We start from the raw sequence: 56,809 nt of genomic DNA, 5'->3' as shown, positions 1-56,809 counted from the left end.
CCAGCGCAGGTCGGGGCCGAACGCGCGCAGAATCCCGCTGTGGACCATGTGCAGGCCCCACAGCAACAGCGCCACGCCGCCCATCAGATCGAGCAGTACCAACGTTCCCATGCTCCGTGTCCGGATTGGAGTCGATTGGTAAGGCTAGCGCCAAATGCTTGAGGTTCAAACCATTTGTTGGCGCATCGGCGTTAACGTTTGCGCGGGGTGCTCGTTCCCGCGGCGCGCGTTGGCGCGTCCGCGGGCGTGATGCCTTGTGAGCAGGCTCACATTGCCGCTTTGAGGGCAGCGAAGCCGCGGTCGAGATCGGCCTTGAGGTCGTCGGTGTTCTCGAGCCCGATGTGCAGGCGCAGAGTCGGGCCGCCCGGCGCCCACTTGGTCGCGGTGCGATAGTCGTTGCAGTCGAAGGGGATCGCGAGGCTCTCGAAGCCGCCCCAGGAGAAACCCATGCCGAACAGCTTGAGCGTGTTGAGCATGGTGTCGACGGCTGTCTGCGGCGCCGGCTTCAGCACGATGCTGAACAGGCCGGAGGCGCCGGTGAAGTCGCGCTTCCAGATCGCGTGGCCGGGATCGGTCTCCAGCGCCGGATGCAGCACGCGCGCGACCTCGGGACGGCTCGCGAGCCAGCGCGCCATGTCGAGACCAGAACGATGATGCTGCGCCAAGCGCACCGACAGCGTGCGCAGGCCGCGTAGCGCGAGGAAGACGTCGTCGGGGCCGGCGCAGACGCCGAGCAGGCGAATGCCTTCGGCGATCTGCGGCCAGGCCCTGGCGTTCGCCGAGATGGTGCCGAACATGATGTCGGAGTGGCCGCCGATATATTTGGTGGCGGCCTGCATGCTGATGTCGACGCCCTGTTCGAGCGAGCGATGGAAGAGCGGCGTCGCCCAAGTGTTGTCGTCGATGACGAGCGCGCCGCGCGCATGCGCGACCTCGGCGATGGCGCGGATGTCCGGCATCTCGAACGACTGCGAGCCCGGCGCCTCGACCAGGACCGCGCGCGTGTTCGGCTTCAATAACTTGTCGATGCCGGCGCCGATCAGCGGATCGAAATAGCTGGTCTCGATGCCGAGGCGCGCGAGGATGCCGTTGCAGAAATTGCGCGTGGGGCGATAGACGTTGTCGCAGACCAGCACGTGGTCGCCGGTCTTCAGCACCGAGAGCAGGGTGGTGGAGATCGCCGACAGCCCAGACGGCACGATGCCGACGCCGGCACATTGCGGCCCCTCCAGCGCCATCAGCGTCTCCTGGAACGCCTTGGTGGTGGGGGAGCCGTGGCGGCCATAGGTGAACTCGCCGCGATGGGCGTGCAGGTCCTCGGCGGTCGGATAGAGCACGGTCGAGCCGTGGAACACGGGCGGATTGACGAACCCCTTCTGGGCCTTGGTGTCGCGGCCGGAGGTGACCAGCCGGGTCTCGGCCTGCTGCTGGGAGGGGTGCGAGGAATCCATGCGTCTGCTTTCAAAACCGCGTTTCCGCGGGGCGCGCGAGGCGCCCTACGGGCCGGCCGGTGGCCGCTGCCGTTAATAACAGAACACAGAAGAGTCCCGTCAACCCCTTGACCCGGCTCGCCAGTCGTTCTGTGATGCGCAGGTGCTATTCAGTCGCCGCATGTTGAGGGGCAGCCGCGACCTTCGATCCATCGTCTGATCGGACCTTGCGCCACAGCCATCAGTGCGGGCGCCAGCGGCGGGGATTAGGTTATGGCCTCTCGGGATGGGCGAGTGTTCGGCAAGATTTCCAGCACGACTCTTGCAAGGCTAGCCCCGGTATGGATAGCCCTGGCAGAGACGATCCTGTGACAACGTTCCTACCTTGAGACGACTTTGAAAGGCCTTCAGCCCATGAAACGCGTAACCCTGGCTCTCACTCTCGCTCTCGCCGCCGGCCTGACAGCCCAAGCCGCCGATGCCCAAACGCTCAAGACTGTCAAGGACCGGGGCATGCTGTCCTGCGGCGTCAGCCAGGGCCTGCCGGGCTTCTCATCGCCCGACGACAAGGGCAACTGGACCGGCCTCGACGTCGACGTCTGCCGCGCCATCGCCGCCGCCATCTTCAACGATCCGACCAAGGTCAAGTTCGTGCCTCTGTCAGCCAAGGATCGCTTCACGGCCCTGCAATCCGGCGAAGTCGATGTGCTCTCGCGCAACACCACCTGGACCATCTCGCGGGACACCTCGCTCGGCGCCAACTTCACCGGCGTGACCTATTACGACGGGCAGGGCTTCATGGTGAAGAAGTCGCTCAAGGTGAATTCGGCGCTCGAACTCAACAGCGCCTCGGTCTGCGTGCAGACCGGCACCACCACCGAGCAGAATCTCGCCGACTACTTCAAGGCCAACAACATGAAGTACGAGGTGATCGCGTTCGGCACCAACGACGAAACCGTCAAGGCCTATGAAGCCGGCCGCTGCGACGTCTTCACCACCGACCAGTCGGGCCTGTACGCCAACCGTCTGAAGCTTGCCAATCCCGGTGACCACATGGTGCTCCCGGAAATCATCTCGAAGGAGCCACTCGGCCCGATGGTCCGGCACGGCGACGACCAGTGGTTCGACATCGTGAAATGGACGCTGTTCGCACTGATCACCACCGAAGAGCTCGGCGTGACCTCGAAGAACGTCGACGAGAAGGCGAAACTGGAAAATCCGGAGCTGAAGCGCGTGCTCGGCAGCGACGGTAATTTCGGCGAACAGCTCGGCCTGACCAAGGACTGGGTGGTGCGGATCACCAAGGCGGTCGGCAATTACGGCGAGGTGTTCGATCGCAACGTCGGCGCCGGCTCGCCGCTCGCCATCAGCCGCGGTCTCAATAACCTCTGGAACAAGGGCGGTCTTCAGTACGCGCCGCCGATCCGCTGACCCCGCCTGAACCGCTGACAGCGGCGATGAACACCGAGGCTCGAAAACCGCCGGCCCAGATTGCGCTGAAGATCAGGCGCATTCTGGGCGGCAAGACTGGCTGGAACGGCATCGCCGTCCAGTTTGCCTTCGCGGCGGTTTTGGGCTGGATCGGCTATGAGATCGTCTCCAATACCCGCGCCAATCTCGAGAACCAGCACATCGCCGCCGGCTTCGGTTTTCTCCGGAACAATGCCGGCTTCGACGTCAACCAGACCCTGATCTCCTACACCGGCTCGGATACATTCCTGCGCGTGTTCGTGGTCGGGCTTCTCAACACCCTCGTGGTCTCGGTGGTGGGTATCGTCTTCGCCACATTGATCGGCTTCATCGTCGCGTTGTGCCGGCTGTCGCCCAACTGGCTGCTGTCGCGCATCGGCGAGCTCTATGTCGAGGTGATCCGCAACCTGCCGGTGCTGTTCCAGATCCTGTTCTGGTACCTGGCGGTGCTCGCGGCCCTGCCAAATCCGCGGCAGAGCATTTCGCTGCTCGGCATCGCCTTCGTCAGCAATCGCGGTCTCGTCGTTCCGCGCCCGATCGGCGAGGGCGGCTTTGAGCCGTTCCTGGCGATGCTGGTCCTCGGCATCGTGGCGTCATTGGTTCTGCGCTTCTACGCGCGGCGCGCACTGTTTCAGCGCGGCCAGATGATCCGGATCTGGCCCTATGTGCTGGGCTTGCTGTTCGGGCTGCCACTGGCGAGCATCTTGATATTCGGCCCGCCCGTCACATTCGAGCTGCCGCAGCTCAAAGGCTTCAACTTCGCCGGCGGCTCGCGCATCATCCCCGAGTTCGTGGCGCTGACGCTGGCGCTGTCGACCTATACCGCCGCCTTCATCGCCGAGATCGTGCGCGCCGGCATCCTGTCCGTGCACAGTGGACAGATGGAGGCCGGCTCGTCGCTTGGCCTCAGTCGCGGCACCACGCTCCGGCTGATCGTCGTGCCGCAGGCGATGCGGGTCATCGTCCCGCCGCTGACCAACCAGTATCTCAACCTTACCAAGAATTCCTCGCTGGCGGTGGCGATCGGCTATCCCGATCTCGTCTCGGTATTCGCCGGCACCTCGCTGAGCCAGACCGGGCAGGCGATCGAGATCATCGCCATGACGATGGGCGTCTATCTCTTGATCTCGCTGCTCACCAGCGCCCTCATGAGCGTCTACGGTTGGCGCCTCGGCCGGAGTCTCGGCGCATGAGCGATATCACTTCGTCCGCCTACGTCCGTCAGGACCTGCTCACCGAGCGTCCCGCGCCGGTGAAGACCACGGGCTTCATTGGTCTCGTGCGCACGCGCCTGTTCAACTCGCCGACCAATATCCTGCTTACGATCGTCGGCGCCTTGCTGCTCTGGTTCACCATCATTCCCTCGGTCAGGTTCCTGATGGTCGATGCGGTCTGGAGCGGCAAGGATCGCACCGCGTGCCTGACCGAGAATGCCGGGTTCGCGGTCGGCGCCTGCTGGCCTTACATCCAAGCCAAGCTGCCGCAGTTGATCTACGGCTTCTATCCCGAGGCGGAACGCTGGCGGGTCAACCTCACGCTGGCGCTGTCGGTGGTTCTGCTGGTGCCGCTGCTGATTCCTCGGCTGCCGTCGAAGGGGCTCAACGCCGGCCTGTTCTTCTTCGCCTTTCCGGTGGTCGCCTTCTTCCTGCTGCATGGCGGCGGCATCAAGGGCTTTGGCCTGAGCTGGACGGCCGGCCTGCTGCAATTGTTCGACGACAGCATCATCGGCGCCGGGCAGGTGCTGCTCGGCCTCAGCAAGACCTCGGCCATGGCGCCGCTGCTATGGGTCGTCGGCAACCTCATCGTGCTGGTCGGCATCGCGATCTCCTGGCTGATCTTTCCGCTGGTCTGGCTGCGTGACCAGATCCAGGGCACCGGCCGGCCGGTCTGGACCGATGTCGCCATCACGACCATCGTCGTCTCGCTGATCGCCTTCGCGCTCGGCGGCGGCGTTCGCACGGGCTGGCGCGCGCTCGCATCGAGCATCGCCGCCTTCGTCGCCATCGCGGTCGTGATCAAGCTGATGGGGCTCGATCAGGGCGGACTGCCGATCGTGACGACGAATTTGTGGGGCGGCCTGCTGGTGACACTGGTGGTCTCCGTTACCGGCATCGTCACCTCGCTGCCGATCGGCATCGCATTGGCTCTCGGCCGCCGTTCCACCATTCCGCTGATCCGGATCTTCTCGGTCGCCTTCATCGAGTTCTGGCGGGGCGTGCCGCTGATCACCGTGCTGTTCTTCGCGACCTACATGCTGCCGCTATTCCTGCCGGGCAATTTCACCGTCGACGGTCTGGTGCGCGCGCTGATCGGCATCGCGCTGTTCACCGGCGCCTATCAGGCCGAGAACGTGCGCGGCGGCGTTGCCGCGATCCCGCGCGGGCAGGGCGAGGCGGCAGCGGCGCTCGGGCTGTCGTGGTGGAAGACGACCTCGCTGATCGTGCTGCCGCAGGCCTTGCGCCACGTCATTCCGAACCTCGTCAATAGCTTCATCTCGCTGTTCAAGGATACGTCGCTGGTCTCGATCGTGGCGCTGTTCGACCTGCTTGGCTCGCTCCGGGCATCGTTCTCGGATCCGAAATGGTCGACGCCGTCCACGGCCTTCACCGGATTTGCCTTTGCCGGCATCATCTACTTCATCTTCTGCTTTGGAATGTCGCGCTACTCGCTCTTCGTCGAGCATCGCCTCAACGCTCACCGCCGCAACTGATCGAGCTCACCATGTCCGACCCCATCGTCAAGATTTCCGACCTGAACAAATGGTACGGCGAGTTTCACGTGCTGCGCGACATCGACCTTGAGGTCCGCAAGGGCGAGCGCATCGTGATCTGCGGCCCCTCGGGTTCGGGAAAGTCGACCCTGATCCGCTGCATCAACGCGCTGGAAGAATTCCAGGAGGGCCAGATCGTCGTCGACGGCATCGAGCTCGGGCCGAACCTCAAGCATGTCGACGCCGTGCGCCGGGAAGTCGGCATGGTGTTCCAGAGCTTCAACCTGTTCCCGCATCTGACGGTGCTGGATAATTGCACGCTGGCGCCGATCTGGGTGCGCAACATCCCCAAGAAGGACGCCGAAGCGACCGCGATGAAATTCCTGGAGCGGGTCAAGATCCCGCACCAGGCCAACAAGTTTCCAGGGCAGATGTCCGGCGGCCAGCAGCAGCGCGTCGCGATCGCGCGCGCGCTGACCATGAACCCGAAGGTGATGCTGTTCGACGAGCCGACCTCGGCGCTCGATCCTGAAATGGTCAAGGAAGTGCTGGACACCATGGTCGATCTCGCCGAGGAGGGCATGACCATGCTGGTCGTGACCCACGAGATGGGTTTTGCCCGCGAGGTCGCCAACCGCGTCGTGTTCATGGACGCCGGCCAGATCATCGAGGCCAACACGCCGAACGAATTCTTCGCCGCTCCCCAGCATGCGCGGACGAAGCTGTTCCTGAGTCAGATTTTGCGGTGAGCTCGTCAGCTCTCCGAAATCAGATCGACCGGCTGCAAGCTTGCCGGCCTAGACGAACGGCAGCTTGATGTTGCTGCGCTTCTCGAGCCATTCCGGCACGGGCAGGTTCTTGGCGCGCATGAAGTCGGCGTTGAACAGCTTTGACAGGTAGCGGCTGCCGGAATCGCAGAGGATGGTCACGATCGTCTTGCCGGGCCCGAGCTGTTTTGCCAGCCGCATCGCACCCGCAATGTTGATGCCGGAGGAGCCGCCGAGGCACAGGCCTTCGTGCTGGAGCAGATCGTAGATCACAGTGACGGCGTCGGTGTCGGGAACGAGATAGGCATCGTCCACCTTGGCGGACTCGACGATCGCGGTCGCGCGGCCAAGGCCAATGCCTTCCGTGATCGAGCCGCCGGGCGTCGCCTTGGGGTCGCCGGTCCTGAAATATTCGTACATGCCCGCACCATGTGGATCGGCGCAGGCGATGCGAATGTCCTTGTTCTTTTCCTTCAGGAAGCGGCTGATGCCGGCGAGCGTGCCGCCGCTGCCAACCGAGCAGACGAAGCCGTCGACCTTGCCGCCGGTCTGCTCCCAGATCTCCGGACCCGTCGACTCGTAGTGCGCCTTGGCATTGTCGAGGTTGTTCCACTGGTCGGCGAACAGCACGCCGTTCGGCTCGGTCTTGCGCAGCTCGTCGGCGAGCCTGCGGCCGACATGCTGGTAGCTGTTCGGATTGGAATAGGGCAGCGCCGGCGATTCCAGCAGCTCGGCGCCGCACAGCTTCAGGAAGTCCTTCTTCTCCTGGCTCTGCGTCTCCGGGATCACGATCAGCGTGCGGTAGCCACGGGCGCTCGCCACGACAGCGAGGCCGATGCCGGTATTGCCGGCGGTCGATTCCACAACGAGGCCGCCCGGCTTGAGCTCGCCGCGCTTCTCGGCCTCCAGGATCATCCATTTGCCGGCGCGGTCCTTGACCGACTGGCCGGGATTCATGAACTCGGCCTTGCCCAGAATGGTGCATCCGGTCAGTTCGGAGGCGCGCTTCAGCTTGATCAGCGGGGTGTTGCCGATGGCTTCGACAACGTCGTTCTTGATGATCATGTCAGGGGGAATTCACTGGCAAGGGGTTAATCAGGTTGGCCAGAACCTAGTGCTTGGAAACCAAAAGGGGAAGGCTTTTGCGCGGCGAAACGGGGCCAAGCGCCGCCAAAGCAACGATATTCCGGGAAGGGGATGGGCGATGGCGGGGCGCAGCGGCGAGATGAGGAGGATCTGGCTGATCGCCGCCAGGATATGGAAGATAATTATCGTCACGAGCGATCCCGGGGAGAAATCTTCACCTTGGCGAGCCGTGCCAATGCCGCGCGGACGAGGAGGTTCCTGCCAACGCGACGGGTGCGTCTTCGCTGCCTGCAATTGACGAGCTCGTGAGAATGGCTCTGCCAGGCTTTGAGGCCCGGTCGAAATCGCCCGGGCTGCTGTCGCTGACAGGTGTGGCGGCAATATCACATGAAATCTTGGTAAGATTGAATGCCACCGCGAACGGCGCGGGAATACGAGAAAGAACTGCGGCACAGGGCGATCTTGTCTTTGTGTGATCCTGGCGCCGACACGTTCTCATGTGCGTTTCGCAGGTGCGGGACTGTCATGGCGTTCCGCGCCCGGCTAGGATGGATCGCAAGGTTCCGCAGAAAGCATCACCTTTGAACGAGTTGCAGAAGGCCCACCGACTGTCCCGCCGCGAATCGGTTAATCCGGCTGCGCGGCGGCGGCTTTATCTGCCCGGCGGAGGGTGGATGTGACACAGCGAGTTCCGGCGATCGCCACGCGGCGGTCTGTTGGCTCTGCGTCCTGGACGCGGCGTGCGGTGCGCTGGCTTGGCGCGCTGTGCCTTGCCGCCAGCTCGGGCGCCTGCGTGCTGACCCAGGACTTGCCGGATCCCGCGCTGGATGTCCCCGCGCAATACAAATACGCCGGCAAGGCGGACGCGCCGCCGACGCTGGATTGGTGGCGCGGCTTTCGCTCAGCAGAATTGACGCAACTGATGGAAGAGGCGCAGACCGTCAACCTCGATATCGCCGCCGCCGTCGCGCGCATCGTCCAGGCCGACGCCCAGGCACGGCAGGCCGGCGCGGCGCTGCTGCCGAGCCTGTCCGGCACGGGGCAGGAGGCCTATTCGCGCACCTCCGGCTCTTCCGCATCCGGGCTGACCAACGGCGGCCGCGAGGTCGTCAACTATCAGGCCTCGCTCAGCGCAAGCTACCAGCTCGACTTCTGGGGCCAGAACCGGGATGCACTGCAGACGGCAGAAGAAACCGCCAATGCCAACCGCTTCGATCGCGACGTCGTCGCGCTGACGACGCTCTCCGCCGTCGCCAACGCCTATTTCCAGGTGCTGGCCTCGCAGGATCGCATCAGGACCTCACAGCGCAACATCGCGAGCGCCCAGCGCATCCTCGACGCCGTCCGCGAACGCCGCAAGGCCGGCACCGGCACCGACCTCGACGTCGCCCAGCAGGAGAGCGTGCTTGCCAACCAGAAGGCGCTGGTCCCGCCGCTGCGCCAGACGCTCGACCAGAACGTCAATGCGCTCGCCGTGCTGGTGTCGCGGCCGCCGGAGAGCGTGCGGGTGCTCGGCGGTTCGCTGAACACGATCGCCATTCCGCGCGTGACGCCCGGCCTGCCGTCGGAGATCCTGACGCAGCGGCCGGATATTCGCCGGCAGGAGGCGCAGCTCGCTTCCGCCACGGCGAACATCGGCAATGCCCGCGCGCAGTTCTTCCCGACCATCCAACTCACCGGCAATGGCGGCTATCAGAGCTCGGCGCTGGTTTCGCTGTTCCAGCCGCATGCGGCGTTCTTCCAGCTCGTCGGCAGCGCGACGCAGCCGATCTTTGACGGCGGCAAGATCCTCGGCAATTTCGAATTCGCCAAGGCGCGGCAGGACGAGTTGCTGCAGACCTACCGGAAGACCATCATCCAGTCCTTTGCCGACGTCGACAACGCGCTGTTCTCGATCAAGCAGACCACGATCAAGCTTCAATTGCAGCGCGATGTCGTCACCGCCTCGCGGCGCGCCTTCGATCTTGCCGAGCAGCAATTGCGCGCCGGCACCGCCGACATCGTGACCGTGCTCAACACCCAACTGACCCTGTTCTCGGCGGAAGACGCGCTGTCGCAGGCCCAACTCGCGCGGCTTCTCGCCATCGTCAGCCTGTATCAGGCGCTCGGTGGCGGCTGGGAGCCGCGCATGGAGAAACCGGTCAATGCTCTTTAAGCCGGATGGCAGGGATGATGCGAAGCAGGGAGGCGCGAAGAGGTCGCGCGGCCGCGGCTTCGTCATGACCCTGATCACGCTCGCGATCCTCGGCGCCCTTGGCTATTACGGCTGGACCGTCTGGCATCAGCAGCCGCAGCAGGCGAACGGCCGCAACCAGCGGCCCGATCTGCCGGTCCCGGTGCTGGCGGCGACACCGCGCATCCAGGACGTGCCTGTCTATCTCGACGGCGTCGGCGCGATCCGCGCGCTCAACACCGTGACCGTGCGCTCGCAGGTCGACGGCAAGCTGATTGCCGTGAAATTCACCGAAGGCCAGGACGTCAAGAAGGGCGATGTGCTCGGCGAGATCGATCCGGCGCTCTACCAGGCGACGTATGACCAGGCCGTCGCCAAGAAGGCGCAGGACGAGGCCCAGCTCGCCAACCAGCGTATCGATCTTACCCGCTACGAGCAGCTCGCTGCCTCCAACGCCGGCTCCAAGCAGCAGGCCGACACGCAGCGCGCGCTGGTCGCGCAGACCGAGGCACTGGTCAAGGCCGATCAGGCCTCGATCGACAACGCGGCGGCGACGCTGAGCTACACCAAGATCGTGGCGCCGATCTCCGGCCGCGCCGGCCTGCGCCAGGTCGACCAGGGCAACATCATCCACGCCTCGGACACCACGGGCCTCGTAGTGATCACGCAGTTGCAGCCGATCGCGGTGTGGTTCAGCCTGCCGCAGCAGCAGATCATGCGCGTCAACACCGCAGCGTCGAAAGGCGCTCTCGCCGTCGATGTGTTCGGCAATGACGGCATCACGGTGATCGACACCGGCAAGCTCACCGGCATCGACAACCAGGTCGACCAGACCACGGGCACGCTCAAGCTCAAGGCCGAGTTCCCCAACGCCAACTACCAGCTCTGGCCGGGCCAGTTCGTCAATGTCCGCCTCAAGGTCGAGACCCTCATGCAGGCGCTGGTGGTGCCGACATCGGCGGTGCAGCGCGGACCGATCGGCACCTTCAGTTATGTCATCGGCGAGGGCGACATCGTCTCGGCCAAGCCTGTGACGGTGACGCAGCAGAACGAGCACGATGCGGTCATCGCCAGCGGCCTGTCGGCGAACGACAGGGTCGTCACCACTGGCTTTGCCAATTTGTCCGACGGCTCCAAGGTGGTGGTCGGTCGCGACGACCAGACCCCGTCGGCCGATCTCGCGCCGCGCAAGCGCACGCGCGGTCCGGATGGTCAGAAGAAGGACGGTCAGGCCAAGGATGGTCAAAAGGACGGCGAGCCGCGCGCGAAGCGCAGCAGCACTGAAGGCGACCAGAAGGGTCAGACCGGGCCGGCACCTGCACCAAGTCCCGGGTCATCGGGATCTGGAGCCAAGCAGCCATGATCCCGACAACGGCCGCCTGAGCGGCAGGCGAAACTCATGGGCGTCTCCGAACCCTTCATCCGCCGCCCGATCGCGACCTCGCTGCTCGGCATCGCGCTTCTGATCGGCGGCGCGCTCGGCTATTTCTCGCTGCCGGTCTCCGCGCTGCCGCAGGTCGATTTCCCGACCGTGCAGGTGACGACGCAGCTTCCGGGCGCGAGCCCCGACGTGATCGCCTCGCTGATCACCGCGCCGCTGGAGCGGCAGCTTGGGCAGATCCCGTCGCTGTCGGCGATGAACTCGACGAGCTCGTTCGGCGTCAGCCAGATCTCGCTCCAGTTCGACCTCAACCGCGACATCGACGGCGCGACTCAGGACGTGCAGGCCGCGATCAATGCGGCCGCAGGCGTGCTGCCCAAGACGCTGCCTTATCCGCCGACCTACGCCAAGGTGAACCCGGCGGACGCGCCGGTGATGACGCTGGCGCTGCGCTCCGACACGATCTCCCTGCGGGCGATGAGCGATATCGCCGATACGCTGCTGGCGCAGCGGCTGAGCCAGATCTCCGGGGTGGGGCGGGTCTCCGTGCTCGGCGGGCTGAAGCCGGCCGTCCGCATCCAGGCGGATCTCGCGCGGCTCGCTGCCTACGGTATCGCCATGGAGGATTTGCGCGCCGCGATCGCCAATGCCAATGTTTCCGGGCCGAAGGGCTCGCTCGACGGCGCGCAGCAGGCCTACATCATCGCGGCCAACGACCAGATCGCCGCCGCCGACGCCTACAAGCCGATCATCATCGCCTACCGCAACGGCTCGCCGGTCACGATCGCCGACGTCGCGCAGATCGTCGACGGCCTGGAGAACGACCGCACCGGCGGCTGGTACCAGGGCACGCCGGCCGTCATCATCGACATCCAGCGCCAGCCCGGCGCCAACGTCATCGACGTCGTCAGCCAGATCCGCGCCGAGATCCCGAAGGTTCAGCGTGCGATTCCAGCCGGCGTGAACCTCACCATCGTCTCCGACCGCACGGTGACCATCCGCGCCTCTGTCCACGATGTGCAGTTCACGCTGATCCTCAGCGTCGTCTTGGTGACGCTGGTGGTGCTGCTGTTCCTGCGCTCGCTGCGGGCCACGCTGATAGCCGGCGTGGCGCTGCCGCTGTCGCTGATCACGAGCTTCGGCATCATGTATTTCGCCGGCTTCAGCCTCGACAATCTGTCGCTGATGGCACTCACCATCGGCACGGGCTTCGTCGTCGACGACGCCATCGTCATGATCGAGAACATCGTCCGTCACATGGAGAACGGCGACAGCGCGATGGAGGCCTCGCTGAAGGGCGCCAGCGAGATCGGCTTCACCGTGATCTCGCTGACGGTGTCGCTGATCGCGGTCTTCATCCCGCTCCTGTTCATGTCGGGCCTCGTCGGGCGCATGTTCCGCGAATTCGCGCTGACGCTGACCATTGCGGTCGTGACCTCGGCCGTGGTCTCGCTGACGCTGACGCCGATGATGTGCTCGCGCCTGCTCAAGCACGCGCATGAGGAGTTCGCGGTGCCGGGATTGGCTGCCGTCAGCCGCTTCATCGACCGCACCGTCGAATTCTACCACCGGACGCTGTTGTGGGTGCTGGAACGCCAGCGCGCCACGCTGCTCGTGACCTTCGCCACGCTGGTCGCAACCCTCGTTCTCTACGTCGTCGCGCCAAAAGGCTTCCTGCCGCTCCAGGACACCGCCTCGATCACGGCGGTGACGGAGGCGGGGCCCGACGTGTCGTTTGCGGAGATGCAGAAGCGGCAGACCGAGGTTGCCGACGCCATCAAGGCCGATCCTGATGTAACCGGCGTGGTCTCGGTGATCGGGGCGGGCTCGGTCAACCCGACCACCAATGTCGGCCGGCTCGTCATGTCGCTGAAGCCGCGCGGCGAGCGGCGCGATGATGTCAGCGCGGTCGTGATCCGGCTGAAGGAGCGGGTATCCGGCATCCCCGGAATGACGGTCTACTTCCAGCCGGTGCAGGATGTGCAGATCTCGACCCAGTCGAGCCGCTCGCAATACCAGTACACGCTGACCGGAACCGATGCAGCCCTGGTCTCGGAATGGGCGCGCAAGCTGGTGGCGGAGATGCGGCGCGATCCGCTGTTCCGCGACGTCTCCTCGGAGGCGCAGGAGGGCGGCCTGCGCGCGCAACTCGATGTCGACCGCACCCGCGCCGGACAGCTCGGCGTCAGCCTGCAGGCCATCACCGACACGCTGAACGACGCCTTCGCGCAGCGCCAGATCTCGACCATCTACGGCCAGGCCAACCAGTACCGCGTGGTGCTGGAGGCGCTGCCGATGTACCAGCGCGATCCCTCGATCCTGTCGAAGCTGTATCTGCCGGGCGGCGCGAGCGCCACCGCCGGCGCGCCGAACGCGCAGGTGCCGCTGTCGGCCGTGGCGACGCTGAAGCGCACCACCGCACCACTGGCGATCTCGCACCAGGCGCAATTCCCGGCGATCTCGCTCAGCTTCAACCTGGCGCCGGGCGCAGCGCTTGGCGACGCCGTCGAGGCGGTCAAGACGATCGAGACCCGCATCGAAATGCCCAACAGCATCGTCGGCGTCTATTCCGGCGACGCCGCCGAATTCGCCAAGGCGCTCGCGGGGCAGCCGTGGCTGCTGCTCGCCGCCGTGATCACGATCTACATCGTGCTGGGCGTGCTCTATGAGAGCTACATCCACCCGATCACGATCCTCTCGACGCTGCCTTCGGCCGGCGTCGGCGCCATCCTGGCGCTGATGCTGTGCGGGCAGGACCTCTCGGTGATCGGCCTGATCGGCATCATCCTGCTGATGGGCATCGTCAAGAAGAACGCGATCATGATGATCGACTTCGCGCTCGAAGCCGAGCGTGGGAAGGGCATGTCGCCGCAGGAGGCGATCGTGCAGGCCTGCCTCTTGCGCTTTCGCCCGATCATGATGACGACGCTGGCGGCGCTGTTCGGCGCGCTGCCGCTGGCAATCGAGAGCGGCACCGGCGCCGAGTTGCGCTTCCCGCTCGGCATTTCCATCATCGGCGGCCTGCTGGTGAGCCAGTTGCTCACGCTCTACACCACGCCCGTGATCTACCTCGCGCTCGACCGCATCAACCGCCGCCTCGAGCGCGCGCTGCCGCCGGCCGAGCCTGGAGGTCCGCCGGTCGCGGGCGCGACCGAGGGGATGCAGTGATGGCATCGATCTCGGAACCCTTCATCCGCCGCCCGGTCGCGACCACGCTGCTGTCGATCGGGTTGTTCCTGCTGGGTGTCGTGGCCTACGATTTCCTTCCCGTCGCCTCGGTCCCGAACGTCGATTTTCCCGCCATCTTCGTCTCGGCCAGCCGGCCGGGCGCCGATCCGTCCGTGATGGCGGCGACCGTGGCTTCTCCGTTGGAGCGGCGGCTGGGCGAGATCTCGGGCATCAACCAGATCACCTCGACCTCGTCGCTGGGCACGACCAACATCCAGCTCCAGTTCGACATCGGCCGCAACATCGACAAGGCCGCGCGCGACGTGCAGGCGGCGATCAACGCATCGCTGGTCGACCTGCCAAGCGACCTGCCGGCGCTGCCGCGCTTCCGCAAGGCCAACACCGCCGGCGCGCCCGTCTTCGTATTGGCGCTGACCTCGAAGACCCTTGCGGCGAGCGCGATCTACGATGTCGCCGACACCGTGCTGGCCCAGCGCATCTCCCAGGTCCCCGGCGTCGGCAACGTGACGATCAGCGGCGCGGACCAGCCGGCGGTGCGGATCCAGCTCAATCCTGTGGCGCTGTCGAACGCCGGCATCGCCACCGACGACGTCCGGACTGCCATCATCAACGCCAATCCGCTCGGCCCCGTCGGCATCTTCAACGGCGAGCGCCAGAGTGAGACGCTGTCGCTGAACAAGCAGATGCGCACGGCCAAGGAATTCCGGGACATCATCATCAAGAGCGCGAACGGCAGTTTCTTGCGGCTGTCCGACGTCGCCGAGATCGAGGATGGCGTCCGCAATGCCCGTTCGATCGCGTGGTTCAACAAGCAGCCGGCAGTGCTGATCCAGATCACCAAGCAGGGCGACGCCAACGTCATCGATACCGTCGACCGGGTGAAGGCGCTGATCCCCGAGCTGAAGCAGTGGATTCCGGCCGGCGTGGACGTCTCCACCCTGGTCGACCGCACCAGCACGATCCGCGCCAGCGTGATGGACATGCAATGGACGCTGCTGGCGACTGCCATCCTGGTGATGGTCGTGGTGTTCGTATTCCTGCGCCGTCTGACGCCGACGATCGCGGCGGGCATCTCGGTGCCGCTGGCGCTGGCCGGCACCTGCGCCGGCATGTGGGTCGCAGGCTTCTCGATCGACAATCTGTCGCTGATGGCGCTGGCGATCTCGGTCGGTTTCGTGGTCGACGACGCCATCGTCATGATCGAGAACATGTACCGCAATCTCGAGCACGGCATGCGGCCGTTCCAGGCGGCAATCGAGGGTGCCAGGCAGATCGGCTTCACCGTGGTCTCGATCAGCCTGTCGCTGATCGCGGCGTTCACGCCGTTGATCTTCATGGACGGCATTGTCGGCCGTCTGCTGCGCGAGTTTTCGCTGACGCTGACCTTCGCGATCGTGGTGTCGACGCTGGTGTCGCTGACGGTCACGCCGATGATCTGCGCCCATTACATCCGGCCAACCACGTCCGGCACCGCGACGCTGTTTGATCGCATCATCGAGGGTTCGCTGTCGCGCATCGTCGCGTTCTATGCCCGCACCCTGCGTACTGTACTGGAATTCCCGTTGCTGACGCTGCTGGTGTTCTTCGCGACGATCGGGCTGACGGTGATGCTCTACATCAAGGTGCCCAAGGGCTATTTTCCGACCGACGATTCCGGCTTCGTCATCGGCGCGACGCGCGCCTCCGCGGACATCTCGTTCCAGTCCATGCTCAGCCTTCAGCAGCGGCTCGCCGACATCGTCATGCAGGATCCGGCGGTGGCCGGGATCGGCTCGACGGTCGGCGGCGGAGGCGGGCCGGGCGGCGCGACCTCGAACCGCGGCACTATGTTCATCAGCCTGAAGCCGCCGGAGGAGCGCGATCACGTTTCGACGCAGGTCGTGATCGATCGCCTGCGGCGCGCACTGTTCCCGGTGCCCGGCATCCGCCTTTTCATGTTTGCCGCCCAGGATGTGCGCGCCGGCGGACGGCAGAGCGATTCCGACTACCAGTACACGCTGTCCAGCACCGACCTTGGCTTGCTCCAGAAGTGGGCTCCGATCGTGGCCAAGCGCATGGAAAGCGTCGAGGGCATCACCGACGTCTCCAGCGATCGAGATCCCGGCGGACTTCAGCTGACCTTGTCCATCGACCGCCAGAAGGCTTCGGCGCTCGGCGTCCGCGTCCAGGACATCGACAATGCGCTGAACAATGCGTTCTCGCAGCGTCAGATCTCGATCATCTACACCCAGCGCAACCAGTACATGACGGTGCTGGAGATCGACCCGAAATTCCAGGTCGATCCCTCCAATCTCGACCGCATCTATGTCGCCGGGGCGGGCGACGTGCAGGTGCCGCTGTCGGCCGTTGTGCGTGTGACGCGCGGGCTTGCCGCGCTCGCGGTCTATCATTCGCAGTCGTTCCCCTCGACCACGGTGTCGTTCAACCTGCTGCCGGACGTGCCGCTCCAGGCCGCGACCCAGAACGTGCAGCGCGCGGTGGAGGAGTTGCACATGCCCGAGGGCATCCGCGGCAGTTTTGACGGCAATGCCGGCGATTTCGCCAAGACCAGCGGCCGCCAGCCGCTGCTGATCCTCGGCGCGCTGGTGGCGATGTATATCGTGCTCGGCGTGCTCTATGAGAGCCTTGCCCATCCGCTCACGATCATCTCGACGCTGCCCTCGGCCGGCCTCGGCGCGCTGCTGGCCTTGCAGATCACCAACACGCCGCTGACGGTGATCGCCTTCGTCGGCATCATCCTGTTGATCGGCATCGTCAAGAAGAACGGCATCATGATGGTCGACTTCGCGCTCGATGCCGAGCGCCAGCGTGGCCTGTCCTCGGCGGAGGCGATCTTCGAGGCCTGCCAGGCGCGCTTCCGCCCGATCCTGATGACGACCATGGCGGCGCTTTTCGCCGGCATTCCGCTGGTGATCGCGACCGGCCCCGGCACGGAGCTGCGCCGTCCGCTCGGCATCACCATCATCGGCGGCCTGTTCGTCTCGCAGATCCTGACGCTCTACACCACGCCCGTGATCTATCTCCTGATCGACCGGCTGCGCCGCCGCTCCAAGCCCCGGCCGCTCGCCGCGCCGGCGGAATAGGCGGGGCGTGTCACCACCCGCATCAGGATGATATTGTTGTAATATCCGTTTTCACGCATCTGTTAGATATTCTCATTTCTGTCAACAAAGTTCGTTACTGAACGGCCACGCGCATGGCCATCGAACCGGCCTCGCGAGGGGGCTGCGCCTTTGCATTTCGGACGAGTCCGTCCCGACAACGCGCGACCTGATTGCGGGACACTCGGATTGCGGGCCGGCGACAGCCGGCTGGCTCATGTCGTTATTGGGTGGTGAGGCTGATGACTGATGCGGTCGGAACACATTTCTTCCCGGAGATTGCCGCGGGTGGATTCTCCCGGGTCGATGGCACCGTTCAGTTCTGGCTCAGAGTCAGTGCGCTGATCGGTCCCGAGTCTATCGTGTTGGACTTTGGCGCCGGACGAGGTGCCAAGCAGAGCGAGGATTCCGTCGCCTATCGGCGCAGCCTGCTGTCGTTGAAGGGACGGGTGCGCGAGGTGATCGGCGTCGACGTCGATCCGGTGGTCATGACCAATGAGGCGCTCGACCGGGCGTTCCTGATTGGACCGGACGGCAGGCTTCCGATCCCCGATCGATCAATCGACGTGATCGTGTCGGATTTCGTGTTCGAACACATCCAGGACGCTGCCAGCGCAGCGCGGGAGCTCGACCGCGTCCTCAAGCCCGGCGGCTGGATCTGCGCGCGCACGCCTAACCGCTACGGATACATCGCCATCGGCAACCAGCTGATCCCCGATGCGCTGCATGCTCGCGTCATCCGGTCAGCCCAGGTCGAGCGGGAGGGCAAGGACGTCTTTCCGGCCGTCTATCGTCTAAATACCGCCAGCGCTTTCAAGCGGCATTTTCCAGCGTCCCGTTACGATGTTTACGTCATTCCGTGGGACGCGGAGCCGGCCTACTATTTCGGATCGAAGCTCCTCTACTCGTTATTCCTTGCGATTCAGCACTTCACGCCGGCTTCATTCAAGACGGTCTTGATGGCGTTCATGCGCAAGCGCCCGGTGCCTTGATCTCGACGGGGCTGGAGCGACGCGAGGGTGTCGCAGTTTGCCGGCGGATTGTGCCTTGCCGGTTGTTGAACTGCCGCTTCAAGCGTATAGCGGCGACCATGTCGAACACCACCGCCGCCGCGCCGGCCGAGCCGATCCCCGAATGCCCGCACTGCCAGAAGCCGATGCCGCTGTGCATCTGCGACAGCGTCACCCCGGTCGAGAACCGCCTCGGGCTCCTGATCCTCCAGCATCCGCAGGAGCAGGACAGGGCGCTCGGCACCGCGCGGCTGCTGGCCCGGCATTTCGCCAAGGCCACGGTGCGGGTCGGCTTGTCCTGGCCGAGCCTGTCCAAGGCGCTGGGGCGGCCGATCGAGAACGCTTCGCACTGGGCCGTGCTCTATCTCGGCTCGGCGCGCGCCGCCGACCTCGAGGCTGAAGGCGAGATCGTCGCGCTCAACCGCAAGGGCGAGGTCGCGGACAACCAGCGTGCGCTTCTCGGCAAGCTGGAAGGCGTGGTGCTGCTCGACGGCACCTGGAGCCAGGCCAAGGCGCTGTGGTGGCGCAATCCCTGGATGCTCAAATGCCAGCGCGTCATCCTCAACCCGGCGCATCCCTCGCGCTACGGGCGCCTGCGCAAGGAGCCTCGGAAGGACGGACTCTCCACCATCGAGGCCGCCGCGACGATCCTGGCCAGTCTCGAGAAGCGCCCAGACATCGCGCAGACGCTGAACGCCAGTTTTGAACGGATGCTGGCGCGCTACCGCGAAGTCCAGGCCGAGATGCCGGAACTGGCGCCGAAACCGCCGGTGAAGGACCGCCGGCGCGGGGTCCGGCGAGGCAAGCGAGCCTGACTTCGGTCCACATCAGCCCTATGGTTGATTGCCCCGCCCGGGGCGGGCCGATAGAGAGCGTCGGCCAGACCAGCCGCGATCTGCTATCCTGTCGCGGTATCGGAATGCCGGAAGCGGAATGGGCAGTCGAATTCACTTCGCAACGAAGGAAATCCTGGCACAGGCGACGCGGCCCGATCGGTGGGGCACGCTCGCGCTGATGGACATCTCGCTGCGCTACCGGCGCACCGTGATCGGCCCGCTCTGGATCACGCTGACATTGGCCGCGACGATCGCCAGTGTCGGCACGGTCTATGCGACGCTGTTCAAGCAGGACATTGCCGGCTTCCTGCCGCTGTTCGCGGTTGGCCTGATCGTCTGGACCCTGATCGCAACCACGCTCCAGGAGGGCTCCAGCATTTTCGTAACCTCCGGTCACCTGATCAAGGCGGTGCCGGCGCCCCTGATCGTGCACGTCCTGCAGATGATCGCGCGCAACGTCCTCATCTTCGCCCATCATCTGGTGATCGTGATCCTGCTCTATATCGTCATGCCATGGCCGCTGCACTGGGACATGCTGCTCGCGGTGCCCGGCTTTGCGATCCTGCTCGTCGTTCTCCTCGGCGGCTCGGTCGCGCTCGGCATGCTCTGCGCGCGCTTCCGCGACATCGGGTCGGCCATCGTCAGCGGCCTGCAATTCATCTTCTTCCTGACGCCGATCATCTGGACCGAGGACGCCGTGCGCGGCACCGCGTTTCACTGGCTGATCCGCGCCAATCCGTTCGCGACCCTGCTCGATCTCGTGCGCAGGCCGCTGCTGTCGCAGCCGACCGATGCGGAGCAATGGCTGCTTGGGTTGGTCTATGCGGCCATCGTGGCCGTCATCGGCCTCGACTGCTACGCGCGATATCGCCATCGCGTGGCGTATTGGTTGTGAGGCACCCATGAGCCCTGCCGCCCATATCGTCCTGCGCAACGTCTCGGTGACGTTTCCGATGCTGTCGTTTCGCGACCGTTCGCTGCGCAGCCGGTTCGTCGGCACGGTCACGCTGCGGCGGAAGGCGGCGGTCCCGCACATCGTCTCCGCACTGAACGACGTCAGCCTCGACATCCGCGCGGGCGACCGCCTCGCCATCATCGGCGGCAATGGCGCCGGCAAGACCACCTTGCTGCGGGTTCTCGCCGGCATCTATCATCCGACCACGGGCAGCGCGGACGTGTTCGGCCGCTGCCTCTCGCTGTTCGATCTGTCGGCCGGCATCGACGAAGAGGCGACCGGCTACGAGAACATCATGCGGCGCGGACTCGTGATCGGCGCGCGGCGCGCCGAGATCGATGCGCGACGCGCGCTGATCGCGGAGTTCACCGAGCTCGGCGATCGGCTCGACCTGCCGCTGCGCACCTATTCCAGCGGCATGATGCTGCGCCTGATCTTTGCCGTTGCGACCGCGGTCGAGGGCGAGATCGTGCTGCTCGACGAATGGATCGGCGTCGGCGACCAGCAGTTCCGCAAGAAGGCGAGGGAGCGGCTCGACCAGATCGTTGCGCGCGCCGGCATCCTGGTGCTGGCCTCGCACGACGTCGATCTGATCAGGAGTACCTGTAATCGCGCGGTCCTGCTGCAGCAGGGGCGAATCGTCGCCGCCGGCACCACAGACGAGATCCTGAACCAATATCTCGAGAACGCAGGAAAGTAATCGTCGCGACGCGTTCGACTGCAAGGCGTCAATCGTCGCCGCCTGCTTTGTCGCCTCAAGCATCACGATTGTTGTATGCAATCGCTCCTGAGCTGCCGCTAGGGCGGGCAGTGTGACTTTTCAACACTAGCGAAATGAACTGGAATCCGTAAATGTACGGACACACGAGATTGAAACATCTCGGTATTTCTTTATCGATCATTCCGTCGGGGTTTCCATGAAAGTTCAGTTCGCCGCTGCCGCCGCCGTTCTTTTGGCCTCCACCTCGCTGGGTTACGCAGCCGATATGGCTGTAAAGGCACCCTATGCCGCGCCGGCAGCCGTCTGGAACTGGACGGGATTTTATGTCGGCGGCCACGTCGGCGCCGGTTGGGGTACGACGGAGTCAACGCTGACCGCCATCAATCCCGGCGGCGCGATCCCGGGCGGGTTTGCCATCGCCCAGAACAGCCGGAGCGGTTTCCTCGGTGGCGGCCAGGCCGGCTACAATTTCCAGTCCGGCTGGGCTGTCTTTGGTGTCCAGGGCGACATTGCCGGGATGGACGTGAAGGGCACGACGCCCTGTCTGGGTGGCGTTGCTTCGTGCACGGCGAAGAGCGATTGGTTGGCTACCGTGACCGGTCGGTTCGGCGGCGTCGTCGGCGATCGCACCCTCGTCTATGTGAAGGGTGGCGCGGCCTGGATGCACACGGACCACTCCTTGAACATCCCCGGCGGTTTTGGTGGACCATTCGGCGTGGGTGCTGTGAGCTCGAGCAGCACGACGTTGGGTTGGGTGCTGGGCCTGGGCGCCGAATACGCGTTTGATCACAACTGGAGCGCGTTCATCGAGTACGACTACATCGACTTCCAGAAGAAGAACATCGCATTCGACTTCTCGGGTCTGGTCGGCGCCCCCGCGTCGGCAAGCGTCGATATCAAGAACAAGCTCTCGATCGCGAAGGTCGGCTTGAACTACAAGTTCGGCGGCCCGGTCATCGCAAGATACTGATCGGCTCTCAGTCGCGTGAACGGAAAAGCCCCGCTCGGCGGGGCTTTTTTGTTGGGCCATGAAGCGGTTAAACGCGGCTGCGCAAGTCGGACGAAGGCGGTTGCCTAAGCCCTTGATCCCCTATATTGCTCCCGCTTAAGGGGCCACGTGGCGGAGTGGTTACGCGCCGGTCTGCAAAACCGTTTACTCGGGTTCGAGTCCCGACGTGGCCTCCATCGCAATACTCTGATCTCTCAGCACAATTTGCTCTCGGCGCAGGTCCCGCCGCAGCTGGTACACCGGGTTTGCCCGGGGCTCGGCGGAAACACTCGATTCAGTCCCGGTGGCATAGACTTCGCATCGGCGAAGTGATGCATCACGAACCCCTGGAGCTGGAGAGCACGTGGGCGACATCGTACGATTTATCCCGAAATCAGAGCTGGAGCGGGCTCGCCTCATTCGCGAGGCCCGTGCGATCTATGACAGCATCTTTCCGCCGGCCGAGCCTGACCGGACGCCGCAGGACGGCGAGGAGCGCGTCAATACCTGATCGCGCCAGTGCCTGCGAAGGGCATGGCATAAGTTGAACCGCCCGCGAGGCGGGCGCATTCGTTCACGGTGAAGCGGCCTCAGCAGGCCGCGTACCAGCCGTCCGGAAACGGCAGCAGGGGCCAGGCGCCCTCGTTGTCATTGGCGGCTTTGGGCGTCGCGACGAAGCTCCACGAGCGGGGCACGAACTCTTCCTCCGGCGCGAACGCCAGATCGTCACGGACCAAATCTTCGTAGACCATGGCGTCCTGAACGGCATCCAGCAGCAAATTGAATTCGGCTTCGCTCATCACACCCTCCGGAACGCGGATGGCGCAATGTCGCAAAGCCGGCTTGTTTCCCGATTGAGCCGATCGTTTGCATTTTAACGATCTGGCGATCAGGTCCCGCTTGGTTAGCGATCTCTAAAGATTCCCAGGAAATCCCGGATGGAACCTTAGTCAGGCGGGGCCGGCGGCCCGTGTGAATGAGATCACATTCTCGGCGGTTTATTTCTCTTAACCCTTCGTACACCGGCCAATGGAGGCCGGGACGGGCAGGGCGGACGGGAGAGCAGTCATGAAGGCAAGGTTCTTGCGGTTTGCGGGTGTGAAGAGCCGGGCACGCCGCGCCTCGACGGTCGGGCTGTTCCTGACGCTGTTTGCCTCCGCCGCTCATGCCCAGGGCACAGCCGAGCAGCGCCGGGCCTGCACGCCCGATGTCTACCGGCTCTGCGCCGGCGAAATCCCCAACGCCCGCGCCATCACCGCCTGCCTGCGACGTAACCGCTCAAGCTTGAGCGAGGCTTGCCGCAGCGTGTTCGACCAGGCCGGCGGCTGACATGGCCGGTCTGTGAGTTTGTGCGCAGCAAGTGGCTCGCGCGGGCTCGCGAATCCGGCATAGTCGGCCTGTGGATATGCTGCGGACAGGCTGTGGAAGACGAGTATCTGTTTCGAATGCCAGGCGCAGATCTGTCCTTGGGTCGTCATATCTCCGTTAAATAGTGCCACCAAATGGTTCGCTCCTCGTGCGGATCATTGTGCCGCGTTGAACTATTTGGTTCCCCCGAATTCGGAATCGCTTACCGCGGCGTCCCTCATGCCCGAACAGTTTTTGGGCAGCCGCCTGCCCAAATGACGGGCTCCCTCCGTCCAATTTTTTGTACGCCCGCGGACAAGCTTTCCGGTCCGCTCTCCACCTAGGCTCGCCGCCGAGATCTGGAACATGGCCATTGCCATGACAATCGAAGGAGCTGGAGATGGAGAGACGGGTATTTCCGCAGGCGCAGCGGAGGATGTCGCGCGCGTTGCCATGGCGCAAGGTCGCACTCGGCGCCACCATCGCTGTCGGCCTCACAGCCGCAGCACCGCTGAGCGCGCAGGCTGCCGCGCCCGCCGCCTGCGCCGCGCTCCAGGCCAAATATCCGGACTGGAAGGGCAAGACGCTCGTCAACGCCATCAACCCGCACACGCCGGGCTACGAGACGATCGATCCGAAGGACCCCAGCAAGTATATCGGCTTCGACATCGATCTCGGTGAAGCCATCGGCGAATGCCTCGGCTTCAAGCTGACCTACAAGCCGGTGACGTTCGCAGCACTCCTGACCACGCTGGCCGCGGGCCAGGCCGACATCGTCATCTCCGACATCTATGCCACCAAGGAGCGCGCCAAGGCGGCCGACTTCATCACCTACTCGAAGGTGTTCGACGGCGTGCTGGTCGCCAAGGGCAACCCGAAAGGCATCAACGGCATCAACATGTCGATGTGCGGTGCGGCCGCCGCCGAGAACACCGGCTATGTCGAGGTCCCCCTGATCCAGGCGCTGATCCCCGAATGCAAGAAGGCCGGCAAGGCCGAGCCGACCATCCAGCTCTACGACAACAACGCCAACTGCATCCAGGCGATCCTCGCCGGCCGGGCCGATACCTATGTCAACGACGTCAACACCGTCGACAGCGCGGTGAAGGCCTATCCGGACAAGCTGGAGAAGGCGATCGCGGTGACGATCCCGTATTCGGTCGGCATCGCCGTGCCGAAGGACAAGCCGAAATTCCGTGATGCCGTGCTCGCCGCGCTGATCGAGGTGCAGAAGGCCGGCACGCACATGGAGCTTCTGAAGAAGCATGGGCTCGACGTGAACAACTTCAAGGAGCCTGACATTCTGACGGCAGACTAGAGCGCGGTTTACCTCTCCCCGACGGGGAGAGGTCGGCGCAAAGCGCCGGGTGAGGGGGCGCGGCAAACTCGGTGCAGCCTACCCCCTCACCCGGATCGCATCGGACGATGCGATCCGACCTCTCCCTATGGGACAGGTGACCATTGTCATCGCCTTCGACCAGATCTGATCCCGCTTTGAGGACTGCCGACTGATGTCGCTGTTCTTCCACTATCTCAGCATGCCCTACCTGCTCGAGGGCATCGAGCTCACCCTCGAGGTGACTGCCCTCGGGCTCGGCGGCGGATTGATCCTCGGATTGATCCTCGCCGGCATGCAGCTCTCGCGCTTCTGGGTCCTGGCGGCGATCGCCAGGGCCTACACCGTGATCTTTCGCGGCACGCCGCTGATCCTGCAGATGGTGTTCGCCTACGATGCGCTGCCGCATATCGGCATCAAGCTGCCGGCGGTGCTGGCCGCCGGCCTCGCGCTCGCCTGCAACGAGGCGCCGTTCATCGCCGAGATGCTGCGCGCCGGCGTGCTCGGCGTCGATCGCGGGCAGGTAACGGCCGGCCAGGCGCTCGGCATGACGCCGCGAATCCTGATGTGGCGCGTGATCGCGCCGCAGGCGATCCGCACCATGATCCCCGCCTTCGGCAACGAGGCCGTAAGCGCGCTGAAGAATTCCTCGCTGGCCTCCGTCGTCGCGGTCCAGGAGCTGACGCTGCGTTCGACCCAGCTGGCGTCCTCGACCTTCGACTTCTTCTCGATCTTCTTCGCCTCGGGTCTGCTCTATCTCGTGCTGACCTTCGCCATCAGCGTCATCCAGCTGTTCGTCGAATGGCTGCTCGATCTCGACCGTGCCAAGGGTCGCCAGCGCAAGCTGGTCGACTATCTGCCGTGGCGCCGTGTCGGCCTCGTCACCACGCTCGAACCCGCCGAGGCGACCGTCGCCGATCCCGAACCCGTGCAGGCCGAGACCGCCGACACGCCGCCGCTGGCGCTGACCCGTGATGAGCGCACCCGGCGGGCGGCAACGATCGCGCGCAACAACATCGCGGTCGAAACCAGGGACCTCACCAAGAGCTACGGCACGCAAAAGGTGCTCGGTGGCCTCGATCTCACCGTGCGCGTCGGCGAAGTCGTCGCGTTGCTCGGGCCCAGCGGCTCCGGCAAGAGCACGTTGCTGCGTTGCATCAATCATCTCGAAAGCTGGGACGGAGGCACCGTTCGCGTCGGCGGCCGCCGTCTCGGTTTCGACGACGACGGCAAGCTGCTGTCGCCGCGCGCGATCGCCAACGAGCGGGCCACCGTCGGCGTCGGCATGGTGTTCCAGCAGTTCAATCTGTTCGCTCATCTCTCGGCCAAGGAGAACATCGCCGGGCCCCTGCGCTGGGTCCACGGCATGACCCGCATCGATGCCGACCGCCGCGCCACCGAGCTGCTCGACCGGGTGGGGCTGTCGCATCGTGCCGACGCGCTGCCGCGGCATCTGTCCGGCGGCCAGCAGCAGCGTGTCGCCATTGCCCGCGCGCTCGCGCCGAACCCGAGCGTGCTGTTGCTGGACGAGCCGACCTCGGCGCTCGATCCCGAGCTCGTCAACGAGGTGCTGGAGGTGATCCGCCGCCTCGCCATCGACGACGGCCTCACCATGATCATCTCGACCCACCAGATCCGCTTTGCCGACGAGGTCGCCGACCGCGTCGCATTCCTGAGCGGCGGCAAGATCATCGAGGAAGGGCCGGCGCACGAGGTGCTCACAAATCCCCGCAATCCGCTGACGGCACGTTTCCTCAGCGTCATGGAGGCCGACAAGGCTCCGGAGGCGGTGCGATGAGCGCAGCGCCCACAAGGTTAAAGACCGCGTTTCCCGAAGAGGCCACCTCATGAAGCACTTCACGCTGCCGGTTTCGCCGAAGACCGTCCACTGGGGCTATTTCTCCAAGACCGTTGCTCCGGCCCTGACGCTGCGCTCGGGCGATCGCGCCACCATCGAGACCCTGACCCATCATGCCAACGATGATTACGAGCGCATGATCGCGGGCGATCCCGGCGCCGAGAGCGTGTTCCAGTGGACCCGCGAGCACAAGGCCGTCGCGCGGCGCGGCTCGGGCCCAACGGAAGGCCCGTTCATCCGCGGCGCAGGCGAGGGGATCGGCGTGCATCTGCTCACCGGCCCGGTTGCGATCGAAGGAGCCGAGCCCGGCGACATCCTCGAAGTGCGCATTCTCGACGTCCGGCCGCGGCCGAGCTGCAGCGCCTGCCATGCCGGCCGCTGCTTCGGCTCCAACGTCGCAGCCAACTGGGGCTTTCACTACCACGATCTGATCGAGGAGCCGAAGCCGCGCGAGGTCGTCACCATCTTCGAGCTCGACACCTCGGGCGAGCCCTACGCCAAGGCCGTCTACAACTACGTCTGGACTCCGCAGACCGACCCCGATGGCATCGTACATCCGACCATCGACTATCCCGGCGTTCGCGTCGACCACGCCACCGTCACCAAGCGCGAGAACATTCTCTCCAGTGTGAAAGTGCCGGCCCGTCTGCATTTCGGCACCATGGGCCTCGCGCCGTCGGAGGCCGATTTCGTCAGCTCGATCCCACCGAGCTATACCGGCGGCAACATCGACGACTGGCGCATCGGCAAGGGCGCACGGATGTTCTATCCGGTCGCGGTCCCCGGCGCCTATTTCTCGGTCGGCGATCCCCATGCCGCCCAGGGCGACAGCGAGCTCGGCGGCACCGCGATCGAGACCTCGCTCACCGGGGACTTTGAATTCGTCCTGCACAAGAAGGCCGACCTGGCCGGCACCAATCTCGAAGGCCTCGACCATCCCATGCTCGAAACCGATCAGGCCTGGTCGTTCTACGGCTTCACCTATCCGAACTATCTCGCCGAGCTCGGCGCTGGGGCCCAGACCGAGATTGCCAATCACAGCAGCCTCGACCGTGCGATGCGCGATGCGTTCCGCAAGCTCAGGCGGTTCCTGATGACCGTGCACGGCCTGAGCGAAGACGAGGCGATTTCGCTGCTGTCGGTCGGCGCCGATTTCGGCGTCACCCAGGTGGTCGATGCCAATTGGGGCGTCCACGGCACGATCCGCAAGAATATCTTCCGATGCGACTGAATCTCTCCTTTGTCATTCCGGGGCGACGCAAGCGTCGAACCCGGAATCCATTTCACCACCGTCCCCTGCGCCCAATGGATTCCGGATCGCGCTTGCGCGCGCCCCTGAATGAAAAAAGGGGGCTCGCAACACTCTAATACTCTGAGGAATCGTCCATTTCCCGGCATGACCACGTGACCAGCGAACCTCATCTGCGCCCCGTCGCGGCGACGGACGATCGCGTGCGTCTGGCACAGAGGTTGCTTCGATCCACCGCAACCTGGGTCGATCCAATGAGCTTCCGCCCCTTCACAAGCGAGTCCTATGCGCAAGACGACCGCCCTGAAGCCTGGCGGGACGTGCTGGCGGCGGTCGGCCTGCAACCGGCTACCGGTCATTCCTTTCCGGACGGACACGCGACGGCGTCGCATCGCCATGCCGCTGGTGTCGCGTTGACGCGCATGGCGGCAGGCGCGCAGACCATTGGTCCGCTCTCGCAAGCGATCGAAGACCTTCCGATCGCTCTGATGCCGGTCGAGGACGGCATGGTACTCAAGAGCGCCGGCGGTCATCGCATCGTTCCCGTGGGCCATCTCGTGCTGCTGCCCCGGAGCGGCGACTGGAGCATCGTGTTCCAGCGCGACATGCGCGCGATCGTGCTGTCGGTGACGTCAGAAGCGCTGCGCGGCCGGCTCTCGGGCAAGCCGCGTCTCGGCGAGCCCCGCGTGGTCCCGCCGAGCGGCTTCGCCGACGTGTTCGCGCGCCTGCTGGACGCGACCGCGCGCTCGCTCGACAGCTTGAGCGACGCCGAATGGAATTCGGTCGCGCACTCTCTCGTCGATCTGCTTTTGACGCTCGCGCATCAACTGGCGGCCTCGACCTCCGACGCAGGGTCCAGCGCGACCCAGGCCGCGCTGCTGCACCGGATCTGCCAGACCATCGAGCGCCGGCTCGACGATCCCGAATTGGTGCCGGCGCGCGTCGCGCAGGCCGAAGGAATCTCCGAGCGTTACCTGCAGAAGCTGTTCGAGACGGTCGGCGACAATTTCACCCATTACGTTCGGGAGCGCCGGCTTCAGCGCGCCTGGGCGGACCTGTCGAACCCGAGTGAGGCGCATCACTCGATTTCGGAGATCGCCTACGCGTACGGCTTTGGGGATTCCGCGCATTTCAGCCGGGCCTTCCGCCATCGCTTCGGCCTGCCGCCGCGCGAGTTTCGCCAGCAGGAGGCGGAGCGAGCGACGGTGCAACACGGCGTGGCCGGTCAGCGCGGCTGGCCGCAGGACGCGCTGGCGCAGCTTCGCGGGCATCAGGCGGGCGCGGAGGCGCGCGGCGATGTCTTGCGCGCCGGCTCCGACGAGCCGAGGACGGCGGAACGCAAGCACCATCATCTTCCGATCGAGGCGAGCCGTGTTCACTGGGGCTATTTCAGCCGCTCGCTGCAGCCGCAGTTCGAGATCGCATCGGGCGATACCATCACCATCGAAACGCTGACCCAGCACGCCTCCGACGACCCCGAACTGATGATTGCGGGCGACGCCGCCGCCGAGAGCGTGTTCGGCTGGACCAGGGCGAGGAAGAACGTGGATCGCCGCGGCGCCGGACCGATGGACGCCAGCGTGTTCGGCCGCGGGGCCGGCGAAGGCTTTGGCGTGCATATCTGCACGGGGCCGGTGGCGGTGAAGGATGCCCAGCCCGGTGACGTCCTGGAGGTGCGCATCCTCGACATCGTGCCGCGCGCGAGCCGTCATCCGAAACATTCAGGCCGCGTGTTCGGCTCCTCCGTCGCGGCCTGGTGGGGTTATCACTACGGCGAGTTTCTCGCAGGGCCAAAGCCGCGCGAGGTCGTGACGATCTACGAGATCTTCGACGATGCGGTCGCGCCGCACGCCCGCGCGCTCTATTCCTACCGCTGGGAGCCGCAGACCGATCCGTCCGGCGTCGTGCACGCCACTTACGACTATCCCGGCATTCCTGTCCTGCCCGGCACGGTGAAGCGCCGCCACGACGTGCTCGACGGCATCCGCATTCCCCTGCGTCCGCATTTCGGCGTGATCGCGGTGGCGCCGCGCGAGGTCGATTTCATCGACTCCGTGCCGCCATCCTATTTCGGCGGCAATCTCGATAATTGGCGGCTGGGGAAGGGCTCGACTGTCTATCTACCGGTTTCGGTCCCCGGTGCGCTGTTGTCGGTCGGCGATCCCCACGCCACCCAGGGCGACGGCGAGTTGAGCGGCACCGCGATCGAATGCTCGATGACCGGCACGTTCGAGGTGATCCTGCACAAGAAGGCCGATCTCGCCGGCCGGCCCTTCGCCGATCTGTCCTATCCCCTGATCGAGACGGAGACCGATTGGGTGCTGACCGGCTTCAGCCATCCCAACTACCTCGCCGAGTTCGGCGCGCAGGGCCAGAGCGAGGTCTACGCAAAATCCTCGCTCGACCTCGCCATGAAGGATGCGTTCCGCAAGATGCGCCGCTTCCTCATGAACGTCAAAGGCCTCAGCGAGGACGAGGCGATCGCGCTGATGTCGGCCGCGGTCGATTTCGGCGTCACGCAGGTGGTTGACGGCAATTGGGGCGTGCACGCGATCATCAGCAAGCGCCTGTTTCAGGACGCGCTTTAAGACAAGGATAACCCGGTGAAATTCCACATGATCAGCGGCGGGCCGAAGCCGGTCGCGCCCTTCAGCCACGCCGTCGAGACCGACGGGTTTGTCTTCGTCACCGGCCAGATGCCCGACACGCCGCAAATGCCCGGCGTGCTGCCCGATGGCATCGTCGCGCAGACCCATGCGGTGATGGAGAACCTGAAAGTGGTGTTGGCCGGTCTCGATCTCGGCCTCGAGCACGTCGTGATGACGCGGATCTATCTGACGCGATTCAAGGACGACTACACGGCGATGAACGAGACCTACCGGACGTACTTCCCGCAGGGTAGCTTGCCAGCCCGTACCTGCGTCGGCGTCACCGGTCTTGCCTACGACGCGCTGATCGAGATCGACCTGGTGTGCCGGCGGCCGTGAATTCAGCTTTCGTAGCCCGGATGAGCGAAGCGATATCCGGGACTGCCGTTCGCCGAAAATCCCGGATGTCGCTCCGCTCATCCGGGCTTCTGTAACGGGCCCTGGTTAGTCAATCCCTTTTTGCGCGATCCTGTTGCCGGGCACTTGCTTCTGTACGGGATCGGCGCGAAGGCCGTCGCCTGATGGGGTGCATTTGAGGAGCCGGCCGGCCAATCTACGGAAGCGTGGTTATGACCCACTTCCCGGATGGCGGCCTGACCGGATCCATCGTCCCGGCTAGGGACCTCGCTCAGGGAGAGCCTGATGTCGTGACTCCCCCAGAACCGATTGATGCTTCCTTGTTTAAGTTGCGGCCATGGCGATGACCTTGGCCTTGTTTTTGACCTCGGGGTTGAAGGGTTTGGCATCGGCGAGCATGCGATGCAGGATGACGGCAAGCTTGCGTGCCAGGGCGACCTTGGCCTTGCGCATGCCGGCCCGATTGGCGATCCGCATGGCCCAGCTCTTGAGCGCCGAACAATTCTTCAGCGGCTTGGTCAGCATGACGTGAGCCGCCTGGTAGAGCGCCTCGCGTACGGAGGCGTCGCCGATCTTGCTGATGCGGCCGGTATAGTCGGTTTCTCCTGATTGGTATTTCCTTGGGGTCAGACCAAAGTGTGCGCCAGTGGCCTTCGAGGAACGGAAGCGCTTCGGATCGTCGATCGCCGCAGCATAGGTGAGCGCCACGATCGGACCGACGGAAGGCGTCGTCATCAGGAGCTTGGCGGAGGGCTGCGCTCTGGCGAGCTTCTGGGTGTGCCTGTCCAGGCTCTTGAACTCCTGGAGTAGCACGGCATGGGCCTGGAGGAGCGCCTTGGCGACCAGCTCAAGTCCGGGGTGACCGGCGACGAGTTCCCGGATACGTTCGGCGAAGGTGCGCTCGGTGGTCTTACCGACCTTCAGGCCGAAGCCCCGCAGCACGCCGCGCAGACTGTTCTCGACATCCTGCAGCTTCGACTGCAGCAGCTTGCGGGCCGTCAGAATGGCCCGCGTCTCCTGCGATGCAACGGATTTGCAGTGCACCGGCCGGAACCAGCCCAGCCGCATCAGCTGGGCGATCCCGCGCGCATCGTTGCGGTCTGACTTCACCGGCATTGCCTTGAAGGCATCGCGCACGTGCCGCGTCTCCAAGAGCTCGACCGCAAGTCCTGCATCCCGCATCGCCGCGTACAGCCATTGCGACAACGGACCTGCCTCCAGACCGATCCGCTCGCACGTCAGCCCCAGCGACCCGAACCACCCGATCAGAGCCTCCGGCTCGCTCAAAACCTTCGTCTCGCGCAAAATCTTGCCCGCTCCATCCACCAGGCAAACGCTCGAGCATTCCAAAGACACGTCAATTCCTGCATAGTGGTACACGGTCGTCCCTCATGATGCTTGGAGCGGGCTTGCCCGACTCCGTTAAACACCATCAATTTGAGGGACGACCGCCTTCCATCCAACAGGCCGCTCGCGAGCGCGCTTCCAAATCGCGCCGTAGCGAGCGGGCGGCCGGCCCGTTACCCCATCTACAAGCCTTTGTGTTGCCCGACGGGCAAACACACAAGTCAGGGGTCAATCAGCCGGCGCAAAAAGATTCCACTTTACCGAAATTCGGTTATGGCGTATTCAAGCCCCACCTCACCCCGGTCAGAGGGCGTATCGCGATCGTCACGAAACGTGGGGTGGGCTGCGGTGGACGCAGGCAGCATCGGCGCGACAGGCATCGCAGGGCGGGCAACCGTGAGCGAAGGCCATTGCGCACACGACCGGTGTGATTTGCGTACGGCAAAATCGTGTGGTCCTGGCGCCCGCAGGCTGGCGTCAAGCGTTGCGGTGATGCGTGCTGTCCAACCGGACATACGCATCGTCAGCCGCAAGGCGACGGGGGCAATAGTGCATCGCTCCCCGGGGAGGGCGCGACATAAGCCGTAAACCCACTGCGCAGGAAAGGCCGGATGTTTGGCTTCACCTGTATGCCGCTGTGCAGCCTCTTGTAGCGCAACCTTCGCACAGTGGACCGTGGGTGCAAGCCGGCACCCGGTCTTCCCTGCGCCCTCCGACATCTGAGGGTGTCGCGAATGAAGCAGAGCTCGGGCAACTCAAGTCGCGAGGGCGCGAAGGCATGTCCGCGCGCTGCGCTGGCTCCGGACCGACCTTCGAGGCAACGCCATGTGTTGCCGCGGCGCCTGCGCCGGTAGACGCCAGGCACCGGAGCCTGTTTCGATCGGGAGAATTTCAACATGAAGTCTTTTTATTCTGCACTGTTCGCGATCGGTCTCGCGGTCGCCGCTTCGCCGTCGTTCGCGGCTGACTCCCGCAATGTCACCGTCGTCAACGAGACCGGCTATGGCATCAAGTTCCTGGGCTTCAACGCGCCGGACGACGGGCTGGACGAATGGGACAACGAGCTCGACAAGGTTTTGCAGAACCAGGCCAGCACTTATGTCGAGTTCGACGAGGACGACGAGGGATGCGTGTGGAACATCCGCGTCGACTGGCAGAACTATGACGAGCCCGTGCTCTGGAAGAACGTCAACCTCTGCAAGTTCACCGCGCTTCGGCTGCGTTACGATTCCGGCACCAAGACCACCTCGTTCGTCGCCGAATAGACCGGCTTGACGCAGGCCCGGGGAGGGGCCCTCGGCTCCTTCCTCGACGCGTTGCGGAAGATGACGAATTCGTCCTTTGCAAGCGCAAGCGGCTTTGTTATACGCAGCCGCGCGCGGACGTCGGTTCGCTGCTTTCCTCGGTAGCTCAGCGGTAGAGCATCCGACTGTTAATCGGATGGTCGCTGGTTCGAATCCAGCCCGGGGAGCCAACAAATTCAAGCACTTAGCGCCGGAATGAGTTGGCAATAAGAAGACCGTTCACACGCCATGCACACAATTCCGTGATCGTCCTGGTCCGGCCTGATTCCATGTCAGGCGGTGCGCCGGGGGATTCCATCGCTCCCACGCCGAGCGAAGCGCTTTTTCCACGCCCTACGACGGGCAGTAGCTCGCCCGCGTTCCGAGCCACCAGTAATCGACAATTTGACTCCCCGCGATCGGCGCCATTCTTCGCGGGATGTCTCGCCCCGTCCGACATCGCGCCGGCCCCGGATCTGATGGCCGCCCCGTCAAGATCACGTTTGGCGAAATGCGCGCGATGGGCCTGCGCGGCGTCCTGGTCTATTGCCACTGCGGGCATCACATCGCATTGAACGCCGATCGCTGGCAGGACGAGGTGCGTTTGTCCGACCTCGAACCACGCTTCGTGTGTCAGGGTTGCGGCAGCCGCGGCGCCGACGTGCGGCCCGACTTCGAGCGGGGTGACTTGCGGCTGGCTATCAAGAGGCATCCACAACCCAAATGACCAACGGCTGGGGGCGGCCTTTCGAGGAGCCGATCGAGGTTGACGGCCGCGAGCTGGTGACGCTGCGGGATGCGGGCGAGTACATTGCGGCGCTGCCGAAGAAAGAGCACGACGCGCCGGAGTGGCGGGCTGCGATGGGAGCTTTGCTCCTGGTGGTCGAGCGCGGCGGTCCCACGCTGTTCGCGCGGATCGGTATTGTGCGGGCTTTGAATCGGCACCATGTCGTCGAATTCAATCCGAAGGGCAAGGAGCCGCACTGGGGTCGGCGCAAGCTCAAGAGGGATCAATGACCGTCGTCGTGCCCACGGGAAAAGCCGCAGTATGGTTCCAGCCCCACTGCGGCTTGTTTCCCGGGCAACTTGAAATGAACCGATGCTTAAATCTCGCCGGTGTTCACACAGTAGAACACCCCGTTCCGAAACTGGAGTCGGTATAACTACCGGAGTCCGCTTTTCTACGGATTGTTCCGTTTGCGGGAACATGACAGGGCTCGTTATTCCAGCCCCCTATGCTCCCGGCTGCCGATCCAATTGCGGATTAGAGCGCCGGGAGTGCTAGGCCCGCCAGCATTAACCGGCGGGCCTCATGTCGTCAGCAGTGGTACAGCGGGAATTGCGGCGCTCGAACAAACTCAATCCCGCTGATGTTCATTCCCGTTATGGCTATGCATGAGCTCAGCCGGAAGCACAGCCGGGCGATGTAGACGCGGATCAGGCGCATTAGGCCATCGCCCCTTGCTGCCAGTCTTGCGTCCCGACCTGTTCAAGCAGGCCGTCGAGGTCGCCGACGCCGCTCTCGTCAGGCTCCCGGCCGTCATGCTCGTCCTCAAGGTCAAGGCGGCTTCCCCGGGCCCAATGTTCTTGGTTGGCAGGGTCGCCACCCCAACCGTCACAGCTCCCCAGCGAAGGCTCCAGGTCGCTGTTGTCGAGCTCGAGGTCATCGGGACCGATGTTCTGCTCTAACTCGTTGTCGTCGACCGGCCCATCATCGACCTGCTCCTCTAGCTCATTCATGACGTAGGGGTCGGATGCATCCAGGAAGGCGATTAGCCGGGTGATCTCGGCGGATGCCTCTTTCCTGAGTCTGGCGAGGTCACTGAGCGCCCTTGCACGCTCCCGCTGTTGGATGTCGAGCCCGGTCAAAATCGCACGGGCGGAGTCCGCAGGTAGTTCTTTGATGTTTTCCATGTGGGTCGTGCTTTCGGTTTGGCTTCTCACAGCCGCGCCCAGTTACAGACTGGGCAGCCGGGGGGTGAGAACCTGCCGAAAGACAGGTCGTCGCGCTTTTAAGCCTCGCGGCTCTGGACATGGCGCAACGCCCCCGGCATAAAGCCAGAACGGCGCGCCCGCCAAGGCGCTCCAGTAGCGCCTTAGAAAGCCCGCCAAGGCTTTCCGCGCTTTCGGCAGCAATCGACGCCAATCGATCGCCAGCCTATTTCGGTCCGGGTTCTCACACCCACGGACATGCTGCTCCTGATTTGCTTAAAAATCCATCCCCTTTCGGGGCGCCTCGGCGCGTCTAGTCCCAGAGGCCGCGGCTCACGTAGTCGCCCCTGGTGCCTGAGCCGTCATTGAAGACAGCCTCGTCGAGCGAAACCAACGGGCTGTCACCGAACTTGCGATATTTGGTCGCGAAGGTCTGATTGTGCGCGGTGACGTAGCTCCGAATGCGATCCTTAACCTCCTCACGCTTCAGCGAGCCGGTCAGTAAATCCTCGAAGATCATGCTCACAATATCGTCGCGATCTGGCAGGCTGGCCGGAAGCATGGCGCGGATCCTGTAATAATCATTTTGTTCTTCGCGGACGATGGAGTTTTTGGCTCGCTGCCAACGAAGCAATTGCCCGCGCCTGATATTGTCTTTCGTCCTTTCGAAAACGAACCGATCGAATACCGGATCTTCGCGTCGGGCCCGCTTAAGAGCGTGATGCGCCAGCAGGCGCGTTGGTCGGCCCGCAGTCGTTATAGAACCGATCGTCGCCCCTCGCTCAAGTGCAGCTTTTACCTTTACCAGCACTCCGGGCTGCACCGAGCCGCCGGTCTTGTATCGCAGGAAGTGGCACATATTGCACTTCCGAATGACGCTGCCTTTGTCGAAGTTGAGCCGTTGGTGCACGACAAATGGATGCCCAAATTTGCAGTGGGTTTTGCTCCGGTTGTAGTTGCCCTTCCTTCGCTGCGCGACAACGGCATTTGCCTCAATGAGAGGGCGCGCCGTCGCTGCATACTCTGGATGATCCTTGAAGTAGATCTCAAGGCGCGCTGCCGTCACTCCGAAGGCCCTCGGGGTTTGTCCGACTCGAAGGCCCGCCAACAACCGCAGCGCTAACGGTTCTCGGATGCTGTACAGCTTCGCCCGCATGCTCGCCTCCACAAAGCGCCGAATTGCGCCGGGGAAGGGCGCGCCTGAGTCGGGGCGCAAGAATGACGTGGCGGTTGCGAAAAATGGCGGTTGCCTTTGCTCGCCCGTTGCAGTTGTATGGGTGAGGGGGCACCATGCAAAGCAAAGTTGTTACCGGCGCGCGCACGTTGATTGCACTCTTTGCGGCCGGTTTGCTAGGCGGCTGCGGCGTAGCGGCAAAGATCGAGGCCAGGAACGATTACCGGACCTCAGCCGATCAGTATAAGGCCTGCCTCACTGCCAATTCGGCAGCGCCGCAGAATTGCGAAGGCCTACGGCTCGCAATGGAAACCGATGAGCGAAAATTCAACAATCTGTCTGCTGGCACAAATCCCGGCTCTCAGACGTCGCATAACGTGACGGTCCTGAACCGCTGACGTTAGGGGCCCTTAGCGCGTCCGCGTAATTCTTGAGTTGGAGCAGGAGAGTTTTACCGTGAGACGGATTTCTGCGTTGGTCGCCCTGTGCGTCTCAGCAGCGTCGTAGATGCACGGACCTCGCCACATCGAATTTGTGCTTGCCGCCATCCTGTTAGTGGGATGGGCATTTTACCAATGGACGCATTAGCCATGGCCGACGAGCACGCCGATGTGAAATTCATAGTCGACTCAGCACCGCGATTAGCCGGGATCGCCACTTTAGCGGCCATGTCCTTTGGGCTTGGTGAGGGAGTAAACGAAGCCATCAAAGAGTCGCGCGGAAAAACCAATTACCCTTACGGATGGTCACAGGCCGCCCTCGGGTTTCAGGATGGTACGCTCATGATGGCAATTGTGCGAACCTGCATTCTCCTAGACAGCGACCCGAAGACGGTAAGTTTACAAGGGATCTTTAGGCGTCTGAAAATACCTGGAGTCCAGCGCGCCCTCATCGAAAAGGTCTATGGCGAACACGAAGGCTTTCAAGCCATATTCGGTCCTTCACCTACTGAAATGGTCGCGGATTTTCTTTCATTGTACGGCGAGATTGATTGGAAAATGCATTCAAGGCTCATCCACTTTCGCAATTTTGGAGTGGTCCACCTGCTAGATCGCAAAAATTGGAAGTCCATCAGGTTCGACGAGATGCGCCATATGGTCGTGTTGGTTGGCAGGCTCAGTGACAAGCTAACAGAGCTTTGTCGCTCGCCTGTCGCACCTGTCGGGCACCTAATCAAAGAATGGCGCCTGTACGGCACGGAAGCTCTCGCCAGATAGTCATGTCGGGGCGAAGATCGCGCTTGCTGTCCGACCCTCACCGTCGGGCTCAACCGAGTCGATACGACAAGGGGTAGTTTTGCCTTAGCGGAACTTCGCGCCAGTGACCCATATGACAATGGATTTGCGGATGCCCTTGGTAACTGGCCGAACCGAGTGCAGAATAAAACTTGGAAATGCAATGACCCGACCTTTCGGTGTCAAAACCCGTTCTGCATGAGCCTCATTTCCCAAATTGACCATGAATTCTCCGCCTTCGAAATCATCATTGAGCAACAGAGTCAGGGAAAGCTTGCGAGGCTGCACCATGCTTGGCGGTAGACTGGCTTTGCCCAAGCAAATATCCATATGCCAATGATAGGCCCCCCGCTCGGCAGCATTGTAGGTGGTATACTGAAATGCGCCGTATCCATTGAGATCAAACCCGTAGAATTGATTGTTGAGTCCCTCGATAACGGCATTCATGCGCTCGTAGATCCAGGCAGTATCATCGTTACGTTGATGAAACTTGATGTCGCAACGGCGCCCATCCTCGATTTCTTCCAAACCCATAACCTGAGCGCGTTCGAGGCCTTGAGCATCGCAATAATCGATGATTTGCCCCAGCTCTTCGTCCGTGAAGGCGTTATCCCACCACACGAACGGATATGTCACGACTGAGCGTTCGTAGGGAGAATTGCTGATTGTGCCATATTTCAAGACGGGTCACTCGGCATCAACGCTAGCCGCTCATCCAGGCGCCGCCGTCATGCCCGCCGCCCCAGAAGAAACCCCGCCGGCGCCGCGGCTTGTCTTTGCGGTAAATCTGCTCGGCGAAGCGGAGCATCATAATCCCGTAGCGAGTGGCTGAGAGCAGATCGTCCCCCAGCTTCACGACCTTGCCGTCCTTGCGGTGAAACAGCCGGAATTCCTCAAACCAGTCGAGCAGGGTGCTGAATACCTTCAGCTTGCCGGTTTCCATTCTGGTGAGCATGTCCATAAGGCCTGCCTCAACGCTGACAGAGCCATCTGCAAACTGCGCATGGACGTCCAGCATGTTGAGCTGCTGAGCCCGGTACTGCTCCGCCAGCGCCACGCCGGCGCCCTCCAGCGTCTCCCGCCGTCCGTCACGGGGCCATGCCCAGGGCAGGGCGCCCCACGACCTGATTGCGCCAGCGTGCACCACCGGAGTGGCTTCCCGCAGCCTATGGGCCTTGATCACATAGACGACGTCCTGATCAGCGTCCCAAGCGAGCTCCACAGCGGCAAAGGGGTGGTCCCAGCCGAAGTCCATGCCGCCGATCCGGTGCCAGTGGGTAGGGATATCGAACGGCGCAACCGTGATCGACTCCTCCGTGACCGGGAAGATGCGGCCCGAGCCCAGGATAGGGACGCCCTTGGTGCGGGCGTCTCGCTCATGGGCGGGATAGCTTGCGATGATCTTCTGCCGCTGTTCTGGAGTGTAGTGCTCTGCGTCGTCGATCGTCATAGACGTGTCGTGGCGATCGGAGGACTTCTCGAGCAGGAAGCGCCTCACCACCTCAGACATGCCCAGCAGAGGGGTGAAGGTCAGCCAAACTGGCCCCTGGTGGAAGTTGGTGCGGGTCAGTCCTTCCGAATAGATATCCTCCGGGGGCTCCTCATCGAACCAAAGCCAATGCAGGGTTTCGCCCTGCCATTTCTCACGGCCCTGCACGTAGGATTTGAGGCTGATCGAGCTTTGACCGGCTTGTACGTCACCACCACCGCCCCAGCGGACGACGATGCTGCCGACCAGATCGGAGACGCCGGCGCCCGGCGTCGTCTCGACAATAGCATCCTTGGGGATAGATCCCGTCCCATGCTGTCCAACGCGGCCGAGCAGGATGCGTTGCGGATTGTCCCGCAGTGTCTCGCCGGTCGGGCTGCCGACCCACGCATAGGTCGGTTCATCGAAAACCTTACCCTTCCAATCGTCCGGGTATCGACCCGTCGCGTGCATCGCGGCCTCAAAGCCGCCGGCGATCGTCTTGCCGACCTGGTTGGCAGCGCGAAACAATCGCTCTCGATAAAGTTGGCCCGCTTCGTGAAATGCGCGCTGCTTCGGGTAGGGGCGGTAATACTTCAGCCGGTTCTCAGTTAAGCGCCGGTTTAGCTCCGCCTGTGCCTTCGCCAGCGCTTTGGCCTCTTTCTCGCTCAGATGCTTTTCGGCGGATGTCGTCGATGATTTCGCGGAGCTCTTCGTCGCCGACGTCGTCATACCGATTGTCCTCGATGGTGTATTCCTTCGGAAGCACGCTGGCGATCAGCTTCAAATAATCGCGCGGGTTTTCCCGATAGACGATCTCGATTGCCGCCTGACCGCGCGGAAGGCTGGACGCGCTCTCCGCGGTGCCTCGCATGTGAAAGTGATCCAACAGCGCCTGGATAAAATCGGCATGCAGCTTGTTGCGCGCGCCTTTGTGGCGACCGCCATTGCCGCTGTTGCCCGGCAGAAAGCGGCCGGTCTTTGCGTCTTGCTCGGCCATCAATCCTCGTCGCCGCGGTTGGGGTTGTTGCTGAACATGGAGCCAAGATCTTGGCTCTCGTCGTGCTCGACATATCCGCCGGGGTGGGTGTCCGCGGACTCGGATTCGCGCTCGAATGTCTCTAGCGCGTCGAGATCCGTTACGCCGTTCTTGTCGGTCGCCTTCTCCCAATTCGTACGGCCGCCCTTTTCTGCGGCCTCCACGTCGTTTCCGCCGAACGTCTTTCGAAGATACTGCGTAAGTATGTGCTCATGGTTCGGCTGCTCGTTGTAGCTCCTCTCAAAGACCTCGTGAGCGGCTTTGTCGTGCTTGCCGTCGGCGATCATATCGTCCAGGCGCTCGCTTTTGCCCACATGATCACGGGAAAGCTGCGCATACGTTTTATCGTCAATCGTGCCGTCGAGCCACTTTTGTTCCAAAGCGTCAGCCTTGACCTTGCGCTCGGCAGATTTCCGACTCTCCGTAACGTCACCGGAATCTCGATCGCCGTCATAACCGCGCGCTAGCGCCTCCAGATCCTTAAGGGAGCCATCGGCTTGCATCTCGGAAAAGACGTCCATCGGCATTTCGTCGAGCAACTGGTGCCAGAGATGCGATTCATAGTCTTTGAATTCCTGCTGCGTCAGCTTGCCCGCTGAAAGCATGCTGTGCGCGTGCGCAATCGCAATATTGGCTCCGGTAAGGTTGTCGTGCCATTCGGGATTGCGCTTGGCGAATGCGTTCCGCTTAAGAAGTTCTCGGCTCGTCATAGAGCGCCCCTACAGTTTGATGAAAGTCGTGGCGAGGATGGTGGGCTGCACAGTGCGGTGAGGATTGCCACCGCCCGTGTTCGCTGCATTGTTGATGGTGATGCCAGTTGTTGAACTCCCCGTATTTCCAGACGTGGCAGAGCCAAGGATACCAGCGCCCGCACCACTAGCGCCAAAGGAGATTGGCTGTTGGTAGGTGTGGGTATGACCAGGATCCGTCAGAGTGTTCGGATGCGTATGAGCGGGGATCTGTGCAGCCGTAAGGGTCAGGCTTTCTCCGCCTCCAGAAGCACCAAGCACGGTTGCAGCGGTTCCAAAATACGTTGCCGTAAGACGCCCCGCAGCCACGTTGCCCATGTCGTCAAGGCTTGCGACTATGCGACCGCGACAATCAGGCAAAGTGAGCTGTTTATTCGCTGCCCAATCCGCCGCAGCAGATGCTCCACGACCACCCCCGATAGCCAAATTTGCATCAGCGCTCCAGAGATACTGGAATAGGGCCTGCGCATCGAGGTTCGCGCGCTCGGTTGCCCCGGAGCTTGCGGAGCCGATCGTGCGGCCATTGCAGCGGACCCATCCGGTCAGCGTGTTGGTGCCGTAGAACTGCATGAAGGCGCCGGTTTGGAAGATCGTCGTGGGATCGACCGTTCCGCCCCCGCCACCACCGCCGGAAGGACCGACAATCAGCAGATTGTCTTGGACGAGCTTCTGAGAGCCGTTCCTGTCGGTGAGGCGAATTTTGATACTGCCATCCGCACAGAACAGCTGCGGCACACGACCAGCTGCGTCGAGCGTGACAGGGTTGGGGTACACCAGCGTAAGCGCCGTATCTTGGTAGCAGTTCTGCGGAGTGGACGTGGTGCCAGCTTGGATCAGATAGAGCTTGCCGCCGCTCAGTGGCTTGGCGAACTCGTCAAGCTGCTGCGTCATGCTGATGCCAGGGATGGTGCCGGCTGCAAACGAGGGCGCGATGAACGCCAGACTGAACAACCAGGTCAGGAAGTGACGCTTCATGGCTCAGCCCTTCCGCATCACGGCTTTGTAAAGCTTGGTCGTGTCCTCGCGGAGGATGGAGACCAGGTCCGAGATCTTCACGGGGTTGAGACGGGCGCCCTCGATGCGATCGGCAATGCCGGCAATCAGCGACGCAAAATTCTCATCGGTTGAACCGTGGCTGATCTCATGGACGAGATCTTCATGGGGCTTGCTATTGGACCTCATCAGGCTGCCCCCGCCATCGTCGCACGCGGGGAGGGGATCACGCCCTCCCGCCGCAGACGCTCAACGACCGTATCGCGGAGGAAGTTTGAGCGAGTGGTGAAGCTGGCCGCCGCTGAGCGATCGATGACCTCGAGCAGCTCAGGCGAGCACTTGAACACGGCCCGCTCTGTGAAGTGATCAGACGTTTGTTCGGACATTTTGTTTCGCACCAATGAATGATTTGGTGCGACCAGTATACGCCTACGAGAATCCGAAGAAAGAAAAAACGTCTGTCAGATCAATTGGTTACAGTTGTTCGGCGTGGTTGACGATGAAACTAAGTCGCGTGCAGTGGCTCGGCTGGGTTGTTAGGATTGGTGGATAACTCTATCGCCCGCCCTGCTGACTGCTCGGACATCAAACCGCACAGGCTTCTTCCAAATCGCAACCCTCTTGGCCTCCGCTATGGCCTCATCTTCACCGCTCGCTTTGATCGGGAGCTCTTCGCATACGAGGCCGTTCGGCTTAGTCACATCGCGGAAGTAGCAATCCATCATGAAATGAGACATTTCGAGCCGCCCTTGTGACCCTGGGAAATTTACGGGTGGTGTTTCATAGCGAAGTCGTCTCCGGCCGGATCATGCAAACCCGCGGGCCCGGGGCTTCCCGCAGCAGCTCAAGGCGCTTCAGACACTCTTCCTTGGCAAACTCAAACCGCATGCCGTCTTGCCAGCCTTCATCGGGGTGCCGGCCATACTTCAGTCGATACTCGATTCCTTTCACCACCGGCGGGAAGATATTCTGTCCGGGCTGCTGAGCGATGACGGCAGCCGGAAGCAGGGCCACCAATGAAATCCACCGCATTTGAACCTCCGATTTGTGCACTCGCGTGTGCATCCAAAAAACCTTGGCGTAACCTTTTGATATAGCTCAAGTAGCATCCGATAATTTATCAAGTGCTCTGAAAACGACGCCTCCGGGACGATCTCGACGGATGCGCTGAGCCATTCGGCGAGCAGCACGAACGATCGCCTTCCGATGCTTGTGAAGCGGCTTCCCCTCTAATCGAGGATAGCACCAGGCTGCCAGATCTGCCGTCGTCAGCTCGGTATCTGGCAAAGCCATGAATGCGCGCCAGACACGGCGCTGAATTCTACCGGCACCGCGCAAGGGGACAACTGGAACCGCTGAGCCGCTTCCGCCGGCCGCTATTGGGGTCCTATTTCCGCTCTTCACCATTTCTCAATCCCTTCAAAACCCATACCCCCCTAACGCCCGTAACGGGGGTAACAGGTGTAACGGCCGTAACGCGCGTAACGGGCTGATGGTCAATCATGTGTTGCCTCCGTTACGCGTTACGCTCGTTACTGGGGTACACAGGATCAACCCAGTAACGGCCTTGGATCTTGTAAACTTCTCCCGCTTTGGCCATTCGGAAGAGGATTTGACGCACTTTGTTGCTGGTTTCGCCGGTGGCAGAGGCTATTTCGGCCGGCGTCATGGGCTGGCCGTTACACCTGATCGCGTCGAGCGTAACGTTACGCGTAACGCTCCGCCTAACGGCTGCGGCCTCTCCGAGGATCGACCAAGCTCCACCATTGAAGACGACAGCGGTCTCTTTTTCCTCCACATCGCGGCCGCGGACGTAGAGCGTGCGGCCGTTCTGGTCCTGATCGAGGACGACGGTGGTGTCGGCGCAGGCTGACAGACCGTTGGAGCCTGAAAGGGCTTCTAGCGGGTCATCGGCGCCGCCTTTCTTGGTGTGGTGCAGACCGAGCACGCAAACACCGTGCTTCGTTGCCCAGACCTGCAAGGGCGCCCAGATCGAATAGTCACTTTCATAGGCATTCTGGTTTTTGTTGCCGGGCGGCTTGATCCGCTGAAGCACGTCGATCACGACCAAGAGGGGATCTTGCACCGAGAGGCGCCAGTGCTCGAGCCGGTCAATAAAGCCGTTGTTAAGAGCCGGTGCTTCGGTCACAAACTCGAGGCGCGATAGGTCCGGCACCCCGTCATAAGGGAAGAGAGCCTTAATTCGCGATTGGACCCGGCGGGGGCCGTTCTCCAGGTCGACGTAAAGCACGTCCCCTTGGTCGCAAACGATCGAGCCCAGGCCCACTCCACCCGAACAGACGGCCAGCCCGAAGTCGAGCGCTAGCCAAGTCTTTCCGAGCTTCTGCCTGCCGGCGAGCACCGTAAATCCACCATAGAGATAGCCGGGTACGACAGCCTTAAGGGCAGGGAAGTCCATTGCCATGAGGTCGTTCGCATTTGTGCGCTTGAACCCAGGCCCTGCCTTGTCTCTTGCGATCGCAACCCGGTCCAATGCCGGATTACTCATTGCAGCAACGTTCATGCGCGGAGACCCTCCGCCATGACCTTCTGAATGCGGTCCTGCCCGTACTCGAACGTGAGCTGATTATAGATTGCGATCTCCTGGAGGAGGTCTGCAGCCTCGGTCTTTCCAATCAGTCCGAGGCCTATCAGCTCGCCGACGTCCTGTGCCGTCTCGGCGAAGGCGTAGAACTTCGCGTTGGCGACGATCATGGTGTATTTGGTTTGAAGAGGGGACCATTCTTTGATGTCACGCATCTAGAACGCCTCCGCTTCCCAGCCGCCGCCATGCTTTTTGGCGCGCTGCTTCATTGCGATAAAGCGGAATGGATACATTGCCGCGGCGATCTTGATTTTCGCTCTGGCGTCGTCTTTCCAGAAGCCCTTCACCTCGTGGAGCTCGAGCACCATGTCAGCGGCGAGCACCGCAAAGTCGGACGTGTAGAAGGTATTATCGGCTAGACGGAGCTTGATGGCCTCGAACCTGTGCCAAACAACCAGGCCTGCTTGATACTGCGCCTGCAGATGCAGGTCGTAGGCCGCCTCGGTTTTGTTCATCTCACCGGTTTTAAGCCGGCCCAGCGCGAGAAATGCCTTGTTCATTTAAAGCACCTCCGGCGTTGAGATTCGGTCGAGCGCCGCACCGATCGGAGACGACGCAATGCCGAATTTGTCCCGTTTCAAAGCGTGAGTGATGGTGCGAAGCGGGACGCCGTGCTGCAAGGCAAGACTGGCCAGGATCGCAGCATCGCTCATCAACACATCCAGCATCGAATTAGACCGGTCGGCGTTCAGAAATACCTCTCCGACCTCACCGGTTTTGTAGAAGCCAACCGTCATGGTGATGTGGATGCCGTCCCGGTCAAACTCCTGGGTTTCGTTCAGCCGAGAATTGGGGAGCTTTTCGCGGCTCATGCTGCCCCCTTGGGATTAGAGGGCACCAAGGACGCCAAAAACTCGGCCGTCCTGCTTGACTCGATCAGGCGTGCAGCTTCACGGAATTGCCGGGCAAGTTCTTCCTGCTCTCCGCGTGCATAGTGCGCGAGGCTATGATCGCGGATGCAATCGATTTGCTGTTTGAGTGCTTCTAGGTGCATTACCGTGCCTCCCCATGGAGGAGGGGGGCCACGATTGAGGCCATAGCAAAACTGATCGCGCACCGCCGGGTTAGGTGGCAGGCTTGCAGTTCGAGGAGGGACGATTTAGATTCCGGGTTGTTCGTGCTGGTCGCCTGAACAGAATCCCGAAGGTCGGTCGCTGTCCCCACAGCGCCGGCCTTCTTCATTTTCCGGCACATCAGGCAGCGGCCTCCGTCTCGGAGGTCGACTGGCGAACGCCTTGAGCAATGAACGCCTCGATGTCTTCGTCGCGGTAACAGATCTTCCCACCGATGCGGACGAACCGCGGACCCTTTCCCTGGATGCGCCAATTCGACAACGTGCCTTCAGCCACGCAAAGGCGTTTGGCTGCTGCCTTGCAGTCAATAAGTATTGCCATCTTTCACCCATCGGGTTGGCCGGTGTTACCGGCACGCTTCGGATGGGTGCGAATATGAGTGCGTCGTTTTGCGTTGAGAATCGAATAGCCCGGACGCTATTCGGACGCTAATTCAAGCGAGCCTCTTCGATCTTCTTAATCAGCCGCCGGATGCGACGGACGATAGTTCCGACGTCCTTATCCGTCTTTACGTTTTTCCACCCTCCATACGCGCCTTGACCTATGGCGGTGTTCACCAAGATTTCCACCGAATTTCGTCCGGTTGCTGGCTGCTTCAGGTACTGCATGGCGATGTGCAGATCGCCTGCGGGAACTCTTTCCGTTGGGCGTCTGCCGACTTTGCGTTTGACGTTAGCAAGCTGTGCTTCCAACGCCGCAATCTCGGCCAGTTTTGCCTCCTTGAGCTTCGCCGCGCGTGCTTCGTTGGGCTTCACCCAGAGCGAGCCGATATGGAAATAGCATTGGTCGCTCAAATCAGCGGCCTGGTTTCTCAGTTCCTGGAGGCGCCTCGCCGGGAGAGCCGAGTTTTCAAGCGCACCGCGGAGCCGTTGGATTGCAATAGACAGTTCGAACAGACTCTCATGCTCGCTCATGCGCGCGCACCGATCTGGACCACATTGTCCGCCGGCGGGTTGAGGATGATTGAGAGGAGCCCCGCGAGCTTCTCAAGCGCGTCTCGCTTTTCGGCGGCGTAGCTATAACGGTCATAGACGCGGCGGACGCCCATCAGCTTGTGACCAAGCACCATTTCCGCAATGTCGCTGGTTACGCCGGCGCGAGACATGAGGCTGCGCGCGGTGCGGCGTAGATCGTGCAAGCGCCATTCTGCCATCGGTTTCAGACCGTCCGCCTTTCGCTGCTTGGCGATCACAGCGTCGAGCTGGTTCTTGGCCTTGCTGTAGCCGCTGAATGGCCTTGCGCCCTCGGTGGTCGAAAATACGTAACCGGACTTCCGATCGCTCATCCATTGACGAGCGGAGGCGGTGAGAGGCACGGCATTGAGTTCGCCCGTCTTGTAGCGCTCACCCGGAATGATGAAAGTGTCCCCGTCGACTTCCTGCGCCTGCATGAGGCCGATTTCGTCGCGGCGCTGCGCCGTCAGCAGCAACACGCGGACCAGATTGCGGAAGGGCTCGGGGCCGGCCTCGGTGCTGTCCAGCGCTTTCCACAGGCTGCGGATTTCATCGTCCGCGAGAATGCGATCGCGAGCGCGCTCGGCCGGCTTGGTGCGGGCCATCCCCTTGACGATGGGGGAGGTGAACTCGTCATCCCGCGCCATCTGCCAATTAAAGGCCTTGCGAACGTAAGCAAGGACACGATCAGCCGTGACGGCCAACTCGCCATCCTTGCCCTCGATCGCGTCCAGCATCTCCACGATGTCGCGACGCTTCAGGTCATAGATCGATTTGCTGCCGATCTTGGGGCGAACGTAGTCGTCGAGGCATTGCTTGACCGTGGCTGCGCTCCGCAGGCCCTCAACGTGCCGTTTGACGAATTGGTCAAGCACTGCGTCGACCGTGTTCTTAGCGGCCTGCTTCGCCTGGAGGGACTTCTCTCGCTCAGCCAGTTTAGCGGCGCCAGGATCCTTGCCACCTGCAACCTGTCCTTGGAGAACCTTGGCCTGGGCCCGGGCTGTGTCGGCCGTGGTGCCGCTCTGGCCGTGAACGCCTAGGGCCAGCCACCATTGTTTGCCGTTCTTTCGATACCGAAAGCCGTAGGAGACTTTCCCGCTCGGAAGCTTGCGGGCCACGAACCCGTCAATCTTGGTGTCGACCAGCAAGGCGCCGGCGGGCAGGGCATCCACTGTGGTCTTGCTGATCAACTGTTTCACGTTGAGACCTCCGAATTCCGTGCACACGACCATGCACACACACCGGAGTGATTTCAAGTGGAGTTGAGTGGTTTGTGGTAGATAGCGATTAAGGCCTTTATTGCAGTGTTTCTACGGCGTTTTGCGATAAAACAGAGTCAGCTCAACCGCTTAGGTGGGGCCGATTCCTCCGACTGTTAATCGGATGGTCGCTGGTTCGAATCCAGCCCGGGGAGCCAAATTCAACAATAAATTGAATGACTTGACGCTGCGTCCTGATGTGACGCGCAATGCGGTTCGGGCGATCTCTCAGGACGATCCGCGCTCGAATCCTCCGCAGAATCGTGTTCAAGCAGATGTGTGCGGCAGCGCCACCGCGGTCATTGGGGCGGCGCCAAATCGACTTAATTCGAATCGAGCTTTGCGGGGGGCCGGACCCTTACGGAGCTGATTCCCATGCCAGACATCCAGATCGACCGCGCCCACCTCGCTCCCTCGATTCTGCCGGCCGACCTTCCCGAGCTCAGCGACGATGAATGCATCGCCTGTCTGGCGCGCGCGGTCGAGACGCCCGATTCGGCGCGCCTGGACGAGGTCGCGGCTCTGATCGGCCGCCTCGCGGTGACAATCGAATAGTCCAGCGCCCCCTCTGATGCGGTAGTTGCGGAAGCGTTGGCTGGCAGGGCCAACGGCCATGTTGCGTTTTGGCCGGGCATGTTCCAAAGATGCCGCCAACTTTCTTCCGCGGCGTCGTCCGCATTTCAGGGTCCGCAAATGTCCGGTTTCTCGACCGCGCGCCTCAAAATGGTCGATGGCCAGGTGCGCACCAGTGACGTCACTGATCGCAATGTTCTCGATGCCATGCTTACGGTTCCGCGCGAAGTGTTCGTGCCGGAGTCCAGACAGGCATTGGCCTATCTCGACCTCGATCTCGATGTGAGCGAAGGTGCCGCCAAGCGCTTCCTGATCAAGCCGCAGCTGACCGGCAAGCTGCTTCAGGCCGCCGAAATCGGCGAGGCGGACAACGTGCTGGTGGTCGGTTGCGCCACGGGCTATCTCGCCGCACTGACGGCCAAGCTCGCCCGCCAGGTCACTGCGACCGAATCCGATTCGACCCTGGCCGCCAAAGCCGGGGATGCCTGTGCCTCCCTTGGGCTTGCCAACGTCACCTGCAAGGCCGCTTCTTGTGCCGAGGGCGATCCCTCCGCTGGTCCCTATGACGTGATCATTCTCAATGGGGCCGTCGAGGTGACGCCGGAAGGGCTGCTCGGGCAACTCAAGGACGGCGGCCGTCTGGTGGGGGTGTCTGCCGAATCCAGGCCGCCACGGGCCATGATCGTGACCCATACCCACGGCGAATTCGGCCATCGGGCGCTGTTCGATGCCGCGGCTCCGGTCCTTCCCGGGCTCGAACGGGCCGCAGCCTTCGTCTTCTGACGGCCGATGCCTGTTAAAATCCCGTTCTGAATCAGAAGTGTGGCCGGGATGCTGCACGTGAAGAGTTTCCACTGGGAACTCCCTTGAGGTAGTTCCGTCGCGCCCATCCGCGTCCTATGTTGCGGCGGGGCCACGACTCCACTCGGTTGACGATAACCTAGCTCGCGGGCACGAGCCGGGCGTTAGAATGAACGGAATTTTTGGGATGCATGGGGTGAAGCTCTTCACCGGAGCCGCGGTTTCGGTCCTGCTGCTGGCGATGGCCGGGTCGGCGCCTGCCTTGGCGGACACGATCGAGGCCGCGCTGGTGCGTGCCTATCAGAACAATCCGCAGCTCAACGCGCAACGCGCCCAGGTGCGCTCGACTGACGAAAACGTGCCTCAGGCTTTGTCGGGCTACCGCCCCAAGGTCAATGTGACCCTCGGCACCGGGTATCAATATCAAGATACCCAAGCGGCGCAGAAGGGCACTCCGTTCTATGGTGTCCCCCAGTCCAACAGCGCCAGCTTGACCGTCAACCAGACGCTCTACAACGGCAATCAGACCGCCAACAAGACGCGCGCGGCGGAGAGCCAGGTCTCCGGGTCCCGCGAGGCGCTGCGTGTGCTCGAGCAGACGGTCCTGCTGCAGGCTGCCACGAGCTACATGGACTATTTGCGCGATGCGGCAACTCTCGAAGTTCAGCGCAGCAACGTGCGCGTGCTCGAACAGACACTCAAGCAAACGCGCGATCGCTTCAACGTCGGCGAGGTCACACGCACAGACGTGGCACAATCCGAAGCGCAACTGGCCGCCGGCAGGACCCAAGCGCTGACCGCCGAATCGAACCTCACGACGACGCGCGCGAACTTCCGCCGCATCATCGGCAATGAGCCGACGAACCTTGCCCCGGGCTCCCCGGTCGATCGTTTCCTGCCCAACACGATCGCATCCGCGGTCAATCTTAGCCTGGTGGAGAATCCCAACGTCACGGCTTCGATGTACGGCATCGACGTCAACTATCTCCAGGTCAAGATCAACGAAGGCGCGCTGCTGCCCACGGTCACCGTCCAGGCTGCCGTCAGCACGGCTTATCAGCAGACCCTGTCGGTTTTCCGAACGAATACGGCGTCCGCGATAGCGACAGCCTCCATTCCGATCTTCCAGGGCGGCGCAGAATATGCGCTCATCCGCCAATCGAAAGAGAATCTGGCGCAGCAGCGCCTCAATCTTGAAACCACTCGCGATCAAACCCGTGCCAATGTCGTGCAGGCCTGGGGCCAGTTGGAAGCCGGCAAGGCGCAGGTGAAGTCCGCGCAGGCGCAGGTCACGGCGTCCGAGATCGCGCTCAACGGCGTGCGCGAGGAAGCCAAGGCCGGTCAGCGCACCACACTCGACGTGCTCAACGCGCAGCAGGCGCTGGTGAACGCGCGCGTTGCGCTCGTCACGGCCCAGCATGACCGCGTGGTGGCGTCCTATTCGGTGCTCAACGCGGTCGGTCGTCTGGCGCCGCAGGTGCTCGGTCTCAACACCACGGTCTACGATCCCAGCGTGCACTACCAGCAGGTCCGCGACAGCTGGACGGGCGTGCGTACGCCCGACGGACGCTAAAGTCCCGTAGTTATCCGGTCGGCCTCGCAAAGAGCCGAAGCCGACCGGTGCTTTGCTTGCAATCATCAAAATCCCTGACATAGCCTTGCCAAGAAGATGCGGGTCGATTCGCCCTGCACCTGATGTCGCGTGCGTAAAGCTTGAGTACCGGGGGCAGGGAGCGCCGCCGCACGTTGAGCCGTGAACTGGGGACAAGTGGGGTTGCCGCGACGAAAATGTCGGGGCGTCCGTCCGGAACCGGCCAATCCTGTCGTGCTTGGTGTAAAATAACGCATGCGAGGGCGTTGATCATGTGGAGTCGGAGATGACGCAGCCTGCAAAGGTCACAGAACCCTCGATGGAGGAGATTCTGGCCTCGATCCGGCGCATCATTGCCGACGATGAGGCCAAGCCGCCGCCGGCGGAGGCCGCCAAGCCCGCACCAGCTCCCGCCGCGCCGGCACCGAAGCCGCAGGCGATGAACGACATTCCGCCCTCCAAGGTTGCCGCCGCCAAGCCTGCCGCTGAAAAGCCCGCGCCGCCGCCGGCCGCAAAGCCGGCTCCTGCGCCGCCTCCGCCACCCGCACCGGCGGCGGATGCTTCCAACAACCAGGATGATATCGACGCGCTGCTCGCCGGGCTCGATGTGGCGACGCCGGCGCCCGAGGTCCGCACGCCGGAGCCGGAGCCGGAGCCCGACGTGCTCGAACTGACCGATGAAATGGCGATGGACCCGACGCCGGCTCCGCCGCCGCCGAGCTTCCGCAGGGTCGAGCCGCGCGACGACCTGGAATTCGCCGAATCGCCGCCGCCGCGTCCGACGCCGCCACCCTCCTATGCGCCGGTGGACTTCGATGCACCGCCGCTGCCGCCGCAGCAGCCGATGCTCGCGCATTCGACCGTCTCCGCGGTCGAATCCGCCTTCAACTCCCTGGCCCACACGGTGCTCAGCAGCAATGCGCGGACCTTGGAGGATCTGGTCAAGGAGATGCTGCGTCCGATGCTCAAATCCTGGCTCGACGACAATTTGCCGGGCCTTGTTGAACGCATCGTGAAGGCCGAAATCGAGCGAGTCTCGCGCGGCGGCAGGTAGGGGAGGCCGCAGAGCCCTCATAAAGCCCCGCTTGCAGGTCATCGTCGGACTCCCGACCGGGCCGGGAAGCCTCGTTGCCGCTGAGCTTTCCGTTGACTTGGCCCCCGCACGCGGCTTTCTAGCGCCCATGATCGAGAAAAATTACCAGCCCGCCGATATCGAAGCCCGCATGTCCGTTGTGTGGGAGGACAGCCTTGCCTTCAAAGCCGGCCGCCCCGACCGCCGCGACGCGGTGCCCTTTACCATCGTGATCCCGCCACCGAACGTGACGGGCTCGTTGCACATGGGGCACGCCCTCAACAACACGCTGCAGGACATTCTGTGCCGGTTCGAGCGGATGCGCGGCCGCGACGTGCTGTGGCAGCCCGGGACCGACCATGCCGGCATCGCCACCCAGATGGTGGTCGAGCGGCAGCTGATGGAGCGTCAGCAGCCCGGTCGCCGCGAAATGGGCCGCGAGAAGTTTCTGGAGCGGGTCTGGCAGTGGAAGGCCGAGAGCGGCGACACCATCATCAACCAGCTCAAGCGGCTCGGTGCCTCCTGTGACTGGTCGCGCGAGCGCTTCACCATGGACGAGGGCCTGTCCAAGGCCGTCATCAAGGTGTTCGTCGAGCTGCATCGCGACGGACTGATCTACAAGGACAAGCGGCTGGTGAACTGGGACACCAAGCTGTTGACCGCGATCTCCGATCTCGAAGTGCAGCAGACCGAGGTGAAGGGCCACCTCTGGTATCTGCGCTATCCGATCGAGGGCAAGACCTTCAACCCCGAGGATCCCACGAGCTTCATCGTCGTCGCCACGACGCGCCCCGAGACCATGCTCGGCGATACCGGCGTTGCCGTGCATCCCGAGGATGAGCGCTATCGAGAGCTGGTCGGCAAGAACATCGTCCTGCCGCTGGTCGGCCGCAAGGTCCAGATCGTCGCCGACGACTATTCCGATCCGGAGAAGGGCTCGGGCGCGGTCAAGGTGACGCCGGCGCACGACTTCAACGACTTCGAAGTCGGCAATCGCCACGGCCTGCGCCGCATCAGCGTGCTCGACAGGGAAGGCTGTCTCGATCTCCTCGACAACGAGGACTATCTGCGCGACCTGCCGGAAGGTGCCTCGCAATTCGCCGAGGAGTTTCACAAGGTCGATCGCTTCGTTGCGCGCAAGCGCATCGTCGAGCGCCTTGAGTCGTTCGGCTTCGTCGAGCGGATCGAGCCGCACACCCACATGGTGCCGCACGGCGACCGCTCGGGCAGCGTGATCGAGCCCTACCTGACCGACCAGTGGTACGTCGACGCCAAGACGCTGGCCAAGCCAGCGATCGCGGCGGTGCGTTCGGGCGAGACCTCGTTCGTGCCGAAGAACTGGGAAAAGACCTATTTCGAGTGGATGGAGAACATCCAGCCCTGGTGCATCTCGCGCCAGCTCTGGTGGGGCCACCAGATCCCGGCCTGGTACGGTCCTGACGGCAAGGTGTTTGTCGCCGAGACCGAGGAAGAGGCCGTCAGCCACGCGCTCGGCTATTACGTCGAGCAGGAGGTCATCACGGTCGAGCAGGGCCGTGAGATGGCGCTCGACCGCAACAAGCGTGAAGGCTTCATCACGCGTGATGAAGACGTGCTCGACACCTGGTTTTCCTCGGCGCTGTGGCCGTTCTCGACACTCGGCTGGCCCGCAGATGCGCCCGAGGTGCAGCGTTATTACCCGACCAATGCGCTGGTGACGGGCTTCGACATCATCTTCTTCTGGGTCGCCCGCATGATGATGATGGGCCTGCACTTCATGAAGGAGGTGCCGTTCTCGACGATTTATATCCACGCCCTCGTCCGCGACGAGAAGGGCGCCAAGATGTCGAAGTCGAAAGGCAACGTCATCGACCCGCTCAGTCTGATCGACGAATATGGTGCGGACGCGCTGCGCTTCACGCTGGCCGCGATGGCGGCGCAGGGACGCGACATCAAGCTCGCCACCAGCCGCGTCGAGGGTTACCGCAACTTCGCGACAAAACTCTGGAACGCGTCCCGCTTCGCGGAGATGAACCACTGCGCCGTGCCCGAGGGTTTCGAGCCGGCGAAGGCGAAGGAGACGCTGAACCGCTGGATCGCGCATGAGAGCGCGCACACCACGCGTGAGGTGACCGAGGCGATCGAGGCCTATCGCTTCAACGATGCGGCCGGCGCGATCTATCGCTTCGTCTGGAACGTCTATTGCGACTGGTATGTCGAGCTCGCAAAACCCGTGCTGCTCGGCCCGGACAGCCCCGCCAAGGACGAGACCCGCGCCATGGTGGCGTGGGCACGGGACGAGATCCTGAAGCTGCTGCACCCCTTCATGCCCTTCATCACCGAAGAACTGTGGGAGGTGACGGCAAAGCGCGAGGGCCTGCTGGCTCTGGCAGAATGGCCGCTGAAGCCTGCCGAGCCGACGCCGGAGCAACTCGCGATGCTTGCCGCGGCAGCCGGTCCGACCGATCCGCTGATCTCGCCGGCGTTGATCATGCCGATCTTCGACCATGCCGACTTCACCGATCCCAAGGCTGAAGCCGAAATCGGCTGGGTGATCGACCTCGTCACGCAGATCCGCTCGGTGCGCGCCGAGATGAACATCCCGCCGGCAACATTGACGGCGCTGGTGCTCTCTGGCGCCTCGGCTGAGACGAAGGAACGCGCGCCGCGCTGGACCGACGTCATCAAGCGCATGGCGCGGTTGTCGGAGATTTCCTTCGCCGACCGCGCGCCCGACGGCGCCGTTCAACTGCTCGTCCGCGGCGAGGTGGCAGCGTTGCCGCTGAAGGGCGTGATCGACGTTGCGGCCGAACGGACGCGCCTCGACAAGGAGATCGGCAAGGCCGACGCCGACATCAAGCGCGCCGAGTCCAAGCTGGCGAACGAGAAATTCGTCGCCAACGCGGCCGAAGAGGTCGTCGAGGAGGAGCGCGAAAAGCGCGAGGCGGCGCTGGCCCGCAAGGCCAAGCTGCTCGAGGCGCTGGAGCGGTTGAAGCAGGCGTCGTAGCCTCATCGTCATTCCGGGATGGTCCGAAGGACCAGACCCGGAATCTTGAAATTCCGGGCTCGATGCTGCGCATCGCCCCGGAATGACTATCAGCGGGGAAACGGCTTGCTCAGAAACTTCGAGCCCTTGACGCCATAGCGCCAGGGCAGCTCGACGGCCTTGGTGATGCCGATCCGGATGCCGGCCACGACCTCCAGGTCCCCCGTCCGCGCATGTAGCGCGATCGGCCGCCGGTCCAGCGGCAGGGCGTTGTGGGCGATCGTGATGCCCAGCGCCTCCGTCAGCTTGCCCGGGCCCGAGCACAGCGCGTGCACATCGACCGCGTTGCGGCGGCGGCGCATCGCGGCGATCCCATGGGTCGGCTCCAGCGCGCGGATCAGCACGGCGGCGGCCGAGCCTTCCTCCTCGCAGACGAAGTTCACGCACCAGTGGATGCCGTAGGAGCGGTAGACATAGGCAAAGCCGGGCGGGCCGAACATGATCTGGTTCCGCGGCGTCGGGCCGTTGTAGGAGTGCGCCGCAGGCTCGGTATGATGATAGGCTTCGACCTCGACGATGATCCCGCCAACGCCGTCGACCAGCATGGTCGTGCCGATCAGATCGGGCGCAACCTCGTGGACGCTGCGGTCGAAAAAGCCGCGCTTGAGCCGCTTGCCGAGCCGTGGTGTGGAAGTCTTCGAGGCTGGAGCCATTCGAGGTGAGAATCGCCTGAGAACAGAGCAGGATATTGCCCATATCTGCCATGTTCCCTGAAGCGGCGCGAGCCGGGTTGCGGCAGGCAAGCAGACCGATTAGGTAGGACCTGAACAGACCGGACAGCCCATGGTCGTTATTGTCGACACTATCTCGAACCCGTTGCGCCCGCGTCACCCCGAAAAGGTGAACCGCCCCGATTCCGCTTCGCCGCCGAAGCCGGACTGGATCCGCGTGCGCGCGCCTAACACCCGCGGCTATGCCGACACCCGCAACATCGTGCGCGCGAATGGTCTGCACACGGTGTGCGAGGAGGCGGGCTGCCCGAACATCGGCGAGTGCTGGGACAAGAAGCACGCGACCTTCATGATCATGGGTGACACCTGCACCCGTGCCTGCGCCTTCTGCAACGTCAAGACCGGCCTGCCCAATGCACTGGATGCAGCCGAGCCGCAGAACGTCGCCGAGGCCGTCGCCAAGCTGGGCCTCGCCCACGTGGTCATCACCTCGGTCGACCGCGATGATCTCGCCGATGGCGGCGCCGAGCACTTTGCGCAGACCATCCGCGCCATCCGCGCCGCGTGTCCCTCGACCACGATCGAGATTCTGACGCCGGACTTCCTGCGCAAGGAGGGGGCGCTCGAGGTCGTCGTCGCGGCGAGGCCCGACGTCTTCAACCACAATCTCGAGACCGTGCCCTCGTGTTATCTCACGGTGCGGCCGGGCGCGCGCTACTTCCATTCGATCCGGCTGCTGCAGCGGGTCAAGGAGCTCGATCCCACCATCTTCACCAAGTCCGGCATCATGGTCGGCCTCGGCGAGGAGCGCCACGAGGTGCAGCAGGTGATGGACGATTTGCGTTCGGCCGACGTCGATTTCCTCACCATCGGGCAATATCTGCAGCCGACCCGCAAACATCACGCCGTGATGCGCTACGTGCCGCCGGACGAATTTTCGTCCTACGAGAAGATCGCCTACACCAAGGGCTTCCTGATGGTGTCGGCGAGCCCGCTCACCCGCTCGTCGCATCATGCCGGCGAGGACTTTGCGAGACTCAAGGCCGCTCGGGCAGCTAACGCCCGCTGAACCGCCATGCCCAAATTTTCGAGCAAGCGCCGTGTCAATCACAGCGCATCCAAGATGTTTGATCTGGTCGCCGATGTCGAGCGCTATCCGGAATTCGTGCCGCTGTGCAGCGCGCTGAAGGTGCGTCAGCGGATGGCGAAGCCCGATGGCACCGAGGTGCTGGTCGCCGACATGACGGTGTCGTTCAAGCTGGTCAAAGAGTCTTTCACCAGCCGCGTGACGCTCGACCGCGCCAATCTGAAGATCCTGGTCGAATATCTGCAAGGTCCTTTCAGCAACCTCGAA

Annotated in this window: 52 protein-coding genes, 3 tRNA genes and 1 pseudogene (2 of these 56 running past the window's edge); 35 read left to right on the top strand and 21 right to left on the bottom strand. The window is 63.2% G+C overall.

Annotation, left to right across the window (positions count from 1 at the left end; all coding sequences use genetic code 11):
• Both WHZ77_RS17570 and metC read right to left on the bottom strand, forming a co-directional pair.
• Positions 1–111: the beginning of a Na/Pi cotransporter family protein gene (locus tag WHZ77_RS17570; protein ID WP_375309089.1), read on the bottom strand. Its footprint begins 1,581 nt before the window's first position; 111 of the gene's 1,692 nt are visible here — the first part of the coding sequence; it begins with the start codon at positions 109–111; its stop codon lies off the left edge, out of view.
• A gap of 155 nt (positions 112–266) precedes the next feature.
• Positions 267–1,451, bottom strand: coding sequence for a cystathionine beta-lyase (gene metC, locus WHZ77_RS17565; protein WP_375309088.1), 1,185 nt, complete (start codon positions 1,449–1,451; stop codon positions 267–269).
• Between the two features lie 393 nt (positions 1,452–1,844).
• Between metC and WHZ77_RS17560 the strand changes: the two genes are divergently transcribed.
• Genes WHZ77_RS17560 through WHZ77_RS17545 form a run of 4 tightly spaced genes read left to right on the top strand, consistent with a single transcriptional unit; the run spans position 1,845 to position 6,359 of the window.
• Entirely contained in the window at positions 1,845–2,861 is a 1,017-nt protein-coding gene (locus WHZ77_RS17560; protein ID WP_375309087.1) for an amino acid ABC transporter substrate-binding protein, read from the top strand.
• A 26-nt stretch (positions 2,862–2,887) separates the two neighbouring features.
• Entirely contained in the window at positions 2,888–4,093 is a 1,206-nt protein-coding gene (locus tag WHZ77_RS17555) for an amino acid ABC transporter permease (RefSeq protein ID WP_375309086.1), read from the top strand.
• A complete protein-coding gene (locus WHZ77_RS17550; RefSeq protein ID WP_375309085.1) occupies positions 4,090–5,610 on the top strand; it encodes an amino acid ABC transporter permease in 1,521 nt (506 codons plus the stop codon). The genes WHZ77_RS17555 and WHZ77_RS17550 overlap by 4 nt, the downstream gene beginning before the upstream one ends.
• An 11-nt stretch (positions 5,611–5,621) precedes the next feature.
• On the top strand, positions 5,622–6,359 hold the full coding sequence (locus tag WHZ77_RS17545) for an amino acid ABC transporter ATP-binding protein (RefSeq protein WP_375309084.1): 738 nt from the start codon (positions 5,622–5,624) through the stop codon (positions 6,357–6,359).
• A 48-nt stretch (positions 6,360–6,407) separates the two neighbouring features.
• On the opposite strand, the gene WHZ77_RS17540 is transcribed toward WHZ77_RS17545, so the two are convergent.
• Entirely contained in the window at positions 6,408–7,442 is a 1,035-nt protein-coding gene (locus WHZ77_RS17540; RefSeq protein WP_375309083.1) for a cysteine synthase A, read from the bottom strand.
• A gap of 691 nt (positions 7,443–8,133) precedes the next feature.
• Between WHZ77_RS17540 and WHZ77_RS17535 the strand changes: the two genes are divergently transcribed.
• The 11 genes and pseudogenes from WHZ77_RS17535 to WHZ77_RS17485 all read left to right on the top strand — a co-directional run bounded on the left by WHZ77_RS17535 (position 8,134) and on the right by WHZ77_RS17485 (position 22,328).
• Entirely contained in the window at positions 8,134–9,618 is a 1,485-nt protein-coding gene (locus tag WHZ77_RS17535; protein ID WP_375309082.1) for an efflux transporter outer membrane subunit, read from the top strand.
• Complete coding sequence (locus WHZ77_RS17530) at positions 9,608–10,999, top strand: efflux RND transporter periplasmic adaptor subunit (RefSeq protein ID WP_375309081.1); 1,392 nt, start codon at positions 9,608–9,610, stop codon at positions 10,997–10,999. The genes WHZ77_RS17535 and WHZ77_RS17530 overlap by 11 nt, the downstream gene beginning before the upstream one ends.
• Positions 11,000–11,035: 36 nt before the next feature.
• Positions 11,036–14,185, top strand: coding sequence for an efflux RND transporter permease subunit (locus tag WHZ77_RS17525; protein WP_375309080.1), 3,150 nt, complete (start codon positions 11,036–11,038; stop codon positions 14,183–14,185).
• Entirely contained in the window at positions 14,185–17,289 is a 3,105-nt protein-coding gene (locus WHZ77_RS17520) for an efflux RND transporter permease subunit (protein WP_375309079.1), read from the top strand. Before WHZ77_RS17525 ends, WHZ77_RS17520 begins: the two co-directional genes overlap by 1 nt.
• A gap of 260 nt (positions 17,290–17,549) precedes the next feature.
• A complete protein-coding gene (locus WHZ77_RS17515) occupies positions 17,550–18,299 on the top strand; it encodes a class I SAM-dependent methyltransferase (RefSeq protein WP_375309078.1) in 750 nt (249 codons plus the stop codon).
• Positions 18,300–18,397: 98 nt separating this feature from the next.
• Complete coding sequence (locus WHZ77_RS17510; protein ID WP_375309077.1) at positions 18,398–19,132, top strand: tRNA-uridine aminocarboxypropyltransferase; 735 nt, start codon at positions 18,398–18,400, stop codon at positions 19,130–19,132.
• A 199-nt stretch (positions 19,133–19,331) separates the two neighbouring features.
• The gene (locus WHZ77_RS17505) at positions 19,332–20,048 is read left to right on the top strand and encodes an ABC transporter permease (protein WP_375314750.1); all 717 of its coding nucleotides are present in this window, start codon (positions 19,332–19,334) and stop codon (positions 20,046–20,048) included.
• 163 nt (positions 20,049–20,211) lie between these two features.
• A pseudogene (locus WHZ77_RS17500) lies at positions 20,212–20,808 on the top strand (ABC transporter ATP-binding protein); the annotation flags it as partial.
• A 217-nt stretch (positions 20,809–21,025) separates the two neighbouring features.
• Positions 21,026–21,799, top strand: a complete 774-nt coding sequence (locus WHZ77_RS17495) for an outer membrane protein (RefSeq protein WP_375309076.1) — start codon at positions 21,026–21,028, stop codon at positions 21,797–21,799.
• 141 nt (positions 21,800–21,940) lie between these two features.
• Positions 21,941–22,014 (top strand) — tRNA-Cys (locus tag WHZ77_RS17490).
• Between the two features lie 167 nt (positions 22,015–22,181).
• Positions 22,182–22,328: a hypothetical protein gene (locus WHZ77_RS17485; protein WP_375309075.1), complete on the top strand. Its 147-nt coding sequence runs from the start codon at positions 22,182–22,184 to the stop codon at positions 22,326–22,328.
• A 79-nt stretch (positions 22,329–22,407) separates the two neighbouring features.
• On the opposite strand, the gene WHZ77_RS17480 is transcribed toward WHZ77_RS17485, so the two are convergent.
• Positions 22,408–22,617 (bottom strand): hypothetical protein, encoded by a 210-nt coding sequence (locus WHZ77_RS17480; protein ID WP_375309074.1) that lies wholly within the window; start codon positions 22,615–22,617, stop codon positions 22,408–22,410.
• A 268-nt stretch (positions 22,618–22,885) separates the two neighbouring features.
• On the opposite strand from WHZ77_RS17480, the gene WHZ77_RS17475 reads away from it, so the two are divergent.
• The 6 genes from WHZ77_RS17475 (at position 22,886) to WHZ77_RS17450 (ending at position 30,594) form a co-directional block, all read left to right on the top strand.
• On the top strand, positions 22,886–23,146 hold the full coding sequence (locus tag WHZ77_RS17475) for a hypothetical protein (RefSeq protein ID WP_375309073.1): 261 nt from the start codon (positions 22,886–22,888) through the stop codon (positions 23,144–23,146).
• A 454-nt stretch (positions 23,147–23,600) separates the two neighbouring features.
• Positions 23,601–24,482, top strand: coding sequence for an ABC transporter substrate-binding protein (locus WHZ77_RS17470; protein WP_375314749.1), 882 nt, complete (start codon positions 23,601–23,603; stop codon positions 24,480–24,482).
• 193 nt (positions 24,483–24,675) lie between these two features.
• The gene (locus WHZ77_RS17465) at positions 24,676–26,298 is read left to right on the top strand and encodes an ABC transporter permease subunit (protein ID WP_375309072.1); all 1,623 of its coding nucleotides are present in this window, start codon (positions 24,676–24,678) and stop codon (positions 26,296–26,298) included.
• Positions 26,299–26,347: 49 nt separating this feature from the next.
• Entirely contained in the window at positions 26,348–27,589 is a 1,242-nt protein-coding gene (locus tag WHZ77_RS17460; protein WP_375309071.1) for an acetamidase/formamidase family protein, read from the top strand.
• Positions 27,590–27,861: 272 nt separating this feature from the next.
• Positions 27,862–30,195, top strand: a complete 2,334-nt coding sequence (locus WHZ77_RS17455) for an acetamidase/formamidase family protein (protein ID WP_375314748.1) — start codon at positions 27,862–27,864, stop codon at positions 30,193–30,195.
• Positions 30,196–30,210: 15 nt separating this feature from the next.
• Complete coding sequence (locus tag WHZ77_RS17450) at positions 30,211–30,594, top strand: RidA family protein (RefSeq protein ID WP_375309070.1); 384 nt, start codon at positions 30,211–30,213, stop codon at positions 30,592–30,594.
• 342 nt (positions 30,595–30,936) lie between these two features.
• Here WHZ77_RS17450 and WHZ77_RS17445 read toward each other — a convergent pair whose 3' ends face one another.
• Positions 30,937–31,992 (bottom strand): IS110 family transposase, encoded by a 1,056-nt coding sequence (locus tag WHZ77_RS17445; RefSeq protein ID WP_375309069.1) that lies wholly within the window; start codon positions 31,990–31,992, stop codon positions 30,937–30,939.
• An 863-nt stretch (positions 31,993–32,855) separates the two neighbouring features.
• Here WHZ77_RS17445 and WHZ77_RS17440 point away from each other — a divergent pair.
• The 4 genes from WHZ77_RS17440 (at position 32,856) to WHZ77_RS17425 (ending at position 34,259) form a co-directional block, all read left to right on the top strand.
• Entirely contained in the window at positions 32,856–33,224 is a 369-nt protein-coding gene (locus WHZ77_RS17440; protein ID WP_375309068.1) for a hypothetical protein, read from the top strand.
• Between the two features lie 134 nt (positions 33,225–33,358).
• A tRNA-Asn gene (locus tag WHZ77_RS17435) sits at positions 33,359–33,433 on the top strand.
• 320 nt (positions 33,434–33,753) lie between these two features.
• The gene (locus WHZ77_RS17430) at positions 33,754–33,969 is read left to right on the top strand and encodes a hypothetical protein (protein ID WP_375309067.1); all 216 of its coding nucleotides are present in this window, start codon (positions 33,754–33,756) and stop codon (positions 33,967–33,969) included.
• The gene (locus WHZ77_RS17425) at positions 33,966–34,259 is read left to right on the top strand and encodes a hypothetical protein (protein ID WP_375309066.1); all 294 of its coding nucleotides are present in this window, start codon (positions 33,966–33,968) and stop codon (positions 34,257–34,259) included. Before WHZ77_RS17430 ends, WHZ77_RS17425 begins: the two co-directional genes overlap by 4 nt.
• 429 nt (positions 34,260–34,688) lie before the next feature.
• Here the strand turns inward: WHZ77_RS17425 and WHZ77_RS17420 are convergent, their stop codons facing one another.
• On the bottom strand, positions 34,689–35,156 hold the full coding sequence (locus tag WHZ77_RS17420; protein WP_375309065.1) for a hypothetical protein: 468 nt from the start codon (positions 35,154–35,156) through the stop codon (positions 34,689–34,691).
• 331 nt (positions 35,157–35,487) lie between these two features.
• Entirely contained in the window at positions 35,488–36,330 is an 843-nt protein-coding gene (locus WHZ77_RS17415; RefSeq protein ID WP_375309064.1) for a hypothetical protein, read from the bottom strand.
• Between the two features lie 134 nt (positions 36,331–36,464).
• Between WHZ77_RS17415 and WHZ77_RS17410 the strand changes: the two genes are divergently transcribed.
• On the top strand, positions 36,465–36,746 hold the full coding sequence (locus WHZ77_RS17410; protein WP_375309063.1) for a hypothetical protein: 282 nt from the start codon (positions 36,465–36,467) through the stop codon (positions 36,744–36,746).
• Between the two features lie 192 nt (positions 36,747–36,938).
• On the top strand, positions 36,939–37,565 hold the full coding sequence (locus tag WHZ77_RS17405; protein ID WP_375309062.1) for a hypothetical protein: 627 nt from the start codon (positions 36,939–36,941) through the stop codon (positions 37,563–37,565).
• Positions 37,566–37,649: 84 nt separating this feature from the next.
• On the opposite strand, the gene WHZ77_RS17400 is transcribed toward WHZ77_RS17405, so the two are convergent.
• The 13 genes from WHZ77_RS17400 to WHZ77_RS17340 form a co-directional block, all read right to left on the bottom strand.
• The gene (locus WHZ77_RS17400; protein WP_375309061.1) at positions 37,650–38,264 is read right to left on the bottom strand and encodes a 2OG-Fe(II) oxygenase; all 615 of its coding nucleotides are present in this window, start codon (positions 38,262–38,264) and stop codon (positions 37,650–37,652) included.
• A gap of 22 nt (positions 38,265–38,286) precedes the next feature.
• Entirely contained in the window at positions 38,287–39,723 is a 1,437-nt protein-coding gene (locus WHZ77_RS17395; RefSeq protein WP_375314747.1) for a terminase large subunit domain-containing protein, read from the bottom strand.
• Positions 39,659–40,051 (bottom strand): hypothetical protein, encoded by a 393-nt coding sequence (locus WHZ77_RS17390; protein ID WP_375309060.1) that lies wholly within the window; start codon positions 40,049–40,051, stop codon positions 39,659–39,661. The genes WHZ77_RS17395 and WHZ77_RS17390 overlap by 65 nt, the downstream gene beginning before the upstream one ends.
• Positions 40,051–40,800 carry a hypothetical protein gene (locus WHZ77_RS17385; RefSeq protein ID WP_375309059.1) on the bottom strand — a complete coding sequence of 250 codons (750 nt, stop codon included), beginning with the start codon at positions 40,798–40,800 and terminating at the stop codon, positions 40,051–40,053. Before WHZ77_RS17385 ends, WHZ77_RS17390 begins: the two co-directional genes overlap by 1 nt.
• 9 nt (positions 40,801–40,809) lie before the next feature.
• Complete coding sequence (locus WHZ77_RS17380; RefSeq protein ID WP_375309058.1) at positions 40,810–41,814, bottom strand: hypothetical protein; 1,005 nt, start codon at positions 41,812–41,814, stop codon at positions 40,810–40,812.
• 3 nt (positions 41,815–41,817) lie between these two features.
• Positions 41,818–42,021 (bottom strand): hypothetical protein, encoded by a 204-nt coding sequence (locus WHZ77_RS17375; RefSeq protein ID WP_375309057.1) that lies wholly within the window; start codon positions 42,019–42,021, stop codon positions 41,818–41,820.
• Between the two features lie 591 nt (positions 42,022–42,612).
• The gene (locus tag WHZ77_RS17370; RefSeq protein WP_375309056.1) at positions 42,613–42,864 is read right to left on the bottom strand and encodes a hypothetical protein; all 252 of its coding nucleotides are present in this window, start codon (positions 42,862–42,864) and stop codon (positions 42,613–42,615) included.
• 484 nt (positions 42,865–43,348) lie between these two features.
• Positions 43,349–44,356, bottom strand: a complete 1,008-nt coding sequence (locus tag WHZ77_RS17365; protein ID WP_375309055.1) for an AAA family ATPase — start codon at positions 44,354–44,356, stop codon at positions 43,349–43,351.
• Positions 44,353–44,592: a hypothetical protein gene (locus WHZ77_RS17360; protein WP_375309054.1), complete on the bottom strand. Its 240-nt coding sequence runs from the start codon at positions 44,590–44,592 to the stop codon at positions 44,353–44,355. The genes WHZ77_RS17365 and WHZ77_RS17360 overlap by 4 nt, the downstream gene beginning before the upstream one ends.
• A complete protein-coding gene (locus tag WHZ77_RS17355) occupies positions 44,593–44,937 on the bottom strand; it encodes a DUF1064 domain-containing protein (RefSeq protein WP_375309053.1) in 345 nt (114 codons plus the stop codon).
• Positions 44,938–45,249 (bottom strand): hypothetical protein, encoded by a 312-nt coding sequence (locus WHZ77_RS17350; RefSeq protein WP_375309052.1) that lies wholly within the window; start codon positions 45,247–45,249, stop codon positions 44,938–44,940. It abuts the gene before it with no gap.
• A 689-nt stretch (positions 45,250–45,938) separates the two neighbouring features.
• Entirely contained in the window at positions 45,939–46,424 is a 486-nt protein-coding gene (locus WHZ77_RS17345) for a hypothetical protein (RefSeq protein ID WP_375309051.1), read from the bottom strand.
• Positions 46,421–47,662, bottom strand: a complete 1,242-nt coding sequence (locus WHZ77_RS17340) for a tyrosine-type recombinase/integrase (protein ID WP_375309050.1) — start codon at positions 47,660–47,662, stop codon at positions 46,421–46,423. Before WHZ77_RS17340 ends, WHZ77_RS17345 begins: the two co-directional genes overlap by 4 nt.
• A gap of 137 nt (positions 47,663–47,799) precedes the next feature.
• On the opposite strand from WHZ77_RS17340, the gene WHZ77_RS17335 reads away from it, so the two are divergent.
• The 6 genes from WHZ77_RS17335 to WHZ77_RS17310 all read left to right on the top strand — a co-directional run bounded on the left by WHZ77_RS17335 (position 47,800) and on the right by WHZ77_RS17310 (position 54,745).
• A tRNA-Asn gene (locus WHZ77_RS17335) sits at positions 47,800–47,880 on the top strand.
• A gap of 217 nt (positions 47,881–48,097) precedes the next feature.
• Complete coding sequence (locus WHZ77_RS17330; protein WP_041748907.1) at positions 48,098–48,277, top strand: hypothetical protein; 180 nt, start codon at positions 48,098–48,100, stop codon at positions 48,275–48,277.
• A gap of 138 nt (positions 48,278–48,415) precedes the next feature.
• Complete coding sequence (locus tag WHZ77_RS17325; protein ID WP_375309049.1) at positions 48,416–49,078, top strand: protein-L-isoaspartate O-methyltransferase; 663 nt, start codon at positions 48,416–48,418, stop codon at positions 49,076–49,078.
• 205 nt (positions 49,079–49,283) lie between these two features.
• Complete coding sequence (locus WHZ77_RS17320) at positions 49,284–50,669, top strand: TolC family outer membrane protein (protein WP_375309048.1); 1,386 nt, start codon at positions 49,284–49,286, stop codon at positions 50,667–50,669.
• A gap of 304 nt (positions 50,670–50,973) precedes the next feature.
• Positions 50,974–51,741 (top strand): PopZ family protein, encoded by a 768-nt coding sequence (locus WHZ77_RS17315; protein WP_375309047.1) that lies wholly within the window; start codon positions 50,974–50,976, stop codon positions 51,739–51,741.
• Positions 51,742–51,868: 127 nt separating this feature from the next.
• Positions 51,869–54,745, top strand: a complete 2,877-nt coding sequence (locus tag WHZ77_RS17310; RefSeq protein WP_375309046.1) for a valine--tRNA ligase — start codon at positions 51,869–51,871, stop codon at positions 54,743–54,745.
• An 89-nt stretch (positions 54,746–54,834) separates the two neighbouring features.
• Here the strand turns inward: WHZ77_RS17310 and WHZ77_RS17305 are convergent, their stop codons facing one another.
• The gene (locus WHZ77_RS17305) at positions 54,835–55,437 is read right to left on the bottom strand and encodes a DNA-3-methyladenine glycosylase (RefSeq protein WP_375309045.1); all 603 of its coding nucleotides are present in this window, start codon (positions 55,435–55,437) and stop codon (positions 54,835–54,837) included.
• Positions 55,438–55,567: 130 nt separating this feature from the next.
• Between WHZ77_RS17305 and lipA the strand changes: the two genes are divergently transcribed.
• Both lipA and WHZ77_RS17295 read left to right on the top strand, forming a co-directional pair.
• On the top strand, positions 55,568–56,524 hold the full coding sequence (gene lipA / locus WHZ77_RS17300; RefSeq protein ID WP_143845138.1) for a lipoyl synthase: 957 nt from the start codon (positions 55,568–55,570) through the stop codon (positions 56,522–56,524).
• Between the two features lie 6 nt (positions 56,525–56,530).
• A protein-coding gene (locus WHZ77_RS17295; RefSeq protein WP_375309044.1) for a type II toxin-antitoxin system RatA family toxin crosses the window boundary here: on the top strand, positions 56,531–56,809 show its 5' portion. It continues 204 nt past the right edge of the window; the window shows 279 of its 483 coding nt (coding positions 1–279); the start codon lies at positions 56,531–56,533; the stop codon falls past the right edge of the window.

Origin of the sequence: Bradyrhizobium sp. A5 (genome assembly GCF_042076515.1) — a bacterium.
In the GTDB taxonomy this organism is placed as follows: Bacteria; Pseudomonadota; Alphaproteobacteria; order Rhizobiales; family Xanthobacteraceae; genus Bradyrhizobium; species Bradyrhizobium cosmicum.
This window is presented reverse-complemented; position numbering and strand designations above follow the sequence as displayed.

What these genes read in the sequence shown, in the direction of transcription:
- WHZ77_RS17555 (WP_375309086.1), top strand. Translation starts at nt 2,888, where the DNA reads ATGAACACCGAGGCTCGAAAACCGCCGGCCCAGATTGCGCTGAAGATC.
- WHZ77_RS17470 (WP_375314749.1), top strand. Translation starts at nt 23,601, where the DNA reads ATGTCGCGCGCGTTGCCATGGCGCAAGGTCGCACTCGGCGCCACCATC.
- WHZ77_RS17520 (WP_375309079.1), top strand. Translation starts at nt 14,185, where the DNA reads ATGGCATCGATCTCGGAACCCTTCATCCGCCGCCCGGTCGCGACCACG.
- WHZ77_RS17425 (WP_375309066.1), top strand. Translation starts at nt 33,966, where the DNA reads ATGACCAACGGCTGGGGGCGGCCTTTCGAGGAGCCGATCGAGGTTGAC.
- WHZ77_RS17495 (WP_375309076.1), top strand. Translation starts at nt 21,026, where the DNA reads ATGAAAGTTCAGTTCGCCGCTGCCGCCGCCGTTCTTTTGGCCTCCACC.
- WHZ77_RS17385 (WP_375309059.1), bottom strand. Translation starts at nt 40,800, where the DNA reads ATGACGAGCCGAGAACTTCTTAAGCGGAACGCATTCGCCAAGCGCAAT.
- metC (WP_375309088.1), bottom strand. Translation starts at nt 1,451, where the DNA reads ATGGATTCCTCGCACCCCTCCCAGCAGCAGGCCGAGACCCGGCTGGTC.
- WHZ77_RS17330 (WP_041748907.1), top strand. Translation starts at nt 48,098, where the DNA reads ATGCCAGACATCCAGATCGACCGCGCCCACCTCGCTCCCTCGATTCTG.
- WHZ77_RS17530 (WP_375309081.1), top strand. Translation starts at nt 9,608, where the DNA reads ATGCTCTTTAAGCCGGATGGCAGGGATGATGCGAAGCAGGGAGGCGCG.
- WHZ77_RS17410 (WP_375309063.1), top strand. Translation starts at nt 36,465, where the DNA reads ATGCAAAGCAAAGTTGTTACCGGCGCGCGCACGTTGATTGCACTCTTT.
- WHZ77_RS17355 (WP_375309053.1), bottom strand. Translation starts at nt 44,937, where the DNA reads ATGAACAAGGCATTTCTCGCGCTGGGCCGGCTTAAAACCGGTGAGATG.
- WHZ77_RS17415 (WP_375309064.1), bottom strand. Translation starts at nt 36,330, where the DNA reads ATGCGGGCGAAGCTGTACAGCATCCGAGAACCGTTAGCGCTGCGGTTG.
- WHZ77_RS17325 (WP_375309049.1), top strand. Translation starts at nt 48,416, where the DNA reads ATGTCCGGTTTCTCGACCGCGCGCCTCAAAATGGTCGATGGCCAGGTG.
- WHZ77_RS17475 (WP_375309073.1), top strand. Translation starts at nt 22,886, where the DNA reads ATGAAGGCAAGGTTCTTGCGGTTTGCGGGTGTGAAGAGCCGGGCACGC.
- WHZ77_RS17545 (WP_375309084.1), top strand. Translation starts at nt 5,622, where the DNA reads ATGTCCGACCCCATCGTCAAGATTTCCGACCTGAACAAATGGTACGGC.
- WHZ77_RS17440 (WP_375309068.1), top strand. Translation starts at nt 32,856, where the DNA reads ATGAAGTCTTTTTATTCTGCACTGTTCGCGATCGGTCTCGCGGTCGCC.
- WHZ77_RS17480 (WP_375309074.1), bottom strand. Translation starts at nt 22,617, where the DNA reads ATGAGCGAAGCCGAATTCAATTTGCTGCTGGATGCCGTTCAGGACGCC.
- WHZ77_RS17360 (WP_375309054.1), bottom strand. Translation starts at nt 44,592, where the DNA reads ATGCGTGACATCAAAGAATGGTCCCCTCTTCAAACCAAATACACCATG.
- WHZ77_RS17310 (WP_375309046.1), top strand. Translation starts at nt 51,869, where the DNA reads ATGATCGAGAAAAATTACCAGCCCGCCGATATCGAAGCCCGCATGTCC.
- WHZ77_RS17305 (WP_375309045.1), bottom strand. Translation starts at nt 55,437, where the DNA reads ATGGCTCCAGCCTCGAAGACTTCCACACCACGGCTCGGCAAGCGGCTC.
- WHZ77_RS17525 (WP_375309080.1), top strand. Translation starts at nt 11,036, where the DNA reads ATGGGCGTCTCCGAACCCTTCATCCGCCGCCCGATCGCGACCTCGCTG.
- WHZ77_RS17320 (WP_375309048.1), top strand. Translation starts at nt 49,284, where the DNA reads ATGCATGGGGTGAAGCTCTTCACCGGAGCCGCGGTTTCGGTCCTGCTG.
- WHZ77_RS17430 (WP_375309067.1), top strand. Translation starts at nt 33,754, where the DNA reads ATGCGCGCGATGGGCCTGCGCGGCGTCCTGGTCTATTGCCACTGCGGG.
- WHZ77_RS17505 (WP_375314750.1), top strand. Translation starts at nt 19,332, where the DNA reads ATGGACATCTCGCTGCGCTACCGGCGCACCGTGATCGGCCCGCTCTGG.
- WHZ77_RS17375 (WP_375309057.1), bottom strand. Translation starts at nt 42,021, where the DNA reads ATGAGGTCCAATAGCAAGCCCCATGAAGATCTCGTCCATGAGATCAGC.
- WHZ77_RS17315 (WP_375309047.1), top strand. Translation starts at nt 50,974, where the DNA reads ATGACGCAGCCTGCAAAGGTCACAGAACCCTCGATGGAGGAGATTCTG.
- WHZ77_RS17515 (WP_375309078.1), top strand. Translation starts at nt 17,550, where the DNA reads ATGACTGATGCGGTCGGAACACATTTCTTCCCGGAGATTGCCGCGGGT.
- WHZ77_RS17465 (WP_375309072.1), top strand. Translation starts at nt 24,676, where the DNA reads ATGTCGCTGTTCTTCCACTATCTCAGCATGCCCTACCTGCTCGAGGGC.
- lipA (WP_143845138.1), top strand. Translation starts at nt 55,568, where the DNA reads ATGGTCGTTATTGTCGACACTATCTCGAACCCGTTGCGCCCGCGTCAC.
- WHZ77_RS17345 (WP_375309051.1), bottom strand. Translation starts at nt 46,424, where the DNA reads ATGAGCGAGCATGAGAGTCTGTTCGAACTGTCTATTGCAATCCAACGG.
- WHZ77_RS17350 (WP_375309052.1), bottom strand. Translation starts at nt 45,249, where the DNA reads ATGAGCCGCGAAAAGCTCCCCAATTCTCGGCTGAACGAAACCCAGGAG.
- WHZ77_RS17365 (WP_375309055.1), bottom strand. Translation starts at nt 44,356, where the DNA reads ATGAACGTTGCTGCAATGAGTAATCCGGCATTGGACCGGGTTGCGATC.
- WHZ77_RS17405 (WP_375309062.1), top strand. Translation starts at nt 36,939, where the DNA reads ATGGCCGACGAGCACGCCGATGTGAAATTCATAGTCGACTCAGCACCG.
- WHZ77_RS17390 (WP_375309060.1), bottom strand. Translation starts at nt 40,051, where the DNA reads ATGGCCGAGCAAGACGCAAAGACCGGCCGCTTTCTGCCGGGCAACAGC.
- WHZ77_RS17550 (WP_375309085.1), top strand. Translation starts at nt 4,090, where the DNA reads ATGAGCGATATCACTTCGTCCGCCTACGTCCGTCAGGACCTGCTCACC.
- WHZ77_RS17540 (WP_375309083.1), bottom strand. Translation starts at nt 7,442, where the DNA reads ATGATCATCAAGAACGACGTTGTCGAAGCCATCGGCAACACCCCGCTG.
- WHZ77_RS17460 (WP_375309071.1), top strand. Translation starts at nt 26,348, where the DNA reads ATGAAGCACTTCACGCTGCCGGTTTCGCCGAAGACCGTCCACTGGGGC.
- WHZ77_RS17560 (WP_375309087.1), top strand. Translation starts at nt 1,845, where the DNA reads ATGAAACGCGTAACCCTGGCTCTCACTCTCGCTCTCGCCGCCGGCCTG.
- WHZ77_RS17420 (WP_375309065.1), bottom strand. Translation starts at nt 35,156, where the DNA reads ATGGAAAACATCAAAGAACTACCTGCGGACTCCGCCCGTGCGATTTTG.
- WHZ77_RS17370 (WP_375309056.1), bottom strand. Translation starts at nt 42,864, where the DNA reads ATGCGGTGGATTTCATTGGTGGCCCTGCTTCCGGCTGCCGTCATCGCT.
- WHZ77_RS17380 (WP_375309058.1), bottom strand. Translation starts at nt 41,814, where the DNA reads ATGAAGCGTCACTTCCTGACCTGGTTGTTCAGTCTGGCGTTCATCGCG.
- WHZ77_RS17510 (WP_375309077.1), top strand. Translation starts at nt 18,398, where the DNA reads ATGTCGAACACCACCGCCGCCGCGCCGGCCGAGCCGATCCCCGAATGC.
- WHZ77_RS17455 (WP_375314748.1), top strand. Translation starts at nt 27,862, where the DNA reads ATGAGCTTCCGCCCCTTCACAAGCGAGTCCTATGCGCAAGACGACCGC.